Source organism: Pseudomonas sp. FG47, assembly GCF_057809115.1.
The window spans coordinates 1-57,671 of sequence record NZ_JBMDJI010000022.1 but is presented as its reverse complement, the minus strand read 5'-3'; the positions used below and the strand labels follow the sequence as shown (position 1 = coordinate 57,671).

At 66.6% G+C, this 57,671-nt stretch carries 46 protein-coding genes and 1 pseudogene (1 of these 47 running past the window's edge); 25 read left to right on the top strand and 22 right to left on the bottom strand.

Translation table 11 applies throughout. The features are described 5' to 3' along the window. Together ACODS5_RS16945 and ACODS5_RS16940 are read right to left on the bottom strand one after the other, a co-directional pair. Nucleotides 1-1,395, bottom strand: the 5' portion of a protein-coding gene (locus tag ACODS5_RS16945) for a PAS domain-containing sensor histidine kinase (RefSeq protein WP_489109218.1). Its footprint begins 1,230 nt before the window's first position; 1,395 of the gene's 2,625 nt are visible here — the first part of the coding sequence; the start codon lies at nt 1,393-1,395; the stop codon falls past the left edge of the window. 8 nt (nt 1,396-1,403) lie between these two features. Continuing rightward, nucleotides 1,404-1,847 (bottom strand): TadE/TadG family type IV pilus assembly protein, encoded by a 444-nt coding sequence (locus ACODS5_RS16940; RefSeq protein WP_134692466.1) that lies wholly within the window; start codon nt 1,845-1,847, stop codon nt 1,404-1,406. Between the two features lie 75 nt (nt 1,848-1,922). Here ACODS5_RS16940 and ACODS5_RS16935 point away from each other — a divergent pair, with 75 nt between their 5' ends. Next, on the top strand, nt 1,923-2,393 hold the full coding sequence (locus tag ACODS5_RS16935) for an A24 family peptidase (protein ID WP_134692468.1): 471 nt from the start codon (nt 1,923-1,925) through the stop codon (nt 2,391-2,393). 112 nt (nt 2,394-2,505) lie between these two features. Continuing rightward, complete coding sequence (locus tag ACODS5_RS16930) at nt 2,506-3,288, top strand: response regulator transcription factor (protein ID WP_372239511.1); 783 nt, start codon at nt 2,506-2,508, stop codon at nt 3,286-3,288. A gap of 53 nt (nt 3,289-3,341) precedes the next feature. Here the strand turns inward: ACODS5_RS16930 and ACODS5_RS16925 are convergent, their stop codons facing one another. The 8 genes from ACODS5_RS16925 to cpaB form a co-directional block, all read right to left on the bottom strand. Continuing rightward, nucleotides 3,342-3,608, bottom strand: coding sequence for a DUF3613 domain-containing protein (locus ACODS5_RS16925; RefSeq protein ID WP_134692472.1), 267 nt, complete (start codon nt 3,606-3,608; stop codon nt 3,342-3,344). Between the two features lie 12 nt (nt 3,609-3,620). Beyond that, nucleotides 3,621-4,325, bottom strand: a complete 705-nt coding sequence (locus ACODS5_RS16920) for a tetratricopeptide repeat protein (RefSeq protein ID WP_134692474.1) — start codon at nt 4,323-4,325, stop codon at nt 3,621-3,623. 89 nt (nt 4,326-4,414) lie between these two features. After that, nucleotides 4,415-5,302, bottom strand: coding sequence for a type II secretion system F family protein (locus tag ACODS5_RS16915; RefSeq protein WP_489109217.1), 888 nt, complete (start codon nt 5,300-5,302; stop codon nt 4,415-4,417). Nucleotides 5,303-5,304: 2 nt separating this feature from the next. Continuing rightward, nucleotides 5,305-6,186 carry a type II secretion system F family protein gene (locus ACODS5_RS16910; RefSeq protein ID WP_489109216.1) on the bottom strand — a complete coding sequence of 294 codons (882 nt, stop codon included), beginning with the start codon at nt 6,184-6,186 and terminating at the stop codon, nt 5,305-5,307. Beyond that, nucleotides 6,183-7,439 (bottom strand): TadA family conjugal transfer-associated ATPase, encoded by a 1,257-nt coding sequence (locus tag ACODS5_RS16905; RefSeq protein WP_489109215.1) that lies wholly within the window; start codon nt 7,437-7,439, stop codon nt 6,183-6,185. Before ACODS5_RS16905 ends, ACODS5_RS16910 begins: the two co-directional genes overlap by 4 nt. Continuing rightward, entirely contained in the window at nt 7,436-8,626 is a 1,191-nt protein-coding gene (locus ACODS5_RS16900) for a CpaE/TadZ family protein (RefSeq protein WP_134692482.1), read from the bottom strand. The genes ACODS5_RS16905 and ACODS5_RS16900 overlap by 4 nt, the downstream gene beginning before the upstream one ends. Further along, nucleotides 8,623-9,846: a type II and III secretion system protein family protein gene (locus ACODS5_RS16895; RefSeq protein ID WP_489109214.1), complete on the bottom strand. Its 1,224-nt coding sequence runs from the start codon at nt 9,844-9,846 to the stop codon at nt 8,623-8,625. Before ACODS5_RS16895 ends, ACODS5_RS16900 begins: the two co-directional genes overlap by 4 nt. A gap of 18 nt (nt 9,847-9,864) precedes the next feature. After that, on the bottom strand, nt 9,865-10,812 hold the full coding sequence (gene cpaB / locus ACODS5_RS16890) for a Flp pilus assembly protein CpaB (protein WP_489109213.1): 948 nt from the start codon (nt 10,810-10,812) through the stop codon (nt 9,865-9,867). Nucleotides 10,813-11,102: 290 nt separating this feature from the next. Here cpaB and ACODS5_RS16885 point away from each other — a divergent pair, with 290 nt between their 5' ends. Both ACODS5_RS16885 and ACODS5_RS16880 read left to right on the top strand, forming a co-directional pair. Next, nucleotides 11,103-11,288, top strand: a complete 186-nt coding sequence (locus ACODS5_RS16885; protein ID WP_489109212.1) for a Flp family type IVb pilin — start codon at nt 11,103-11,105, stop codon at nt 11,286-11,288. A gap of 47 nt (nt 11,289-11,335) precedes the next feature. Next, on the top strand, nt 11,336-11,743 hold the full coding sequence (locus ACODS5_RS16880; RefSeq protein ID WP_489109211.1) for a response regulator: 408 nt from the start codon (nt 11,336-11,338) through the stop codon (nt 11,741-11,743). 44 nt (nt 11,744-11,787) lie between these two features. Here ACODS5_RS16880 and ACODS5_RS16875 read toward each other — a convergent pair whose 3' ends face one another. The 3 genes from ACODS5_RS16875 to pbpC form a co-directional block, all read right to left on the bottom strand. Next, nucleotides 11,788-13,458: a ShlB/FhaC/HecB family hemolysin secretion/activation protein gene (locus ACODS5_RS16875; protein ID WP_489109210.1), complete on the bottom strand. Its 1,671-nt coding sequence runs from the start codon at nt 13,456-13,458 to the stop codon at nt 11,788-11,790. Between the two features lie 85 nt (nt 13,459-13,543). Further along, a complete protein-coding gene (locus ACODS5_RS16870) occupies nt 13,544-15,091 on the bottom strand; it encodes a collagen-like triple helix repeat-containing protein (RefSeq protein ID WP_489109209.1) in 1,548 nt (515 codons plus the stop codon). A 282-nt stretch (nt 15,092-15,373) separates the two neighbouring features. Beyond that, on the bottom strand, nt 15,374-17,707 hold the full coding sequence (gene pbpC / locus ACODS5_RS16865; RefSeq protein ID WP_489109208.1) for a peptidoglycan glycosyltransferase PbpC: 2,334 nt from the start codon (nt 17,705-17,707) through the stop codon (nt 15,374-15,376). A gap of 68 nt (nt 17,708-17,775) precedes the next feature. Here pbpC and ACODS5_RS16860 point away from each other — a divergent pair, with 68 nt between their 5' ends. Continuing rightward, the gene (locus tag ACODS5_RS16860; protein WP_134692498.1) at nt 17,776-18,069 is read left to right on the top strand and encodes a hypothetical protein; all 294 of its coding nucleotides are present in this window, start codon (nt 17,776-17,778) and stop codon (nt 18,067-18,069) included. A gap of 137 nt (nt 18,070-18,206) precedes the next feature. Here the strand turns inward: ACODS5_RS16860 and ACODS5_RS16855 are convergent, their stop codons facing one another. Further along, complete coding sequence (locus tag ACODS5_RS16855) at nt 18,207-23,111, bottom strand: alpha-2-macroglobulin (protein WP_489109207.1); 4,905 nt, start codon at nt 23,109-23,111, stop codon at nt 18,207-18,209. Nucleotides 23,112-23,301: 190 nt separating this feature from the next. On the opposite strand from ACODS5_RS16855, the gene ACODS5_RS16850 reads away from it, so the two are divergent. Continuing rightward, a complete protein-coding gene (locus tag ACODS5_RS16850; protein ID WP_134692502.1) occupies nt 23,302-24,639 on the top strand; it encodes an MATE family efflux transporter in 1,338 nt (445 codons plus the stop codon). A gap of 28 nt (nt 24,640-24,667) precedes the next feature. Here ACODS5_RS16850 and speA read toward each other — a convergent pair whose 3' ends face one another. The 4 genes from speA to ACODS5_RS16830 form a co-directional block, all read right to left on the bottom strand. Further along, nucleotides 24,668-26,581, bottom strand: a complete 1,914-nt coding sequence (gene speA, locus ACODS5_RS16845; RefSeq protein ID WP_489109206.1) for an arginine decarboxylase — start codon at nt 26,579-26,581, stop codon at nt 24,668-24,670. A gap of 152 nt (nt 26,582-26,733) precedes the next feature. After that, nucleotides 26,734-27,105, bottom strand: coding sequence for a translation initiation factor Sui1 (locus ACODS5_RS16840; RefSeq protein ID WP_023631654.1), 372 nt, complete (start codon nt 27,103-27,105; stop codon nt 26,734-26,736). Between the two features lie 272 nt (nt 27,106-27,377). Continuing rightward, nucleotides 27,378-27,914: an NUDIX hydrolase gene (locus ACODS5_RS16835; RefSeq protein WP_489109205.1), complete on the bottom strand. Its 537-nt coding sequence runs from the start codon at nt 27,912-27,914 to the stop codon at nt 27,378-27,380. A gap of 1 nt (nt 27,915) precedes the next feature. Continuing rightward, nucleotides 27,916-28,983: a DUF2333 family protein gene (locus ACODS5_RS16830; RefSeq protein ID WP_134692510.1), complete on the bottom strand. Its 1,068-nt coding sequence runs from the start codon at nt 28,981-28,983 to the stop codon at nt 27,916-27,918. 250 nt (nt 28,984-29,233) lie between these two features. Between ACODS5_RS16830 and ACODS5_RS16825 the strand changes: the two genes are divergently transcribed. The 14 genes and pseudogenes from ACODS5_RS16825 to ACODS5_RS16760 all read left to right on the top strand — a co-directional run bounded on the left by ACODS5_RS16825 (nt 29,234) and on the right by ACODS5_RS16760 (nt 48,409). Beyond that, the gene (locus tag ACODS5_RS16825) at nt 29,234-30,850 is read left to right on the top strand and encodes a diguanylate cyclase (RefSeq protein WP_134692512.1); all 1,617 of its coding nucleotides are present in this window, start codon (nt 29,234-29,236) and stop codon (nt 30,848-30,850) included. A gap of 1,659 nt (nt 30,851-32,509) precedes the next feature. Next, nucleotides 32,510-33,034: pseudogene (locus tag ACODS5_RS16820) on the top strand (methyl-accepting chemotaxis protein); the annotation flags it as partial. Between the two features lie 153 nt (nt 33,035-33,187). Continuing rightward, nucleotides 33,188-34,942 (top strand): protein-disulfide reductase DsbD, encoded by a 1,755-nt coding sequence (locus tag ACODS5_RS16815; RefSeq protein ID WP_489109204.1) that lies wholly within the window; start codon nt 33,188-33,190, stop codon nt 34,940-34,942. A 178-nt stretch (nt 34,943-35,120) separates the two neighbouring features. Further along, on the top strand, nt 35,121-35,573 hold the full coding sequence (gene aroQ / locus ACODS5_RS16810) for a type II 3-dehydroquinate dehydratase (RefSeq protein ID WP_011535870.1): 453 nt from the start codon (nt 35,121-35,123) through the stop codon (nt 35,571-35,573). Between the two features lie 99 nt (nt 35,574-35,672). After that, entirely contained in the window at nt 35,673-36,137 is a 465-nt protein-coding gene (gene accB / locus ACODS5_RS16805; protein WP_134692518.1) for an acetyl-CoA carboxylase biotin carboxyl carrier protein, read from the top strand. A gap of 17 nt (nt 36,138-36,154) precedes the next feature. After that, nucleotides 36,155-37,510 (top strand): acetyl-CoA carboxylase biotin carboxylase subunit, encoded by a 1,356-nt coding sequence (gene accC, locus ACODS5_RS16800; RefSeq protein WP_134692520.1) that lies wholly within the window; start codon nt 36,155-36,157, stop codon nt 37,508-37,510. Nucleotides 37,511-37,812: 302 nt separating this feature from the next. Continuing rightward, entirely contained in the window at nt 37,813-38,691 is an 879-nt protein-coding gene (prmA, locus tag ACODS5_RS16795) for a 50S ribosomal protein L11 methyltransferase (RefSeq protein ID WP_489109203.1), read from the top strand. Nucleotides 38,692-38,733: 42 nt separating this feature from the next. Next, nucleotides 38,734-40,041: a DUF3426 domain-containing protein gene (locus tag ACODS5_RS16790; protein ID WP_489109202.1), complete on the top strand. Its 1,308-nt coding sequence runs from the start codon at nt 38,734-38,736 to the stop codon at nt 40,039-40,041. A 205-nt stretch (nt 40,042-40,246) separates the two neighbouring features. Continuing rightward, nucleotides 40,247-41,260 (top strand): tRNA dihydrouridine synthase DusB, encoded by a 1,014-nt coding sequence (gene dusB / locus ACODS5_RS16785; RefSeq protein WP_217852467.1) that lies wholly within the window; start codon nt 40,247-40,249, stop codon nt 41,258-41,260. Further along, on the top strand, nt 41,257-41,577 hold the full coding sequence (gene fis / locus ACODS5_RS16780) for a DNA-binding transcriptional regulator Fis (protein WP_134692528.1): 321 nt from the start codon (nt 41,257-41,259) through the stop codon (nt 41,575-41,577). Before dusB ends, fis begins: the two co-directional genes overlap by 4 nt. 76 nt (nt 41,578-41,653) lie before the next feature. Further along, nucleotides 41,654-43,261: a bifunctional phosphoribosylaminoimidazolecarboxamide formyltransferase/IMP cyclohydrolase gene (purH, locus tag ACODS5_RS16775; RefSeq protein ID WP_489109201.1), complete on the top strand. Its 1,608-nt coding sequence runs from the start codon at nt 41,654-41,656 to the stop codon at nt 43,259-43,261. 181 nt (nt 43,262-43,442) lie between these two features. Beyond that, entirely contained in the window at nt 43,443-44,738 is a 1,296-nt protein-coding gene (gene purD, locus ACODS5_RS16770; protein WP_489109200.1) for a phosphoribosylamine--glycine ligase, read from the top strand. 135 nt (nt 44,739-44,873) lie between these two features. Further along, complete coding sequence (locus tag ACODS5_RS16765) at nt 44,874-47,639, top strand: hybrid sensor histidine kinase/response regulator (protein WP_134692534.1); 2,766 nt, start codon at nt 44,874-44,876, stop codon at nt 47,637-47,639. A 173-nt stretch (nt 47,640-47,812) separates the two neighbouring features. Further along, the gene (locus ACODS5_RS16760) at nt 47,813-48,409 is read left to right on the top strand and encodes a MarC family protein (protein ID WP_134692536.1); all 597 of its coding nucleotides are present in this window, start codon (nt 47,813-47,815) and stop codon (nt 48,407-48,409) included. Between the two features lie 12 nt (nt 48,410-48,421). Here the strand turns inward: ACODS5_RS16760 and cobJ are convergent, their stop codons facing one another. The 4 genes from cobJ to cobG are packed head-to-tail and all read right to left on the bottom strand — an operon-like array spanning nt 48,422 to nt 52,782. After that, complete coding sequence (gene cobJ, locus ACODS5_RS16755; RefSeq protein ID WP_489109199.1) at nt 48,422-50,119, bottom strand: precorrin-3B C(17)-methyltransferase; 1,698 nt, start codon at nt 50,117-50,119, stop codon at nt 48,422-48,424. Continuing rightward, nucleotides 50,107-50,841, bottom strand: coding sequence for a precorrin-2 C(20)-methyltransferase (locus ACODS5_RS16750; RefSeq protein ID WP_177414240.1), 735 nt, complete (start codon nt 50,839-50,841; stop codon nt 50,107-50,109). The genes cobJ and ACODS5_RS16750 overlap by 13 nt, the downstream gene beginning before the upstream one ends. Next, a complete protein-coding gene (locus ACODS5_RS16745; RefSeq protein ID WP_134692540.1) occupies nt 50,838-51,464 on the bottom strand; it encodes a precorrin-8X methylmutase in 627 nt (208 codons plus the stop codon). Before ACODS5_RS16745 ends, ACODS5_RS16750 begins: the two co-directional genes overlap by 4 nt. Continuing rightward, nucleotides 51,457-52,782, bottom strand: a complete 1,326-nt coding sequence (gene cobG, locus ACODS5_RS16740) for a precorrin-3B synthase (protein WP_489109198.1) — start codon at nt 52,780-52,782, stop codon at nt 51,457-51,459. Before cobG ends, ACODS5_RS16745 begins: the two co-directional genes overlap by 8 nt. A 111-nt stretch (nt 52,783-52,893) precedes the next feature. Here cobG and cbiE point away from each other — a divergent pair, with 111 nt between their 5' ends. From cbiE to ACODS5_RS16715, 5 genes are all read left to right on the top strand, one after another. After that, nucleotides 52,894-54,105, top strand: a complete 1,212-nt coding sequence (cbiE, locus tag ACODS5_RS16735) for a precorrin-6y C5,15-methyltransferase (decarboxylating) subunit CbiE (RefSeq protein ID WP_134692544.1) — start codon at nt 52,894-52,896, stop codon at nt 54,103-54,105. Then, the gene (locus ACODS5_RS16730) at nt 54,098-55,192 is read left to right on the top strand and encodes a cobalt-precorrin-5B (C(1))-methyltransferase (protein ID WP_489109197.1); all 1,095 of its coding nucleotides are present in this window, start codon (nt 54,098-54,100) and stop codon (nt 55,190-55,192) included. Before cbiE ends, ACODS5_RS16730 begins: the two co-directional genes overlap by 8 nt. Beyond that, complete coding sequence (locus ACODS5_RS16725) at nt 55,189-55,917, top strand: cobalt-precorrin-6A reductase (RefSeq protein WP_489109196.1); 729 nt, start codon at nt 55,189-55,191, stop codon at nt 55,915-55,917. Before ACODS5_RS16730 ends, ACODS5_RS16725 begins: the two co-directional genes overlap by 4 nt. 338 nt (nt 55,918-56,255) lie before the next feature. Then, the gene (locus ACODS5_RS16720) at nt 56,256-56,693 is read left to right on the top strand and encodes an NfeD family protein (protein ID WP_134692558.1); all 438 of its coding nucleotides are present in this window, start codon (nt 56,256-56,258) and stop codon (nt 56,691-56,693) included. Nucleotides 56,694-56,720: 27 nt separating this feature from the next. Beyond that, the gene (locus ACODS5_RS16715) at nt 56,721-57,575 is read left to right on the top strand and encodes an SPFH domain-containing protein (RefSeq protein WP_217852442.1); all 855 of its coding nucleotides are present in this window, start codon (nt 56,721-56,723) and stop codon (nt 57,573-57,575) included. Nucleotides 57,576-57,671 lie beyond the last annotated feature (96 nt).

The following is a 57,671-nucleotide window of genomic DNA, read 5'->3' as shown; positions in this document are numbered from 1 at the left end:
CACCTGGCCCTCGCGCATCAAGCTGCGGGTACGTTCCAGCCACAGCGCACGGTCCTGCGGATGCACCGCCAGGCCGGGCTGACGTGCCTGCTCGCTGTCCGGCGCCCAACCCAGCAGAGGCGCCAGGCTGGCGCTGAAGAACTCACTGTGCAACGCGCCCTCGGCATAGCGTTGCACGTAGATCACCGCCGGCGAGCTGGCGATCAGGTTTTCCAGCCGGGCGCGCGCGGCGCCGGCTTGTTGCTCCTGGGCCTTGAGCGCGCTGATATCGAGCAAAAAACCACGCACCTGCCCGTCCCGCCCATGGCCGGCCCAATGCAGCCAGCGCGACGGCGCCTGCACGTCGCTGCCCAGCACCCGCACATTCAGGCTCAGTGCATGCCCGTCACGGGCCTGGGCCAGGGCCAGTTGCGCCGGCTCACGGTCGGCGGGGTGCAGGCATGCCAGCCACTGCTGCTCGCTGGCACGGCGCGGCAGCTCGAGAGCGGCGGCCAGGCTCGGGTCCAGTTGCAAGTCACCTTGCGCCGGCCATTGCCACCAGCCCGCGCCCAACTGCTGCTGCAAATCGTCGAGGTGGGCGGCCTGCTCGTGCAACTGCTGGCGGCGATGGCGCACCAGCAACGGCTCGGCCAGGGTCCGCAGCAATGCCAGCGCCATGTCGGCCGGCGGCACCTGGGGGGCGCCAGCGCACAGCAACCACGCCTCGGCATCCTGGCCCAGACGGCAAGGCACCAGGAACAACGACACCCCACCGCACAGCGCCAGCAGCTCCAGGTCGTCATTGGCCTCGACCAGGCCCTGGGCCGGCCATGCCTGCAGCCGCGCCTGCAAGGCGCGGTCAGCGGGCCAGGGCCAGGCGCCCTCGCTGCTGGCGTAGTGTCGCCAGCCATCGGCCTCGCGCAGCAGCAAACGCAACGAGCGGGCCTGCCAGTGCTCGGCAAGCCGTTGCAACTGCTCCTCGGTGGTCTGCACCAGGCGCGCCGCGCCGCACTCACGCAGGGCATGGCCGATCTCGCCGAGCAATGGCCGCTGCCGGTCCCAGCGCTGCTCGCGCAGCAGGTCGCCGATATCGAACAGCTGCAACAGCCAACCCTGGGCCTGGCGCAGCAGCCAGCCACGGGTGTGCAGGGCCTGGCCGACAACCGTGTGGAAATCCAGGTCCAGCGGCTGTCCCTGCCAGTCGGCGGGCTCGCCTTCGAGCACCACCCAGCTGTGCCTGAGCAGGTAATCGTGCACCCGCCCACCGGCCTGCCCGGGCAGCGCCAGCAAGGTCCGCAGCGGGCCGGCCAGGCGCTGCACCCGGGCCTGGTCGTCGAGCCACAGTTGCAGGCCGACCGCTGGCGGCACCTGCGGTTCGGGCAGCGGGGTGGGCGCCGTGCGCCAGCGATCGAACAAGCCGCCACTCACAGTTGCAGGCTCGCCTGGGCCTGCAAGCGCGCGGGCAGCTTAGGCACCTCGCCGACCAGGGGCAGCACCAGGGTCGGCAAGACTCGCGTGAGCCGGTCGCGCGGGTAGTCGATGACCACCGTCAGCACCTTGTCGGCGCCAACGCTGACCCGGGTGTCGGTGATCACGCTAAAGCCCAGGGCATTGGGCATCCACGCCAACTGCTGGGCGATCACCTGGCGGGCCAGGCCCTGCACATCCAGGGCGTAGGTCTGGCTGCTCGGGTCCACCGCCACGCAGCGGCGCACCGCCTCGCTGCTGGCCTGGTTGAACGATTGCAGCATCAGCATCGGCAAGGCGTAGCTGACCAAACCGTAGAACACCGCGAAAAACACCATGAATACCGCGACAAACTCGATGGCTGCCGCGCCTTTTTGCTGCCGCGCCGGGCTTGCTTGCATGATCGCGTCTACCCTGAGTCTGAGACTTGGATAAAAGCATAGATCCGTTCAACGAATAGGGATGGCCATTTGCCAATGCACAGCATTGTTCTTCTGATGTGGCTTGCCTTGTGCACCGAACAAGATGTCCGTGAACGACAAATCTCCAACACCCTCACCCTCGGAGTCGCTGCCTGTGCCCTGGTCTGGCTGTTCGCCACCGGGCGCAGCTGGATCGGCGCCGAGGCCAGCGAGGCGGGCTGGGCACTGGCCATCGTCATGCTGCTCACCCTGCCCGGCTACATGCTCGGCCGCTTCGGCGCCGGCGACGTCAAGTTGATGGGCGCCCTGGCCCTGGCCACCAGCCCGCAGTACGTGCTCGGCACCTTCATCGGCGCCGGGGTCACGGTGCTGGCCTGGCTATTCGGTCGCCGCCGCCTGTGGACCCTGCTCAACCCCAAGGTGAAAAAGCGCATGCAAGCGCTGGCCGAACAGGTCGGTGACAAGCAGCCGTTCGCCCCGTACGTACTGGCCGGCTTCCTGCTGACAGCCGTTTGGATCCAATAGACGACCGTACGGTCGAATAAGGCGCGAGGCCAATGTACATAATTGCAAAGTGCGACTACTTTTCTACCTGCCAGAGCGTCTGGCCCGGGAGCAGGGCCGATACAACAGGGAGTTGATCGTGAACAAGTCCGTCAGTGAGGTGAAGATTCTGGTTGTCGACGACCAGCCGCTGATCGTCGAAGAGTTATGCGAGTTCCTCGAAAGCGAGGGTTACCGCTGTATCCCGGCGCACTCCACGGGCCAGGCCATTGACTGCTATAAAGCCGACGAAGCCATCGGCCTGGTACTTTGCGACCTGCACATGCCCGAGCGCGATGGCATCGAGCTGGTCCGCGCGCTGAAACAGGTGGCCGGGCAACAACGCCTGTTCGAAGCCATCATGCTGACTGGGCGCGCCGACAAGCAGGACGTGATTCGCGCCCTGCGCGAGGGGTTCGCCGACTACTACCAGAAGCCCATGGACCTCGACGAACTGCTCGAGGGCGTGCGTCGGCAAGAAGCCGCGCTGCTGGAGCGGCGTCGCAACTTCCGCGAGCTGGGCAGCCTCAATCAGCGCCTGCAAGAGCTGGCCGAGTCCATCGACGACCTTTATCAAGACCTGGAGAAAGCCCGTGGCCAGGGCGCCCACCGGCGCGCCAGCGATGCCGAGGAAGGCGAACCGGAGCTACCCGCGGCGTTCGAGAAGCTGTCGCCGCGGCAACTGGAGGTCGCCCGGCTGGTGAGCAAGGGCAAGACCAACTACCAGATTGCCTGCGAGCTGGGCATCACCGAGAACACCGTGAAGCTGTATGTGTCGCAGGTGCTGCGCCTGACCCACATGCACAACCGCACCCAGCTGGCGCTGGCACTGACCCCACGCTCGTCGCCGGTGCATCAGCGCTTTACCACGCATTGACTCGATCTCGACCAACCGACGTGGGAGCGCGAGGACTACCGGCCACGATCGCATCAGCCGCCGTTGTTCGACGAATTGATCTTGGTCCACCGGTAAAAATCCGGGATCGCGTACTTGTAGCTGTCCAGCCAGCGCTGCATGGACTGGTCGCGCTCCTTGTCCGTCTGCACCTGGCGCACCGGGGAGGCCTGGCGATTGCTTGCCTGCAGCTGCAGCAAGGTTTCCGTGGCGGTTGGCGCCCGCGGTGGACGCGCGGGATCCTCGGCCGCCGCCAGCAAGGGCATGAGCAGACAGCCGACAGCGATGCAGTGCTTGAACATACTCACCTCCAGTCAGTTGAGCAGCGCGGGGGCCGAAGCCCCGCTCGCCGCAAGCGGCCCGCGCCCACTGGCACGGATACGTTGCGCCCGGGCCCGGGCCTCGGCGAACTGCTCAGGTTGCACGTGCAGGCGCTTGACCAGGTCCTCGGCCTGGTCCCAGTGGTCCTGCAGCAGCGACAAGGTCACCAGGTTCACCGCCGGTAACGGGTTGTCGTCCCTGAGCTCAAGAGCGGTGAGGAACTCGAAGCGCGCCTGCTCGTGGTTGCCCAGGTTCATCTGCACCACACCCAGGTCGTTGCGCACGTTCTCGTCGGTCGGCGCCAGGCGCACGGCCCGTTGCAGGTTGCGCAGGGCCTGAGCGTCGTCGCCACGGGCGGCGGCCAGTTGCCCCAGGCCGTGCTCGCCCTCGGCCGCCAGGCAACCGCCGAGCAGGCTGCGGTACAGCGGCTCGGCTTCGCTGCGTCCCAGCACGCGCAGCACCTTGGCCTTGCGCAGGCGCACCTGGTCGAGGGTGTCGGGTAATTGCTCGAGGTGGGCCAACCCGGCATGGGGGCGGCCTTCGTTGATCATCTGGTCGGCCATGTCCAGGCTCAATTGCTGGTCGGTGTCGGGCTTGCCGCAACTGCCGCCACCGAGCAGGCGGGCCAGGCCCTCGGGCTGCTGACCGGCGCAACCGGCGAGCAGCAACAGGCTGCTGAACAACAGGATCGCTTTCATCGCGTCTCTCCCCTGAACGAAAACATCCTTCTCTCGCGGATCAAAACCTCTGCGCTGGACTTGACGGCAACGGCCTGGGCGGTCGCCATTCACGACCCCAGCGCCCGCGCCAGCGCAGAAAAGCCCGGCCCGGCCAGGACTATGAGCAAGGCCGGGAACAGGAATACCATCATCACCGCCGACATCTTCGCCGACATCTTCGAGACCCGCTCCTGCAAGCCGGTCAGGCGCCGATCGTCGAGCAGGTCCTTGAGCGCCAGCAGCGACTTCATCGAGCCGCTACCCTGCACCAGCAACTGCTGGAGGATCACGCAGGTGTCGATCAGCTCGTCCACCGCCAGCAACCGCGCGCTCTTTTCCAGTTCCGGCCCCAGGGCCAAGCCGGAGTCGACCCGTTGCAACACCAGGCGCAGTTCATCACTGATGTTCGGCACCAGGCTGCGCCCCTCGTGGGCCAGCACCCGCAGGGCCTGCTCCACTGCCAGGCCGGTCTCGAACAGAATGCGCAACAGCGGAATCAACAAACTGACTTCCTCGGCGATCTGTCGCTGCCGGCGCGCCGCCGCGATCACCAGCAAGCGCTTGGGCAACAGATACCCCACGCCCAGGCCGCACAGCACCAGCACGCCCCAATGCCCGCGGTTTTCCCCCGGCACGCCGTGCGCCAGCAACAGCACCACGCCTACCGCCAACAGCGGTAACCCCAGCTGCACCGCGGCGAACAGCGCGCGTTGCCGGCTGCGACGCCAACCGACCCGGTCGAGCAGCGCCTGGGTCTCGCCGTCGAGCCGTTGCAGGCGCCGCCCCAAAGGACTGCTGCCCAGCCATTGCAACCAGTCGCCCAAGCGCTCGTCCCGCCCCAACCGCCCCTGCAGGCGTCGCAGCACGCGTTGTCGGGCCTGCACCTGCCGGGCGCCCTGCCAGGCCAGCAAGGCAAAAGCGACGAACAAACACAGGGCGCTGAGCATCAGGGCCATGGTCACAAACTCCTCATCATGCGCCATAGCACCAGGCAGCCAACCGCCTGCAAGGCAAAGGCGAACAGCAGCATCATCTGCCCGTGACTGTCGCGCCACATGGCCAGTAAATAGCCGGGGTTGGCGATCAGGAAGTAACCGACCATGGTCAGCGGCAGCGCGCCAAGGATCCACGCGGTGATCCGCGTTTCACCGGTCATCGCGCGCAGTTGGCGGTCGCCCTGCTCGTGCTCGCGAATCAACTTGATCAGGTTCTCCAGCAGTTCGCTGGCGTTACCGCCATGGCGCTGGTTGATGCGCAGCCCCAGGGCGAACATGCGCAGCTCGGCCTGGCCATACAGTTCGGCCAGTTCGCTGACTGCGTCCTCCAGCGGCACGCCCAACTGCACGTTGCGCCGTACTCGCAGCATCGCCGAACGCAGCGGCTCGCGCGTGCTGTCGACGCCACCCAGTACCGCTTCGCTAAGGGTGCGCCCGGCCTTGAGGCTGCGCACGCTGTAGTCGAGCAGCCCCGGCAGTTGCTGAATGATTCGCTGCAGGCGATGGCGGCAGCGCCAGCTCAGGTAGAAATGCCCGAGCAATGGCAGGCCCAACAGCGTCATCAATGCCGCCACCCAGCCGGCGACCAGGCCTGCCAGCAGCGTCAACACCAGCCAGGCCGCCAGCCACGGACGCGGCGAGAAGTCGGCATGCGCCAAGCCCGCGCGTTGCAACAGCGGATCGAGCCAGTCGCGCCGGGCATTGGCATTACGCACTGCGCGATAGGCCCGGCCAAGGCGCTGGAGGATGCGCTCCTCGCCACGCTTGTACAGGCCCAGACGCAACAGCAGCAGCGCCATGCCCAGCAGCAACGGCGACAACGCCAGCAGCAGCGGCCCCATCACAACACCCCCTCGTGGCGCAGCTTGCTGCCCGCCGGGTTCGGCGCCTCGCGCAAAAAGCCGTCGCCGCTGCGCCGGTCGAGACGGAACAAGGTATTGGTGACATATACGTCGTCGCGCACGCCTACCACTTCCAGCACCTCGCTCACGCAGCGCCGGCCATCGGCCAGGCGAGTCAGCTGGATCACCACGTCCAAGGCCGCGCAGATCATCTGCCGCAAGGTCTTCTCGGCAACCTGGCGCCCCGTCAGGCCGACCAGGGTCTCCAGGCGCAGCAAGGCATCCTGGGCGTTGTTGGCATGCACGGTGCTCATCGACCCGTCGTGGCCGGTGTTCATCGCGGTCATCACATCGAGCACCTCGGCGCCGCGAATCTCGCCGAGGATGATGCGGTCGGGGCGCATGCGCAGGGCATTGCGGATCAGCTCGCTGGCCTTGATCTCGCCATGGCCCTCGGCATTCGGCGGGCGGGTCTCCAGGCGCACCACGTGGGGGTGGTGCAGTTGCAGTTCGGCCACGTCCTCGATGGTCACCAGGCGTTCCTGGGGCGCGATCATCTGGCTGAGGATGTTCAGCAGCGTGGTCTTGCCGGTGCCGGTGCCGCCGCTGACCAGGATATTGCAACGTCGGGCCACGGCCCGTTCGAGAAAGTCGTAGATGGCCTGGTCGATGGCCCGCGTGGCCAGCAGGTCGGCGCTCTTGAGCATGTCCTGGCGGAACTTGCGGATCGACAGGCACGGCCCGTCCAGCGCCACCGGTGGAATGATCGCGTTGACCCGGCTGCCGTCGGGCATGCGCGCGTCGACCATCGGCGACGACTCGTCCAGGCGCCGGCCCAGCGGCGCGAGGATGCGCTGCATCACCCGCTCGACATGGTGCGCATCGATGAAGCGCAGGTCGGTCTGCTGCAACAAACCGGCGCGCTCGACGAACACCCGGTACGGGCCGTTGACCAGGATCTCGGTGACGCTCGGGTCGCGCAGCAGCACTTCCAGCGGCCCGTAGCCGGTCAACTCGTCGACGATCTCCTCGGCCAGACGCTCCATCTCGTAGCGCGAAAGCGCCAGGCGCAGCCGGGCGACATAGTCGCCGACCTGTTCGAGGACGAACTGTGCCAGTGCCGGGCGCGGGCCTTCGAGCAGGTTGCGGCCGCTGTCCTCGATGGCGTCGATGACGTGCCGATGCAAGGCGCGCTTGAGCACCTGCGGATCGCTTGCGGCATGGCGCGGTCCGCCAAAGGGTTCTTCGAGGCTCATCGGTTGCCCCACAGCCGGCGCAACCAGGCATGGGCCGGCGGCGCCAGGTTTTCCGAGCGACGCGCCAGGCGCTCACCGAGGCCGCGCAAGGCCTGGGTCAGGCTTTCGCGCGGGGCCAGCTCGAACAGGCTCAGGCCCTGGTTCTTGGCGTTCAGACGCACCTCCGGGCTATGCGGCATGACATTGAGCAACGGCAAGCCGTAGCGCTTGGCCAAGGTCTCGGCATCCGGCGCCACCTGGCGCAGGTAGCGGTCGACCAGCAAGCTGGCGTGCTCGAGCTTGATCCCGCGATCACGCCACTGCTCGAGCAGGTCGAGGTTGCGCCGGCAATCGAGGATGTTCTGGTCGGTGTACAGGATCAGCTTGTCGCAGTGGCTGACGATGGTGCGCAACGCCTCGCTGTCGCCCTGTCCGGTGAGGTTCACGACGATGTGCTGGAAGTGCTGGCGCAGGGCGCCGAGCAGCATGTACACCTCGGCGGCGCTGGTCTGGCCGAGGGCATCGTCGTTGTCGGCATAGGCGAGGATGCGCAGGCCGCCCTTGTCGCGGCTGAAGGCGCTGTCGATCAGGGTCGCGTCAAGGCGGCGCAAGTGGCGCAAGGCATCGCCGAAATGGAACGAGGCCTCCAGCCCCAGCAGTGCCAGGCTGTCGCCACGGGGCAGGCCAAGGTCGAGCAACAGGGTTTGCTGGCCGCTGTCCTGCACCACCCGCGCCAGATGAGTGGTGAGCAACGCGCCATCGGCGCCGTGCTGGGCGCCATACAGCACGCTCAGGCCCCCCAGGTTGGGGTTGCTGGCCACCGTCGGCAGGCGCTTGCCCAGGCGCCGCACCAGGCCGGCCACCTCGCTGGCGCGCGAGCCGTAGGCGACGAAGTCGCGGGCACCGGCACGCATGGCATGCAGCACCAGTTGGTTATCCATGCCATCGCCAAGGGCGACGATCGCCAGCATTGGCTTGGCCTCTAGCAGGCCCTCGATCAGCGCGCACTGGCCGATCAACTGCTCGCGGTCCAGGCCGATGAACACCAGGTTGCTGAAAGTCATGTCGACCAAGGCCAGCAATTCGTCGAGGCCTGGGCTGCTGGCGCCGATCACCTGGCCAAGCGGCGCCAGGGCGCCCTGCAACCAGTGCAGGTCTTCCTCGTTGCGGGTCAGGGCCAGGTAGGTGTGATTCAGGCTTTCGCTCATTGGGACAACCCGCCACGGCCTTCGAAGTTGCCGTTTTCCATGAAGAACAGGCGACCCCAGCTAGGGTCGTAGGTACGCAGGCGCTCGCCGGGCAACTCGGGCAGGCGCGCGTTGGCGGCCAGCGGCTGGACCAGATGCGGGGTCACGATCATCAGCAGTTCGGTCTCCTCGCGGTTGAGCGCCGACTGACGGAAGAACGCGCCGATGATCGGTAAATTGCCCAGCCCCGGCATCTTGTCCACGCCCGAACGCACGTTGCTGGTGATCAGGCCGCTGATGATGAAGCTCTCGCCATCGGCCAGAGAAATGCTGGTATCGGTGCGCCGCACGCTCAACCCCGGCACCCGGGTGCCGGCGATGACCACCGCGTTGTTGTAATCGAGCTCACTGACCTCGGGGGCCACCTTCAGGGTGATGCGGTCACGGCTGACCACCGTGGGGGTCAGCGCCAGGCGCACGCCGAACTCCTTGTACTCGATCGACACGTTGTCGCTGCCGCTGCTGGGCACCGGAATGGGAATCTCGCCACCGGCCAGGAAGCTTGCGGTCAAGCCGCTGAGCACGGTGAGGCTGGGGCGTGCCAGGGTGTAGGCGAAGCCGCTGTTCTCCAAGGCGTTGATCATCGCCATGAAGCGCCCATTGTTGCCGCCCAGGACGATGTTGAAGACATTGTCGTTCAGCCCCACGCCGGGCAGGTCGGTCGGACGTACCGTGGCCCCGGGCACCGTGCCGGGCGCACCGACCAGGCTATTGGAGCCCTTGAAGAACAACCGCGCGCCGGCCTCCTTGTACTTGAGCCGGCGCACCTCGACGAAGCGGATGTCAGCCTGCACCTGCACCGGCAAATCGGCTTGCGCCGACGGTAGTTGCGCGGTCTCGGTCATGTCGGCGCTGGCCCGGCCTTTGACGAACAGCATGGCGCGGTGCGGCTGCGCGACGCAGTCGGTCCACAGCATCAGGCTGGTGCTGCCTTGGGCCACCGCCGTCAGCAGCACCGCGCGCTCGCCGCTGGGCTGCACATCGGCGACCTTCGGCTCACCCACCGCGGCACGGGTGATCGCCACTGGCAAGCGCAGCTCCTGCTGCAAGCCCTGGTCCAGCTCGATCACCGACGGCAACTGGCCAAAGGCCGCACAGCCGCTGGCCGCCTGCGCGAAAGGTGCCAGCATGGCCAGGCCGAGCAGCCAGGCACAGGGAAGAACACGCAAAGAACTACGCATGGATCGCATCCTTGCCGGTCAGGGAGTCTTGTTGTTATCGCCGCTCTGCGCGCCACGAATGATCTGCATGGCCGGCGCGCCGGCAGCAGCCATCGCGGCGGAACTGGCCGCGGGCACCTGGGACAATTGGCTGAAGCGGTAGAGCTCGCGCTTGGCGCTGTCCAGCTGCGGGCTGGCGGCCTGGCCGGACCAGTACGCCGCCAAGCGCTGTTCATCGGCGCTGCGCACCGCCAGGCGCAAGGTGCCGGCCTGGGCCGCCAGCATCAGGCGGCTGGCCAGGGCCTCGGGCACCGCCAGGCCGACCGTGCGGGTGGCGTTGCTGTTCAGCGACTGCTGGTCGCGACGGGCCTTCTGTTCCTCGGCAGTCTGTGCCGGCCGGCCATCGTTGGCCAACCCGGTCTGCTGGTCGACGCTGAGCACACGCAAGGCCGGCAGCACCACCTGGGCGGAGGACTGCGGGTTGTTGTTCTCTTCACGCAGGAACAGCAGCACATCGACGAAGTCACCTGGGCGTAGCTGGCCGCCGGCGCCAATCACGTCATCCACGGCCACCGCCACCGCGCGCTCATGGGGGCGAATCATCCGCGCCAACGGGCCACCGGCCTGGAAGCTCGATTCATCCAGCCAACTCCCTGCCGAAAGCGGCCGCGTACTGCTGCGCCCAAGCACCTGATCTAAGCGCTGGAAGGCCCCGGCAGGCACCACTTGCAGTCGGTCTACCAGTACATCCTCTTCGGTCAGCGGGATATTGGCCGGTACCGCCCGGCGCACAACGACAATAGGCGAACGCGCAGGCTCGGGGGGCGCGGCAGCTACCACCGGGGCTGGAACGGCGGCCTCGCTGGGGGCCACGGCCGGCGCGGGCGGCAACTCGCTCGGGCGGCTCAGGCGCAGGCCCCAATAACCGGCGAGCAAGGCTGCCAGGAGGAACAGGCCGGCGAGGATCAGGGTCAGGCGACTACTCATTTGCGCTCTCCCTCCATGCCCGCAGCCAATGATGGCAAAAGGAAACTATTTCGCTATTGGACGGTAGCTGAGCCGTAATCTTTCGCCATTACCTGTGCCGTTTTTTTCGAGCCATGAAATTGACGCGCTGCCAAAACAGGCACTTGGATTGCCTGATCCGCACCAATACTTTCGAGTTATCACCTTCTTACATTTGCAGCCTGCCACGGCTTGGCGATGCTCTGATGGCAAAGGGGTATCACTCAACAAGCCCCGATTACCGGCGCCCAACGAGCGCGAGGAGAAATGCCATGCTGCTGCTTCAGAAGCTGTTCATCCATTGCAAGGTCTTCCTGCAGAGCAAGGAAGGCGCATCCGGCATCGAGTACGCCGTGATCGCTGCCATGGTGGCGGTGGTGCTGGCCGGTTTCGTCGACCCCATCTCCGCCCAGGTCAAAACGATCATGGACACCATCCAGGACGCGATCACCCCCTGATCAGCTGAAGCCAGCATGACCTGCAGTCCCCTGAACAGGAGCCGACCATGCCCACCTCTTCCTTGCGACAACAGATCCTGCTGGTAGACGACGAGGAAGAGGCGTTGCTGGAGCTGGCCGAGTTGCTGGAGAACGAAGGGTTCAATTGCCACACGGCCGCCTCGGTGAAAGCGGCCCTGCAGCAACTGACCCGACACCCGGACGTGGCGCTGGTTATCACCGACTTGCGCATGCCAGAGGAAAGCGGCATCGGCCTGGTTCGGCGCTTGCGCGAGCACACCGCACGCCAGCACCTGCCCGTGATCGTGATGTCCGGGCATGCCGACATGGACGATGTCAGCGACCTGCTGCGCTTGCAGGTGCTGGACCTGTTTCGCAAACCGATCTATCACGCGCGCCTGCTGGAAACGCTGGACAATCTGTTCCCCAAGCCGTTGATGCAGGTCGTTAAATAGCTGTGACTACACTAGGCCGCTCCCACAAAGAAGTGCGTAGCCTTCTACAACTGATAACTGAAACTCAGGTTCAACCGTGGTCGTCGGTTGAGGCTGTCCAAGGCGATATCCGACATCGGCTTGGCCACCTCCACCGCGACGTTGTAATAGCGCGCATCGCCAAAGCGCAGCCCCAGGGCCGCCGATGACATTTTCGCCTTCCGTACCTCGAGCTCATTGAACCAGGCCCGCGCTGCATCCAGCGCGATATAGGGCTGCACGACCTTGAGCCAGGCGCCCTCGCGCTTGAAGCTGTAGTTGACCTCGTAGGCCAGCCCCCAACCCTTGTCGCCGGAGCCCTGGTCGCTGGGGTAGCCGCGCCCGAAGTTCTGCCCGCCAAACACCGCGCGCTCACTGTCGGGCAGGCTGTCGTTGCTCCAGTAACCCGCCGCCGAGATCACGCCTTGCCAGTGGTCGCCAAAATCGTCGCTCTGCACCCCGGACAAGCGCAGGCGCAGGAAGTCCAGGTCATAGTCAGCGTTGCTCCGCGCACCGAAGTAGTCCAACCCCTGGTACACACCGGCGCTGATGATCCGCAGCCGCCGCGCCTCGGCCTTGCGCCAGTCGCCCTCGAAGGACAGCGCGCGCAGGTCGGTGCGGCTGTCCAACCGCAGTGGAAAACCCACGACCTGGTAGTCGATGCGGTCGTTGACCACGTAGAAGCGCCCCACCACCTCCAGCCATTCGCTGGGCGAAGCAATCAGCGACTGGCTGAGCCCGACCGAATAGCGTTCGTTCTCCCGGTGCTGGGTCAGGTCGATGCCGTTGTCCAGGCGGATGCGCGCCTTGGGATCGCTGCGATAGCGCGAAGCCGACAGCAGCAGGCGCGAGCCCTCGGCGTCGAGGAACTGACTGTAGTCGAGGCGGTAGTAGTGTTCCTTGTCTTCGCCGGGCGGCAGCAGCACGCTGGCACCCAATTGCTCGCCGAAACGGCTCTGCGCATTGCTACTGGCGCCGAGCAACGCCTGCAGGTCGTCGCGGCTGCCATCGTTGAGGTTCATGCTGGTGGTGAACGGCTGGCGTGAAACCTGGGCGACCAGCCGGGTCGCGCCATCGGTGGTGCCGGGCGGCGGCACCTGGGCCTGGAAAGTCACGCCGGGGATGCGCCCGGCCAGGCTGGTGTAGCGCTCGAAGCTCTGCCGGCTCAGCGGGCGTTCGGCCTTGAGCTTGTCGAGCAACTGCTCGAGATAAGCCCGTGCCCCACCGATCTCGCCGTCGATCTGGACATCGCGGATATAGCCTTCCACCAGCACCACGCGCACCCGGCCATCGGCGAAGTCCTGGGGCGGCAAGTAGGCATAGGACAGCAGGTAGCCATCCTGCTGGTAGCGCTGGGTGAGGCGGCGGGTGACGTCGATCAGTTCGGCCAGGGCAACCTCGCGGCCAATCAGCGGCTGGTAATGCTCGCGCAGCTCGCTCAGCGGATACACCGTCCCCCCTTCGAAGCGCACCTTGCGTACCGCGACCCGGGTGCTCATCAACAAGGGCTGCTGGGCGCTCGGCTGCGTCTGCGGCAGTTGCGCGGCGCCAGCGCCTGGGCGATAGGCGTCCAACGGCAGGTTGGGGGTGGGCAGGCGGCGTTCGGTGTCGTTGCTGTTGAGGAAACTCGGCAGCGGTTCGGCGCCGGCCAGGCCGGCCCAGCTCAGCGCCAACATCGTCACCAGCAATAGACGCATCGGGACACTCCATGATCCTGTGTTGGCAACGGTGCCTGGACGACCCTGCCGCCCAGGCACCTCACCTAGAGCGTAGCCCGTCGCCTCAGCGTTGCCCGCCAGCCAGGGCGCCGGTCACGCCCTTGAGTGCGCCGCCCAGCCCGCTGGGTTGCCCTGCGCCGCCATTGACCAGGCTGCCGGCCTGGCCGAGCGTGCCACCAACGGCAGTGACCGTGGTGCCGAGCTGACTCACCACAGGATTGGCCGATGCGCCGGCCAGTTGCGTGCCGAGCGTGCCGACAGCGCCGCCGACCTGATTCAACAACCCCGCCACCGGGGCGCCTGCACCGGTACTGGTGCCGACCTGCTGCGTCACGCTGGCCACCCCGGAAACCACCGGCGCCAGCCCCGTGCCCACTTGCTGGGTCACGGCGGCCAGCGGCACCCCGGCCGCGGTGTTGGTCAGACCATTGCCGCCCAGCACTGTTCCCAGGCTGGCGACGGTGTTGCCGGCTTGTACCGTGCTGGTGCTGATGGCCGCCACCGCCGGATTGCCGGTGCTGCTGGCCAGGCCGCTACCGGCACCGGCCACCACGCCGCCGACGGTTTCCAGCAAGCCGCTGCGTGGGCCGCCGGTAATGGGCGCCAGACCGCTGCTGGTGCTGACGGTGGTGCCGGCATTGGCGACCAGCTGGCCGACGCTGGCCGCCAACGGATTGCCGTTGCCGGCGACCTGCTGGCCAGCCTGGGTCAATGCCCCGCCCACCTGGTTGAGGGTCTGGTTCAGCGGTGCCGCGAGCCCGGTCTGGCGGGTGGCATTCGCTGCCGTGTTCTCCACCAGCGAGACCACCGGCACCACCGCGTCGCTCAGCCCTTGGCTGGTGCCCGCCAACGGGCCACTGCTGCCGATTGGCGTCAGGGTGTCGCCCAGCATGGTCACCGCCTGGCCGACCCGGTCGACGCCCTGCCCGGCGCCCGCGACCACCTGGTTGACCAGCGGCACCTGCTCGACCGGCCCGCTGCTGGCTAGCCCGGCCACGCCCTGGCCCAGGCCGGAGACACCGGTGCCCAGGTCCGCCGTGGCGGCACCGAGCACGCCCACCGTGGTGCCGACGGCATTGTTGCCTGTGCCCAGTTGTCCGAGACCATCGCTCAGGCCGCTGCCGACGCTGTTCACGGCAGCGCCGGTGGACGACACCAGCGCGCCCACCCCAGCGCCCAACGAGGTGCTGCCAACGATGGGCAAGCCGCCAATCAGCTGGCCCAGGTTACTGACACCGTCACCGACACCGGAGACGGTATTGCCCAGTTGATCGACCACCTGGCCAGTGACCAGCGGCGGGGTGGTAGACCCACCGCCCGTACCGCCGCCGCCACCACCCGGTGTGGTGCCACCACCTGTCCCACCGCCGGGCGTGGCTCCGCCTGCTGTGCCACCACCGCTACCGGCACTCCCATCACCGGGTGTGGTGCCGCCTGTACCTCCCGAACCGCCTGAGCCATCGCCACTGCCACCGGCCGCCGCAGTGCCATCGGCAGACGAGCCGTCGACCTCGCTGTGGTGTCCACCGCCGCCACTGCTGCAACCTGCCAGGCCCAGCGCCATGATCATCGCCAGCGCCGTGGCGGTTCTGCTCCACGCTTGAGTGTTCATGGGAATGACTCCTGCTGCTCGTGTGGTTGGGTCGACGGCATCGTCGCCCTACGTTCAGCAGTGAAGGCCCGAGGGTTGTAAAGGGGTAGCTCACAAGTTGGTATTAGTACCCAGGTTAGGGCTCCAGACACGGCGAAAAGCGCAGTAGTTTCATAACCTTGCAAAATCGCTCGGGCAACGCTCACCAAGGATATAAACCCATGTCATTAGTACCGCGTCAGGCCTGGGAGCCCCGCCTTGCTGGCGAACACCGGCAACGCCGGTGTCCGGCCCAGCAGCGCCCTACTCGCTGACCTGGAACTCCACCCGCGCCGTTTCGCCGCTGACATCCAGGGCACTGAGCTCGATCCGCCCGGCTTGCTCGAAGCGCACCAGCAGGCTGTCCTGCCCCTGGGTCTCGCCCAACGGCTGGCCATTGACGAACCACCAGCGCTGGCCACCACCGCCCAAGGCCGAAACCCGCAATTGCAACGGCTCGCTGCTGGTCGCCGGGCGGCGCAGGTTGTCGCCGGGGCGCACACCGACAATCGACAACGGCGGCGCGCTGGGCGCCACATGCGGCGGGCAGCTTGGGTCCAGCGCCGGCAAGCGCGCGGCACGCCGCTCCAGGCGCGGCAGCCAGGGCTCCAGCGCTGCTGGCCACAGGGCGATATCGCGGGCTTTGGCGCCGGGGCAACCGGCGTCTACACGCAGCCCCTGCTCGTTGAGCCACACCGTTTCGCGCAGGCCCAAGCCCAACGGCTGGTCGGCCGCCGGCAAGGTCGGCGGGGTGGTGTTGTCGAGGGTCCAGGCAAAACGCTGCCGCCGGCAGTTGTCGTCCTGGCGGTTCATGGGCTGGCCCAGCGGCCAACAGATCGCCGCCACCCCCACCGAGGCCGGTACCGCCGCCACCGGCACCTCGATGCCGCGCTGGCTGTCGCGGTTGCTGAGCAGGTCGTGCACCTGCAGCATCAGCGGCGCCGCCGAGGCCAGGCCGAACTGGCCTGGCACCGGGGTGCCGTCGGGGCGACCGATCCACACGCCAATCAGGTAGCGCGGACCGACGCCCACCGACCAGGCATCGCGAAAGCCATAGCTGGTGCCGGTCTTCCATGCCAGTTGCGGGCGCTGCACCAGCTCGGCATTGGGGTCACGGTCCGGGCGGGCCAGGCCGCTGAGGATGCGCCGGGTGATCCACGCCGAGCCCGGCGACAGCAGGCGGCGCTCGAGCAACGGGTCCTGGGGTTGCAGGCGGATCTTCGCGCTGTGTCCACCCCGGGCGAACGCGGCGTAGCCGCCGACCAGGTCTTCCAGGCGGCTGCCCGCGCCGCCGAGGATCAACGACAGGTTCGGTTCGGCCAGCGGCGGCAACAGCAACGGCATGCCACCCATGCGCATCTGCGCGGCGAAGCGCTTGGGCCCGTAGGCCTCGAGCAGTTGCACCGCCGGCAGGTTGAGCGACAACGCCAGCGCCGAACTGGCCGACACCGGGCCACTGAAGCCCATGGAGAAGTTGCCGGGGCGATAGTCGCCGTAGCGCCGCGGCACATCCTGCAACAGCGACTCGGAATGGATCAGGCCATCGTCCATGGCCATGGCGTAGAGGAACGGCTTGAGGGTCGAGCCGGGCGAGCGCAGGGCATGGATCATGTCCACGTGGCCGAAACGGCGTTGATCGCCGAGGTCGATCGAGCCCAAGTAGGCGCGCACCGCCATGCTCTGGGTTTCCACCACCAACAGTGCCGCCGAGGTGCGCTCGGGCAGGCGCGCGCGCCAGCCCAGCAGCAGGTCCTCAAGGCGCCGTTGCAGGGCAGCATCGATGGTGGTGCGAATCAGCGGCGGGCTGCTCGCAGTGTTCAGCCGCCGCGCCAGCAACGGCGCCAGTGCCGGCTCCTGGCGCGGTGCCAGCAACAAAGGTTCTTCACGGGCTTCGGCGATGCGCTGGCTCGGCCATACCTGGTACTCGGCCAGGCGCTGCAGCACCTTGTCGCGGGCCCGTTGGGCACGCGCGGGATGGCGGTCCGGGCGCAGCCGGCTGGGCGCCTGGGGCAGTACGGCGAGCAACGCCGCCTCGGCCGGGGTCAGGTGCCTGGGTGACTTGCCCAGGTATGCCCAGCTGGCCGCCGCCACCCCCTGCAACGTGCCGCCGAACGGCGCGCGGTTGAGGTACAGCTGGAGGATCTCGCGCTTGGACTGGTGCCATTCCAGCTGCGCCGTGCGCCACAGCTGGCGCAGCTTGCCCGGCAGCGTGCGGTCGTGCGGCTCGAGCAAGCGCGCCACCTGCATCGACAACGTGCTGCCACCGGACACCACCCGCCCGCCACGCAGGTTGAGCCAGGCTGCCCGGGCCAGGGCCATGGGGTTGACCCCGGGGTGCTGATAGAACCAGCGGTCCTCGTAGGCGAGCAAGGCCTCCAGGTACAGCGGCGAGACTTCGTCTGGGCTGACCGGATAGCGCCACACGCCGTCGGCATCGGCGAAGCGCCACAACGGCGTGCCGTCCTCGGCCAGGACCACCCGTGCCAGGTCGTCGCCGGGCATCGGCAACGGCCACAAGCGATCGGCCAGCCATACCAGAGCCAGGATCGCCAACAGCGCAATCGCCACACGGCGCAGTGGGCGCGCTAAGCTTGGCATCGGGAACCGAGCGGGCCAGGTGATGGCCAAAGGCTGGATATCACCGATTCGTTCATCAGGAAGCGACTATGCATGTAGAAGGTTTTTTCGAGTGGCTGGGACAGGCGCTGGGGGCGGTGATCCGTTTCATCGTCGATGGCTTGAGCGGGTTGTTCAACCTGCTGGCCAACGCCGGTGGCAATTTCATCGACGGCCTGGCGCGCACGCTGGGCATGGACACCTCGCTGGTCAGCATCCTTGCGCTCATCGTTGGCCTGATGCTGCTGTACTCGGCGGTCCGCGCGTTCATGCGGGCATCGATCATCCTCGGGATCATCTGGGCGCTGCTGGGCTTGTGGGTGTTGAGCTGGGTGGTGCATTGAAAGCTCTGTAGGAGCGGCCTTGCGTCGCGATAGGGCCGCGCAGCGGCCCCGCAAATTTCTGCGTCGACGCTGATACCCCGGGGCTGCTTTGCAGCCCTATCGCGACACAAGGCCGCTCCTACAAAAGGCACATGAACTCAGCGAGCGCGCACCACCATTTCACCTTGGCTTTCGCCAATCGCCTGCAGGTTGGGCCGGTACATCGACTCCACCTGCGGCGGCGGAATGCGATAGCTGCCCGGGGTCACCGCGCGTGCCAGGTACAGCAGGTGGGTAGTGCCGTAGCTGTCGAGCTTGAGTGCGGCCACATAGCGGTCGTCGCGGTACTCCTGGTGCACCACGCTGGCGTTCTGCATCGACTCGCGCCACTGCTTCACCGCGCTGCTGGCGTTGTCCAGGCTGGCCGCGCTCTGCGCCAGATTCTGGTTCTCCAGCTCCAGGCCCGCCGGCAGCAGGTCCACCACCAGGGCGTCCGGCACAGGGGCCTGGGCCTTGAGCGCCAGGTGCACCAGCACCAGGTCGCCACTGCGCAGGTTGCGCACATCCAGGGCCTGGCCGTTCATGCCCAGGTACTCGCGGCGGATCTCCATGCCGTTGCCAGCGGCGGCCGGGGCCTGGCGCGGGTAGCCGGATAAGGTTAGCTGCTGGTACAGGGTCTCGCTGCTTTCGTTCTGCACGGTCAACGGCGCGGCCAACAGTGGGCCTTCGAGCTTCATGCCGGTATCGCCGTTGTTGAATTCACGCACTTCGCCGGCGCTGTCCAGGCGCGCCTTCCAGTTGCCTTCCGGCTTGCCCAGCAGGCCACGGCCGGCGAGGAACAGCGCGTTGCGTTCCTGGGTCGACAGCCAGCGGTTGGCCGCCAGTTCATCGGACAAGGCGAACAGGCGCTGGTCGACCTGGTTGCCGGCCAGGTTGTTCTCCTGCAACAGCGCCAGGATCAGCGCCTGGTCGCGTAGCGCGCTGCCGTAGTCGGCCATCCAGCCCTTGCCGCGGCTGACCGCGAGGCCTGCCTGCAGGGCCTGCTGCGAGCGGGTCTTGTCGCCCATCTTGTCCAGCGCTACCGCCAGTTGCACCAGCGGTAGGCCGGAGCGGGCGTCGGCGCGGCGTTCGAACAGGCTGCGCAGGGCACCCAGCGGCGCCTGTTGGCTGCGCGCCAGCACCAGCCCGGCATAGGCCTGCACGGCGAAGCGGGTATGCTCGGCGTTGTCGCTGTAGTCGACCTCGATCAGGTTGCGTTCCTGCACGTAGCGCAGCAAGCGCTCGCTGGCCTTCTTCACGACTTCGGCCGGTACACCGTAGCCCTGCTCACGGGCACGCAGCAGGAAGTCGGTGACATAGGCGCTCAGCCAGTACTCTTCCTCGCTGTCCGAGCTCCACAGGCCGAAGCTGCCGTTGTAGCGCTGCATGCCCAGCAGGTGCTCGATGCCCATCTCGATCTTGCGCTTGCGCACCTCGGCCGGTTCGCCCTTGATGCCCAGGCGTTTGAGGCTGTCGGCATCGGCGTACAGCGATGGGTACAAACCGCTGGTGGTCTGTTCCAGGCAGCCGTAGGGATAGGCCTCGAGGGCACGAATTTGCTCGGCGAGGTTCAGTGGCGGGCGGCTCGACAGCGCCAGGCTGGCCTCGAGGCCGGCCGGCTCGAACTCGGCCAGGTCGCTGTCCGGCAGGCTCCAGGGCTGGTCCTTCAGGGCCACGCGATAGTGCTTGAGCATGGCCGGATAGGCCGGGCGCACGCCCAAGGTCCATTCACGTTCGAAGGCAGTGCCCGGCTCGCCCGGCAGTTGCAAGCCATCGACCCGTACCCGCACCTTGCCCTGGCCCAGGCCGCCCTGGGCCAGCACCGGGATCAGCAAGGTGCTGCGCTGACCCTCGGCCAGGGTGACATTCTGCTGCGCGCCACCGACCAGGCTCAGCTGGCCTTCGCCAGCCAGTTGCACGCTCAGTTGCTGGGCGCGCCCGGACAGGTTGGCCAGGTCCAGCGCCAGGTTGGTGCGGTCGCCACCGGCAAGGAAGCGCGGCGCCGACAGCTCGGCGATCAACGGCGCGGCAACCACCGTCTTGCCCTCGGCCATGCCGAAGTGTTCCTCGGTCCAGGCCTGGGCCATCAGCCGCAGTTCGCCGTTGAAGTCGGGGATCTCGACTGTGGCTTGCCCTTGACCCTGGTCATCCAGGGTCACCGGCACGCTCTGCTGGGCGACGATGGTCACCGTGGTGTTGGGGCGCTTGCCACCCTTGGCCATGGCGGCATCGCCGCCGAACGCCAGGCTGGCCAGGCGCCCCTGCCCGGCTTCGATCAGTTGCCCGTAGATGTCCAGTTGGTCAGCGCCATAGGCCTTGCGCCCGAACAGGCTGGCGAACGGGTCGGGGGTCTTGAAGTCGGTGATATTGAGGATGCCCACGTCCACGGCGGACAGCAGCACGTGGATCTGCTTGGGCACGCTGCCATCGGCGTTGGCGGCCTTGAGCTTCACCGTCAGCGGCTGCTTGGGACGCATCTTCTCCGGCGCCTGCAAGGTCACGGCGAGCTTGCGCTCGGCGCGGTTCAGCGGCAGGTGCAGCACGCCCACGGCGCGCTTGGGCGTGGCATTGGCCTTGCGCTCGCCCGGGCGAATCACCAGGGCGCTGATGTACAGGTCGTGACGTTTCCACTTCTTGTCCAGTTCGACCTCGAAGGTCTTGCCCTCGGCGGGCACCTCGATCTCCTGCCACCACAGCGGGCCATCGGCGGACTCGACCATCAGGTAGCCCGTGCCGGCGGCCGGCGGGGTGACGGTGACCTTGGCGGTGGCACCGTCGGCGTAGGCCGGTTTGTCCAGGGCGATCTTCACCTGGTCGGGGCGCACGGCGCCGCCCTCGGCGTTGTCCTGGGCGCGGTAGCCGGCCCAGAAGCGCGCGCTGGAAACCAGTCCGGTCTGCGGATCTTCCACCTCGACGCGGTACGGGCCCCACTCGACCTGGAAGCTCAGCTTGGCGGTGGAGCCGGCCTTCACGCTGATGGTTTCTTCAGCCTGGGTGAGAAACTTCTCGTTGTAGTTGTAGCTCCAGCCGTCGCCCTGCGAGTAGTTCCAGTAGTAGTCGCGGCGCTCGCGGATCAGCCGTACCTTCAGGTTGTCGGCGGCGAGCTTCTTGCCGTTGCGGTCGGCGACCAGGAACTCGAACTGCACCGGAGCGTCACTGTCGGTTTCCTCGCCGTCGAACAGGCCGCGCAGGCCTGGCAGACGGTCGGCAGGCCAGATCGGCTGTTCCAGGCGGCGGGTGATTGGCCGGCCACCGGACTCCTGCAGGCTGGCCTGCACGGTCAGTTGCAAAGGCGAACGGGCTTCGCTCCAGCGGCTCTCGATATCGATGCGCGCCTTGCCGTTCTGGTCGAGGGTGATTTCGTCGAGTTCCAGGTCCTGGTTCAGCTCGGTCTCGGTGACCGCGCCGAACTGGTAACCCGGCAGCGCCGGCACCGCTTCGCGCAGCGGACGCAGGTAAGCCTGGCCGCTGAGGCGATTGCCGGCGGCCGGCGCGCCATAGAGGTAGCGGCCATTGACCTGGATGCTGGCGGTCTGTTCCGGCGTCAGCGGCGCGGCGCTGCCCTTGAGCTCCAGCGCCAGGCGCTCGGGGAGGAAGTCCTCGACGAGGAATTCGTAGACCTGTTTGCGACCCCCGCCCAACTCGAGCAGCAGTTGCCAGCGGCCGGTCGGGGCCTCAGTGGCCAGTTGCAACTGGTATTGGAACAGGCCGTTCTGGTCGGCTTCCCAGACGAACTTGCGGCTGACCTGCTCGTCCGGGCGGCGTACTTCCACGGTCACCGGCTGGGCCTTGACCGGCTTGCCGTCCTGGTCGCGCAGCAGGCCGTTGAGCAGCACCGTCTCGCCCGGGCGATACAGGTCACGCGGGCCGAAGATGAAGAACTGCAAAGGGTTGGCCTGCGGCCCGGTGATGTCGAACTCGGCCAGGTCCAGGGCCGCGGTGTTCAGGCGCAGCAGGGTGGTGTGCACGCCCTGGGTGGCGATCAGGGTGTCGGCCTTGGCGGTGATCGGCAACTGCGCGTGGCCGTCGCCGTCGGTCTTGGCCTGGGCCAGCAGCTTGCCCTTGTCGTCATGCAGCTCGAGGTTGACACCGTTGAGCGCCTTGCCGCCCTCGAGGGCCTGCGTGAACACATCGAGGCGGTCGCGGTAGCGGTGGGCGGACACGCCGATATCGCTGAGGGTGAACAGGGTCGCCGGCTGCGAGTAGTCATAGGTGCCGGATGCACGCATCACCGCCAGGTAGACACCCGGCTCTTGCAAAGGCTTGATCCCGGCGATCGGCAGCAGCACGGTCTCGCGGGTGTTGCGCGCCGGGTTGAGGTCGAAGCGGCCGCTGTAGACCAGCTCGGCCATGTCCAGGGTTTCCCTGGACTGGTAGTAGTACAGGCTGGCGTTGCGGCCCCAGTTGACCAGGAAGGTCGAGAGCATCTCGGGCTTGACCCGGAAGAACTCGACATCGACCTTATCGACGTTCAGGGCGATCACCGGCAGGCCTTCGGCCAGGCGCGTGGGTAGCAACGAGCCGCGGCTGGCAAAGCCCACGGTAGGTTGCATGTCACGGGTTTCGAAGCGGCTGACCGATTCGGCCGCGAGCGTGTTGCCGTTGACCGACAGCAGGCCCTTGTCGATGGTCAGGACCATCTTGCGCTGCGGTTCGAGGTGGCGCAGGCGCAGTTCCATCTGGTTGTCGGAGAGTTCCCAGGCGCCATCGACCTTGCCCTTGACGGTATCGACCAGGTGCAGCCTGGCGGCGAAGTCCTGGTTGGCATCCAGCGGCGCGGAGACGCTGACCGACAGGGTGCTGGCTCCGTCGAGCTGGACTTCCGAGACATCCAGCACGGTCAGCTCGCGACCGGCGTAGCGCTTGGCGAGCACGGCGGGGTCTTCGCGCTTGGCGGTCTTGGTTTCGGCGGGCGCGACGGCAGTGGCGGCGTCGGCCGGCGCCGCTGGCTTGTCCGGCGTGGAGGAATCACAGGCACTGAGCAAGGCCAGCGCGCAGGCCAGCAACAATCCTTTGTTGAGCATTTGAGTGGGAACTCTTCGGCAGCGTGTACATGAGGAGGGGCAACTATAGCGCAACCGCTGCTGGCTTACCTGGCGATGCGCGGCAAGTGAGACCCTGTTCGCGCGGATTGGTTGCCGGGTCGGTACAATCGTTTTGCAATCGCGGGGCAAGCCCGCTCCCACGCCCCACGATCACCCTGCTGGAGCCTGCATGTCGTCACTGTCCACCGCCTGGCGCGACCGCCTCACCCACCGCAAGGTCTGGGCCCTGGCCGCGCCGATGATCCTGTCCAACATCTCGGTGCCACTGGTGGCGCTGGTCGACAGCACGGTGATCGGCCACTTGCCCCATGCCCACCAACTGGGCGCGGTGGCGGTGGGCGCCACGCTGTTCACCTTCATGGTCGGGCTGCTGGGTTTCCTGCGCATGGGTTCCACCGGCTTTGCCGCCCAGGCCGCCGGCCGCGCCGATGGCGCCGCGCTGCGCCAGGTGCTGGCCCAGGGGCTGCTACTGGCGTTCGGCCTGGCCGTGCTGATCGGCCTGCTCGCCCTGCCCTTCAGCCAGCTCGCCCTGCACGCCATGCAGCCGAGCGAGGCGCTGCAGGCATCGACCGAAGCCTTTTTCCACACCCGCCTGCTCGGCCTGCCGGCGGCGCTGGCCAGCTATGCCCTGGTCGGCTGGTTCCTCGGCACCCAGAACGCCCGGGCGCCGCTGGCCATCCTGTTGACCACCAACCTGTTGAACATTGCCTTGAACCTGTGGTTCGTGCTCGGTCTGGATTGGGGCGTGGTCGGTTCGGCGCGGGCCTCGGTGATCGCCGAATGGAGCGCCGCGCTGCTCGGCCTGGCCCTCACCCGTCCGGCGCTGCGCGCCTACCCCGGGCATGCCGCCTGGGCCGCGCTCAAGCGCTGGCAGGCCTGGCGCCCGCTGCTGGCGGTCAACCGCGATATCTTCCTGCGCAGCCTGGCGCTGCAACTGGTGTTCCTGCTGCTGACCGTGCAAGGCGCGCGCCTGGGCGAGGCCACGGTGGCGGCCAACGCCCTGCTGCTCAATGGCCTGCTGCTCACCGCCTATGCCCTCGACGGCCTGGCCCATGCGGTCGAGGCCCTGTGCGGCCATGCCATCGGCGCCCGCGATCGCCAGTCGTTGCGGCGTACATTAGTGGTGGCCTGTGGCTGGTCGCTGATCGTAAGCCTGGGGTTCGCGGTGCTGTTCGTGCTGGGCGGGCACGTATTCATCGATATGCAGACCGACATCGCCAGCGTGCGCGCGGCGGCGTATCCCTTCCTGCCTTACCTGGCGCTGCTGCCGTTGGTGGCGGTATGGAGCTACCTGCTCGATGGGCTGTTCATCGGCGCGACGCGGGCGCGGGAGATGCGCAATGCGATGCTGGTGTCGGTGGTGATCGCGTTGCCTGTGGCGGTTGTCATGCGTGGGTTCGGCAACCATGGGTTGTGGTTGGCGTTTCTGGGGTTCATGGCGTTGCGGGCGGGGACGCTGGGATGGGTCGGGTGGCGGTTGCAGCAGCGAGATCGTTGGGTTCGGTGAAGCAGGGGCCGCAAAGCGGCCCCGGGGATTACGAAGACAGGTACGAAGACCGAGTCAACCCAAGGCGCAACGCATCCAGGTACTGCGTACGCTCGCGCGCGCTGATCTTGGCGCTGGCGACCTTGTCGCGGTAGTGGGTCATCAACTCCTCCGGCGACAGGTGCACGTAACGCAGCATGTCCTCGATGGTGTCGTGGGTCTCGATACCGGCGTGGTACACGCTGCCATCGGCGTTCTGGTAGATGTTCACCGAGTCGGTGTCGCCGAACAGGTTGTGCATGTCGCCGAGGATTTCCTGGTAGGCGCCGACCAGGAACACACCCAGCAGGTAGTCCTCGCCTTCCTTGACCGCATGCACCGGCATGCTGGTCTCGATGCTCTGCTCGTCGACGTACTGGTTGATCTTGCCGTCGGAGTCGCAGGTCAGGTCCTGCAGCACTGCCCGACGCATCGGTTCTTCGTCCAGGCGGTGCAGCGGGATGATCGGCAGCACCTGGCCGATGGCCCAGGTGTCCGGCAGGCTCTGGAACACCGAGAAGTTGCAGATGTACTTGTCGGCCAGCTTGTCGTTGAGCTCGTCCAGCACCTGGCGGTGCGAGCGCTGGCGGGCCTTCAGCGAGTTATGCAGGCGCCGGCACACGGCGAAGTAGCACTGCTCGGCCAGGGCCTTCTCGGCCAGGGTCAGCTTGCCGTCGGCATACTGCGCGGCCACGTCGCCCATGTAGTGGGTGGCGCGCCAGTAGGTCTCGGTGACCATCTCGATATCGGTCGGGCCGAGCAGGTCGGCCAGCCACTGCACGGTCTCGGGCAGGCTTTCCTTGTTTTCGATGGTCGGCACTTCGTCGTTGTGGCTCTCGACGTCGGTCACCTGGATCACCAGCATGGCATGGTGCGCGGTCAACGAGCGGCCACTCTCGGAGAAGATGTGCGGGTGCGGCAGGCCCTGCGCATCGCAGAACTCCTTGAGCATCCCAACCACCACACCGGCGTAGTCGTCCATGTCGTAGTTGATCGAGCTGGCATTGCGCGAGTGGGTACCGTCGTAGTCCACGCCCAGGCCGCCGCCGACGTCGATATGGTCGACCGGCAGGCCCAGGGCGCGCAGCTCGCCGTAGTAACGGATGGCTTCCTTGAACCCGTGCTGGTAGTCGGCCAGGTTGGCGATCTGCGAGCCCATGTGGAAGTGCAGCAGGCGGATGCCCTGGTCCAGGCCCGCGTCACGGAAGCGCTGCACCACCGAGATCAGCTGGGCGGCGGACAAGCCGAACTTGGACTTCTCGCCCCCGGTGTCGGCCCATTTGCTCGAGGCCAGCGACGACAGGCGCACGCGCAGGCCCACCTGCGGCTTGACCTTGAGGTCCGCGGCTTCCTCGATCACCAGGGCGACTTCGGATTCCTTCTCGATGACGATGAACACATTGTGGCCGAGCTTCTGGCCCATCAGCGCCAGGCGAATGAACTCACGGTCCTTGTAGCCGTTGCAGACGATGGTGCCGCCTTTCGGCGCCAGCGCCAGCACCGCCAGCAGCTCGGGCTTGGAGCCGGCTTCCAGGCCGATGGAGACGTTCTGGGTGGCGATGATGTTCTCCACCACCGCCTCTTGCTGGTTGACCTTGATCGGGTACAGCGCGGTGTACTGGCTCTGGTATTCAAGGCGCGCGATGTTGGCGTCGAAGGCACCGGTCAGCTGGCGCACGCGGTCCTGCAGGATGTCCGGAAAACGCACCAGCAGCGGCAGCGACAGGCCGCTCTGGCGCAACTCCTGGACCTGCTCGAAGAGGTCGATCGGCGCGCTGGCCGGTCCGTTGGGGCGCACTTCGACGCGCCCGGCTTCATTGATGGCGAAATAACCCGCGCCCCAATGGCGGATGCCGTAAACACTGCGGCTATCGGCCACGGTCCATTGGCTACCATCGTCTTTGCGTGTGCGTCGTACGGACATTCAAGTCCCCTGTATGAAAAGTCGAAACACTGCCCCACCTCGGGGCGCTGGCAGTGTAAATACTGAAAATGACGATTCTTCCGTGTCAGGCATAGACCCTGCCCACGGGAACGAGTTTAGAAAGCGCTGGGCAAAAAATCGCGCGGCTACACTCAGCCGCCGGATTTCTTCGCCTTGAAACCCTGCTTGATCAGCTCGGCGAGCAGCAGCTCGACGTGATCGCCCTGGATTTCAATGACCCCATCCTTGAGCGCGCCGCCGGTGCCGCAACGACGCTTGAGCGTGCTGGCGAGCTCCTTGAGCGGTTCCAGGGCCAGGGGGACGCCCGTGATGGTGGTCACGGTCTTGCCGCCACGGCCTTTGCTTTCACGGCGCACGCGGGCAATGCCATCCCCCTCGGGGATGACCTGCTGCTTGCAGATACAGTCGTCCACCGGTTTGCTGCAGTCGGGACAGTGCCGACCGGCATCGGTGGAAAAGACGAGACCGCCCAGGGCGGAAAAGGAAGAAGCTTTCTTGGCCACTTTTGTTCCTCTGTGCCGAGGACAAAAAACTGGTCGGCGGGAGCCGACCGCGAAGCCCCACTCTGGCAGGGGCGGCGCTACTGCCGCAAGGTTGTGCGACATCCCGAAAAGGGCGCGCAGTGTAACGATAAAACCGGCGCTTGCTAAGTACAGGAATGCGCCAATTTACCAATGTTTTGCGACCTCGCGGCCATTGTTCGCCGGCAAGCCGGCTCCTACGGGGCCATCATGCGCCGTAGGAGCCGGCTTGCCGGCGAACAGGCCGGGCACCATCACCCATGGCTGGCCTTGTAGCGCTGCAACGCCGCCAACGAATCCGGGCAGTACGCAAGCTTCGCGCTCTCCTGCTCGGCCTGCTCCATGCTGATGAACCTGGCCTCGCTGACCTCTTCCGGCTGCAAGCACAACGGCCCGTCCCACACGGCCGAGAACACCGCGCACCACAGCCGGTTGTCGGGTTGCTCGAAGTAGAAGGTCTCGTGGAAACGCAGCTCGACGCCGCTCACGCCCAGCTCCTCCTCGAGCTCGCGGGCGGCGGAGGCGGCATAGCCTTCACCAACCCCGACCATCCCCCCCGCCGCCACATCCCAGTAACCGGGATACAGCGCCTTGCTCAGGGTGCGCCGGTGCACGCACAAGTCGCCCGCGCGGTTGAACAGCAGGATGAAGGTGCAGCGCCCGATCAGGCCGCGCTCGCGCAATTCGGCCCGTGGCAGGGCGCCGAGTGGTTGGTCATGCTCATCGACCCAGGCCACCAGCTCGGCGTCGGAGGCCGCGCGGTGCGCGACCTCGGCGGGACTGACCGGCATATCAGCCCTGGGACAGCAGCTGGCGCAGGTCGATGACCGCGGCGTTGGCCCGGGAGATGTAGTTGGCCATCACCAGCGAGTGGTTGGCCCACATGCCGAAGCCGCTGCCATTGAGCACCATCGGGCTCCACAGCGCTTCCTGCGAGGCTTCCAGCTCGCGGATGATCTGCCGCACGCTGACCGTGGCGTTCTTCTTCGCCAGCACGTCGGCGAAGTCCACCTCGATGGCGCGCAGCAGATGCGACAGCGCCCAGGCCTGGCCACGGGCCTCGTAGAACACGTTGTCGATCTGCAGCCATGGAGTCTCGACCACTTCCTCGTCGACCTGCGGCGCCTGGCCCGGGGCCACGGACTCGGTCTTGAGGGTGTTGTTCAGCTTGACCCGGCCGACGCTGGCCGACAGGCGCTGCGACAGCGAGCCCAGGCGAGTGGCGACGTCACCCAGCCAGTTGTTCAGGTTGTCGGCGCGAGTATAGAAGATCGCGCCCTGGTCGCCCTTGGCCAGGCGAGTCTGGTAGCGGGTCAGCGATTTGATGCCTTCTTCGAACTCCGACTCGCTCGAGGGCAGGATCCAGCTCTTGTTGTCGAAGTTGAAGCGCGGCTCGGCCTTGGCCAGGTCGGCGTCCTCGGTGGACTGCGACTGCGAACGGGCGAAGTCCTTGCGCAGGGCACGAGACAGGTCGCGCACCTGGACCAGCACGCCATACTCCCAGCTCGGCATGTTGTCCATCCACAGGCCCGGCGGGAAACGGTCGTTGGAAATATAGCCGCCAGGCTTGTCGAGCAGGGTGCTGGCGACGGTCTTGAGGGTCTCGACGGTGGTATAGCCAATCACCATCTGCTGGCCGTTGCGTTCGGCGGCGGCCTGGGCGTTGTTCTGCACCGGGAACAGCGCCGGCTCCTGGCTCCAGTACCAACCCAGGCCGATGCACACCAGCAGGTACAGGCCGATCAACGTACCCAGGGCACGGCTCCACAGGCCGCCCAGATAGCTGCGGGTGGCGGCGCCACGGGTGTCGACCCGCTCACGGGGTTCGGCCTTGGCCTCGCGGTTTTTCCAATCCAGCATGGCAATTGTCCTTGATCAATCACGACGGTTAGGGGCTTGGACCACAGGCGTACGCCAGGGTGCCACGGCAAGCCCGCGTGGCAGCACTATAAAGCAGACGTCGCCATTCGTATAAGCGACCATCAGGTCAGCAACTGAATAATAATTCCGTAAACACTTTGTTGACCCCAGGCACTCGCTTGCCAGAAAGCGGTGCTAGCATAGAGCCATCATCGAACCTGCACCCTCCCCCCTTATAAGTAGTCAGGACATGACCCAACCAGCCGAGCCCAGCCACGAACGCCTCAAGCAGCATTTTGCCCAGCGGGTGATCCACCAGGCCCGGCAGATCCTGGAAATCTGGCAGCGCCTGCAACGTGGCGAGTGGTCCAGCGGCGGCCTGGGCGAGCTGTGCGAGGCCAACCTGCGCCTGCAACGCTACGCCGAACGCTTCGAACAGCCCGAGCACGGCAGCCTGTCGCTGGCCATCGGCCAGACCCTGCGCGCCATCGAAGCCAACAGCGCGCGGCTCAACTCGGAGCTGATCAGCGAACTCAACCGCCTGATGCAGCGCCTGTCGCGCACCGGCCTGCGCAAGGGCGACCAGCTCGACAACGTGCCCCTGCCACCGCTGCGCAAGCCGGTGTACATCGTCCTGCAGGACCACGAGCGCGCCGAGCGCCTGGCCCAGCAGCTGGAGTTCTTTGGCCTGAGCGTGCAGGCGCTGTGCAGCGCCGAGGCGTTCCAGGCCTCGATGAGCGAACGCCTGCCGTCGGCCATAGTGATGGACGTCGACTTCACCGGCGCCGGCCTTGGCCTGCACTTGGCGGCCCAGGCCCAGCAGGGGCTGGAACTGCACATCCCGCTGCTGTTCTTCAGCCTCCACGAAACCGACACCCCGACCCGCCTGGCCGCCGTGCGCGCCGGCGGCCAGGAATTCCTCACCGGCGCCCTGGATGCTTCCAGCCTGCTGGAAAAACTCGAGCTGCTGACCAGCGCCACCCAGTACGAGCCGTTTCGCGTGCTGGTGATAGACGACTCCCGCGCCCAGGCCCTGCACACCGAGCGCCTGCTCAACAGCGCCGGGATCATTACCCGCACGCTCACCGAGCCGATCCGCACCATGAGCGAGCTGGCGGACTTCCAGCCCGACCTGATCATCCTCGACATGTACATGCCCGCCTGCACCGGCACGGAGCTGGCCAAGGTGATCCGCCACAACGACCGCTACGTCAGCGTGCCGATCATCTACCTGTCGGCCGAGGACGACCTGGACAAGCAGCTCGATGCCATGAGCGAAGGCGGCGACGACTTCCTCACCAAGCCGATCCGCGCCCGCCACCTGGTCACCACCGTGCGCAACCGCGCCGCCCGCGCCCGCCATCTCAAGGCGCGGATGGTCCGCGATAGCCTTACCGGGCTGTACAACCACACCCATATCCTGCAATTGCTCGAGGATTGCAGCTTCCGCGCCCGGCGCGAAGCGCAGCCATTGAGTTTCGCCATGCTCGATATTGACCACTTCAAGAAGATCAACGACCGCCATGGCCACCCCATGGGCGACCGGGTGATCAAGAGCCTGGCATTGTTCCTCAAGCAGCGCTTGCGCAAGACCGACTTCATCGGCCGCTACGGCGGCGAGGAGTTCGCCATCGTCATGCCCAATACCGGGCTTGCAGCCGCGCACAAGGTGCTCGACGAAATCCGCCGGCGCTTTGCCGAGATCCACTACCCGGCGCAACCCCATGACCTGCAATGCACCTTCAGCGCCGGGGTGGTGCAACTGGATGACGCGCTCGATGCCCTGACCATGGCCAGCGCCGCGGACGAGGCGCTCTACCGGGCCAAGCATGCCGGGCGCAATTGCGTGGTCAGGGTCGAGCCATGATCGCCGATCATCGCCCGCTCAAATGGAAAACTCGTAATCCACTAATTTAACTCGACCCTGTAGGAGCGGCCTTGTGTCGCGAAAGGGCGCTCCTACAGAGAGCAACCTTCAAACAATACCGGCACTGTGCCACTTTTTTATGGCGCCAAGCTGCCGTCGTCATCACGTCGTCACAAAACGGCAATAACTTCAGGCGCCTCCCCCCGCAGGAAGTTCGCGGCTATGCGCCTGAAGTGGCTGACCAATTTCAACACCCTGTTGCTGGTGACCGTGTGTATCGCCCTGGGCGCGACCCTGTGGTGGTCGCAACGCGCCCTGGAACGCCCCTACCAGTTGATGGAGCGCTACCTGGGCTTGTCGCAACAGTTCCAGAACGACACCGCGCGCAACGTCCAGGCATACCTGGCCAGCGGCGATGCCCTGCGCCATTCCGCGGCAGTGCAAGCCACCCAGCAGCTCCAGGGGGCATTGGCGGACTGGCCCGAGGACCTTTCGGCCAAGCTGCGCCCGAGCCTGGACAGCCTGCAGGCCTTCACCGGCAACGAACTGCTCGCCGCCGGCAAGCTGGCAGGCGACCCGCAAGCCCTGTTGCTGCAGGCCGAACGTGAATTGGGAGCGAACTTCGAACAGCTGTCGGCTTACGCCCGCGACAGCGGCAGCAGCGATGCCGCCCGCTACCTGGCGCCGCTGCTCGACGCCGCGGTGCACCTGGGTCGGCTGGCGCTGGCCCGTGACAAGCTGGTCAACAGCGGGCGCGCGGAACTGGCCGACGAAGTCGAGCGCGAGCTGCAACCGATCCGCGCCCAGGCCCAGGTGATCGACGCCCTACCCTTGCTGGGCGTGACCCGCGCCGCCGAGTCCAATGCCGACGACTTCGCCGCCATGATGGGCCTGCAATCCCAGGCCAGCGAGCAGCAGGAGGACGTCGCCGTCGGCCTCAAGCGCGAACTGCAGAGCCTGCTGGGCCGCTACCCCGCCGAACTGCAGCGCACCCGCGAGCAGATCGAGCGCCGCGCCGCCCTGGCCGCCAGCACCGGCGAGCGCCTGGAGGCCGTGCAACACGCCATCGCCGGCCTGGAGCCGCAGGTACGCGCCCAGCACGGCAAGATCGCCGCAGAGGTGCGCATCATGCAGGGCCTGATGATCGGCCTGATCCTGCTCATCGCCCTGCTCATCGACACCCTGCAACGGCGCCTGGCCCGCACCCTGACCGGCCTGGCGCCGGCGCTGTCGCGCTGGGCCGAGGGCGACTTCGCCCATGCCATCGACCTGGGCCGGACCAACCGCGAGCTGCATGACATCGAGGAATCGCTCAACCGCCTGCGCCAGTACCTGGTGGAGCTGGTCGGCACCCTGCGCCGCAACGCCGAACAGGTGGCCGGCAGCAGCCACGCCCTGGCGGGCATGAGCAGCGCCTTGCACGACGGCGCCGAACGCCAGGCCGGCGACACCGCGCAGATCCGCGATGCCCTGGGCGAGCTGGAGGCGACCATCCAGCAGGTGGCCGGCGACGCCAGCGCCGCCGCCGACGCCAGCCGCGATGCCGGCCAGGCCGTCGAACGGGGCCAGACGGTGATCGGCCAGAGCCTGTCCGGCCTGCGCGCCCTGGTCGACGAGGTGCAGGGCAATGCGCGCATGATCGAACAACTGGCCGAGGAATCGGCCACCATCGGCGGCGTGCTCACGGTGATCCGCGCGATCGCCGAGCAGACCAACCTGCTGGCGCTCAACGCCGCCATCGAGGCCGCCCGGGCTGGCGAAATGGGCCGCGGCTTCGCCGTGGTCGCCGATGAAGTACGCTCGCTGGCCCAGCGCACCACCGGCGCCACCGGCGAGATCCAGGCCCTGATCGACCGCCTGCAACAGGCCGCACGCGACTCGGTGGACGGCATGCGCACGCAGCTGGAGCATGCCGAGGCCACCGCCAGCCAGGCGCAGTCGGCCGATGGCGCGCTGGATGCGATCGTCAACGCCATCGGCACTATCGCCGGGACCGCGCTGCGCATCGCCGAGGTGACCGCCCAGCAAACCGGCGCGGTGAGCGAGATTCGCGATCACAGCGAGCGTATTCACGCGCTGGGCGAGGACAACCTGAAACGCATCGGCGAAGGACGCCAGCAGGGCGAGCAGTTGCTCAAGCTGGGGGGCGAGTTGAATATGGCAGTGCGGACGTTCCGGCTATGACATCGGCATGCCCTCGAGCGCGACACAAGGCCGCTCCTACAGGAAACCGCGCTCCCCTGTAGGAGCGGCCTTGTGTCGCGACGGGCCGCGCAGCGGCCCCAATTTCGGCCAACTCCGCTATCATGCCGCCAGGTTCCACCTCGCGAGTCCGTCATGCGCCGCCTGTTTTTCCTGTTGTTCCTGCTGCTGGCCAGCCCCGTGTTCGCCACGGGCCTGCTCGACAACCGCCCCAGCGCCACCCTCGGCGCCGTCAGCAACAGCGCCGATTTCCTGCCGGTGCACGAGGCCTTCAAGCTCAGCCTGGTCCAGGCCGACGCCCACACCGTCAAGCTGCGCTTCGTCGCCACCGACGGCTACTACCTGTACCGCCACCGCTTGCAGTTGCGCACGGAACCGGCAGACATCAAGCTGGGCACGCCACACATCCCCGCGGGCGAAGCCAAGCACGACGAGTTCTTCGGCGATGTCGAGGTCTACCACGGCGTGCTCGACATCGAGCTGCCGCGCAACGACCCGCGCGCCTTCACCTTGCTGGTGGGCTACCAGGGCTGCGCCGACAAGGGCCTGTGCTACCCGCCGCAAACCGAGCGGCTGGGCATCGGCGGCGAAGGCCCGGCGCAGCCGGGCGGCGCCGAGCAGGGCTGGAGCTGGAAATCCCTGGCGCTGTTCTTCCTCGCCGGGGTCGGCCTGACCTTTACCCCCTGCGTGCTGCCCATGTTGCCGATCCTCTCGGGCGTGGTCCTGCGCGGCCAGGTCGGCGGCCTGCGCGGCTTGTCGCTGTCGCTGGCCTACGTGCTGCCGATGGCCGCCAGCTTCGCCGTGCTCGGCGCGCTGATGGGGCTGTTCGGCGCCGGCCTGAACCTGCAGGCACGGCTGCAGTCGGCCTGGGTGCTGGTGCCGTTCGCGGCGTTCTTCGTGCTGTTCGCCCTGGCCATGTTCGGCCTGTTCGAGATCAAGCTGCCCCAGGCCCTGAGCACCCGCCTGGACAAGGTCGCCAACCGCACCCAGGGCGGTTCGCTGCTGGGCGCGGCGATCCTCGGCGTGTTGTCCAGCCTGTTGGTGTCGCCTTGCGTGTCGGCACCGCTGGCCGGCGCGCTGCTGTACATCAGCGCCAGCGGCGATGCCCTCGGCGGCGCGCTCAAGCTGTTCGCCCTGGGCCTGGGCATGGGCGCCCCGCTGCTGCTGGTGGCGACCGGTGGCGCTGCCTGGCTGCCCAGGAGCGGCCCGTGGATGAATACCGTCAAGAACGCCATCGGCGTGCTGCTGCTGGGCCTGGCCATCGGCCTGCTCAGCCGGGTGCTGCCAGGGCCGGTCACGCTGCTGCTGATCGGCCTGCTGGCCGCCGGCGTGGCGCTGTTCCTCGGCGCCCTGGAATTCGTGGTCAAGCCTGCGCGCGAGCGCTTGGCGCAACTGCTCGGCCTGGTGCTGCTGGTCTATGCCCTGGCCTGTTGGTACGGTGCCCTGAGCGGCCAGGGCGATCCCCTGCGGCCGTTACCGCCGCCCGTGGCCGGCACCGCTGCCGTGGCCAAGGCCGATGCCTGGCAGACCCTCACCAGCCCGGCCGAGCTCGACGCCGCCCTGGCCGAGGCCAAGGCCGCCGGCCAGCCGGTGCTGCTGGACTGGTACGCCGACTGGTGCATCAGCTGCAAGGTGATCGAACACGACGTGCTCACGGCGCCACCGGTGCAAGCGCAACTGGGCGCGTTCCGCCTGTTGCGCCTGGACATCACCGCGAGCGACGCCGCGCAGCGCGCGCTGCTCGATCGCTACCAGCTGTTCGGCCCGCCGGCACTGATGTTCTTTGCGGCGAACGGCGGCGAAATGACTGACGATCGGGTGATCGGCGAGATAAACGCCGGCGATTTTGCCCAGGTACTGGCCCGCGTGCGCGGCCAACTCGGTCTATAACTTCCCGCAGCCTGGGAAAAATCGGCAATCCAGTGACCAAAGTTAATCATCCGGTCACATACTTTGCGCGAATCTCGGACATCGTGCTGGCTATTGCCGGGAACTGGACACCCAGCGCCCGTTCCGGCATAGTCGCCGCGCTATGTCGAATTGCCCTACAAAAACCAAGGAACCGCAGATGGCAACCCTACTGGTGCTGCACGGCCCCAACCTGAACCTGCTCGGCACCCGTGAACCGGGCCACTACGGCGCGGCCACCCTCGCCCAGATCAATCAGGACCTGGAGCAGCGCGCCCGCGCCGCCGGCCATCATCTGCAGTACCTGCAGAGCAATGCCGAATACGAATTGATCGACCGGATCCACGCCGCGCGCAATGAAGGCGTGGACTTCATCCTGATCAATCCGGCCGCTTTCACGCATACCAGCGTCGCATTACGTGACGCGTTGCTCGCGGTGAGCATCCCATTCATCGAAGTGCACTTGTCCAACGTGCACAAGCGTGAACCGTTCCGCCACCACTCCTACTTTTCCGATGTCGCCGTAGGGGTGATCTGCGGCCTGGGCGCCACCGGCTACCGGCTGGCCCTGGAGTCCGCGCTGGAACACCTGGCTGCCAACGCACAGCCCTGATGACACAAAGCCTTGGCCCAATAGGCCAAGGCTCAGGTGAAACGTTTTCGACACGTTTTCAAACTACGTCCCCGACCGAACCTTGGGAGTTGCTGATTAATGGATATCCGTAAAGTCAAAAAGCTGATCGAACTGCTGGAAGAGTCCGGCATCGACGAACTGGAGATCAAGGAAGGCGAAGAGTCCGTTCGCATCAGCCGTCACAGCAAGACCCCGGCCGGCGCCCAGTACTTCGCCGCCCCAGCACCGATGGCCGCTCCGGTTGCCGCAGCCGCCCCGGTCGCCGCCGCTGCCGCGCCAGCCGCTGAAGCTGCCGCCCCAGCGCTGAAAGGCACCGTGATCCGCTCGCCGATGGTCGGTACCTTCTACCGCAAGCCATCGCCGACCTCGCCGAACTTCGCTGAAGTGGGCCAGGCCGTGAAGAAAGGCGACACCCTGTGCATCGTCGAAGCCATGAAGATGATGAACCACATCGAAGCCGACATCGGCGGTGTGATCGACGCCATCCTGGTGGAAGACGGCCAGCCGGTTGAGTTCGACCAGCCGCTGTTCACCATCGTTTGATTCGCGGAGAGCCAACGATGTCTGGGAAGCTCGAAAAAGTTCTGATCGCCAACCGCGGGGAAATTGCCCTGCGGATCCTGCGTGCCTGCAAAGAGCTGGGCATCAAGACCGTCGCCGTGCACTCCACGGCCGACCGTGAACTGATGCACCTGGGCCTGGCAGACGAGTCGGTCTGCATCGGCCCTGCATCGTCCAAGGATTCCTACCTGCACATTCCAGCGATCATCGCCGCTGCCGAAGTGACTGGCGCCACCGCCATCCACCCAGGCTACGGGTTCCTCGCGGAAAACGCCGACTTCGCCGAGCAGGTGGAAAAGTCCGGCTTCGCCTTCATCGGCCCGAAAGCCGACACCATTCGCCTGATGGGCGACAAGGTCTCGGCCAAGGACGCGATGATCAAGTCGGGCGTACCGACCGTACCGGGCTCCGACGGCCCGCTGCCGGAAGACGAAGAAACCGCGCTGGCCATTGCCCGTGAGGTTGGCTACCCGGTGATCATCAAGGCCGCCGGTGGCGGTGGTGGTCGCGGCATGCGCGTGGTGCACAAGGAAGAGGACCTGATCGCCTCGGCCAAGCTGACCCGCACCGAAGCCGGTGCCGCCTTCGGCAACCCGATGGTCTACCTGGAGAAGTTCCTGACCAACCCACGTCACGTGGAAGTCCAGGTGCTGTCCGACGGCCAGGGCAACGCCATCCACCTGGGCGACCGTGACTGCTCGCTGCAGCGCCGCCACCAGAAGGTACTGGAAGAAGCCCCGGCTCCGGGCATCGACGAGAAGGCCCGTCAGGAAGTCTTCAAGCGTTGCGTCGACGCGTGCATCGAAATCGGCTACCGCGGTGCAGGCACCTTCGAGTTCCTGTACGAGAACGGCCGCTTCTACTTCATCGAGATGAACACCCGCGTCCAGGTCGAGCACCCGGTCTCGGAAATGGTCACCGGCATCGACATCGTCAAGGAGATGCTCAGCATCGCCGCTGGCAACAAGCTGTCGTTCCGCCAGGAAGACGTGGTCATCCGTGGCCACTCGCTGGAGTGCCGGATCAACGCCGAAGACCCGAAGAAGTTCATCCCGAGCCCAGGCAAGGTCAAGCACTTCCACGCCCCGGGCGGCAACGGCGTGCGCGTCGATTCGCACCTGTACAGCGGCTACTCGGTTCCGCCGAACTACGATTCGTTGATCGGCAAGCTGATCACCTACGGCAAGGACCGCGACGAAGCCATGGCGCGCATGCGCAATGCCCTGGACGAGATCGTCGTCGACGGCATCAAGACCAACATCCCGCTGCACCGCGACCTGGTGCGTGATGAAGGTTTCTGCAAAGGCGGCGTCAACATCCACTACCTCGAGCACAAACTGGCCAACCAGGAGTGATCGCGTTAGCGTGATGCAGAAAAACCCCGGCCCAGCGCCGGGGTTTTTTATTGCCCCCAGGCTTGCAAGGCCCCGTGTAGGAGCGGCCTTGCGCCGCGAAAGGGCTGCACGGTAGCCCCAGCGATCCATGCCCCACATTGAAACCTTGGGACTGCTCCGCAGTCCTTTCGCGGCACAAGGCCGCTCCTACACAAGACCCTGCCACCTTCTGGCTTCTCTACAAACCCCCCACACTCGCGTAAACTGGCGGCCTTTTCGCGCAGCCTCGGGCTGCCCCTGTCGATTTACCAAAGGTGCCCGCCATGCCCTGGCTGCAAGTACGCCTGGCCATCAGCCCGGAACAAGCCGAAACCTACGAAGACGCCCTGCTGGAAGTTGGGGCCGTCTCGGTGACCTTCATGGATGCCGAAGACCAGCCGATCTTCGAACCGGACCTCAACACCACCCCCCTGTGGTCGCACACTCACCTGCTGGCCCTGTTCGAGGCCGACGCCGAACCTGAGCAGGTATTCGCCCACCTGCGCCTGCTGACAGGAACCGAGCTGCCCGAACATGAAGCCGAGGTGATCGAGGACCAGGACTGGGAACGCAGCTGGATGGACAACTTCCAGCCCATGCGTTTCGGCCAGCGCCTGTGGATCGTGCCAAGCTGGCACGAAGCCCCTGAAAAAGATGCGGTCAACCTGCTGCTCGACCCGGGCCTGGCCTTCGGCACTGGCACCCACCCGACCACCGCGCTGTGCCTGGAGTGGCTCGACGGCCAACAGCTGCAAGGCACCCAGGTGCTGGACTTCGGCTGCGGCTCGGGCATCCTGGCCATCGCCGCGCTGCTGCTCGGCGCCCGCCAGGCGGTCGGCACCGACATCGACGTGCAGGCCATCGAGGCCTCCCGTGACAATGCCCAGCGCAATGGTATCGCCGACGACAAGTTCGACCTGTACCTGCCCGAACAGATGCCGGCCATGCAGGCCGACGTGCTGGTCGCCAACATCCTCGCCGGCCCGCTGGTGGCATTGGCGCCGCAACTGTCCAACCTGGTCCGCCCCGGTGGCCTGCTGGCGTTGTCGGGCATCCTCGCCGAGCAGGGCGAGGAAGTGGCAGCCGCCTACGCCGCCGACTTCGACCTGGACCCTATCGTCATGCGCGACGGCTGGGTACGCATCAGTGGTCGCCGCCGCTAAGCGCGCCTAGACTCAACACCTGCCCAGCCTCCGGATCGCCGCATGACCGACAGTTTCGTCACCCAGTGCCCGCATTGCCAGACCAGCTTTCGCGTCACTCATCACCAGTTGAGCGTGGCGCGCGGCGTGGTGCGCTGCGGCAACTGCCTGCAGGTGTTCAACGCGGCCAAGCAACTGCTGGAGCAGAACCGCGCCGGCGGGCAGCCTGTAGAGCCGCCAGCGCCAGCAACCGTGCAGCCGCCCAGCGAGCCGCCGGCGCCGGTGGCCAGCGAGCGGGCGCCGATGAGCGAAGAGGACTGGGCCGTCACCGCCGAGCAGCTGGACGCACTGGACCTCGACCAGGAACTGGCGCGCCTCGAACGCCGCAGCCCCGGCGACCGCCGCCAGGCGCCTGTGCAAGGCGTGCTGCAGGCCCGCCGTGACGACCAGGGCGCGGACGAAGCCGACGCCAAACCATTCGGCACCGCAACCGACGAGCGTCCCGAGCCCGCAGCGGAACCCGAGGAGGCGCCGGTACTGCTCGAACAAGAGGCGCTGGACCTGGAACCCGTCGTCGACGCGCGCACGGAGCCGACCCTCGGCGCCACCGACCTGGACCTGGACGACGAACCGTCCGTGCGCCATCCGTCGGCCGACAGCGATTTCAACAGCCAGCCCCTCTCCAACCACGACGACCCCGTGCCAGAACGGGGCTTGTCGGCCCTGGACGACGATGTACGCGGCGAACGTCTATCCGCTCGCGACGAGGACGAAGCCGAGGTGCGCCTGGCGCCGAGCCCGGTAGCGAAGGCCGAGCGCCCGCGCAAGGAGCCGCTGATCGACGTGGTCGACGACCCGTTGCAATTGGGCTGGGAAAAGCCCGCGCCCAACTGGGGCAAGCGCCTGCTGTGGGGCGTGCTGACCCTGCTCGCCGCCGGCCTGCTGGCGTTCCAGTACGTCTGGTACCACTTCGACGAGATGGCCCGCCAGGACCAGTACCGCCCGTGGTTCCAGCAACTGTGCCCGATGTTCGGCTGCCAGGTGCCGACCCGCGTCGACATTTCGCGGATCAAGAGCAGCAACCTGGTGGTGCGCAGCCACCCCGACTTCAAGGGCGCGCTGATCGTCGATGCGATCATCTACAACCGCGCTCCGTTCGCCCAGCCTTTCCCGCTGCTGGAACTGCGCTTCGCCGACCTCAGCGGCCAGCTGATCGCCAGCCGCCGCTTCAAGCCCAGCGAATACCTGTCGGGCGAACTGGCCGGCCGCGGCGAGATGCCCAGCCAAACCCCGATCCACATCGCCCTGGATATCCTCGACCCCGGGCCGAAGGCGGTGAACTACAGCCTGAGCTTCCGCTCGCCGGAGTAAGCGACAAGCGGCAAGCTTCAAGCCGCAAGTAAAAGCCTGCCTGCAGGCCTCTTGCAGCTTGAAGCTTGCCGCTTGGCACTGGGCGTCATAACGCCGCAACTGTTCAGATTTTATCCAGATTCATCTTTATCCGGTCATCGAGAGCGGGTATCATGCCAACCCTTTTTCGAACTCCAATGATTCGGCCCCACAACAGGGAACACCTATGTCGGCGGTACGCATCGGCCCTTACACACTGCAGAACAACCTGATCCTGGCCCCCATGGCAGGGGTCACGGACCAGCCTTTCCGTACCCTGTGCAAACGCCTCGGGGCGGGCATGGTGGTGTCGGAGATGGTTTCCAGCGACATGCGCCTGTGGAACAGCCGCAAGTCGAGCCTGCGGCGCATCCATGAAGACGATCCCGAGCCGCGCTCGGTACAGATCGCCGGCGGCGACGCGCAGATGATGGCCGAGGCCGCGCGCGCCAACGTCGCCGCGGGCGCGCAGATCATCGACATCAACATGGGCTGCCCGGCGAAAAAAGTCTGCAACAAGGCCGCCGGCTCTGCTTTATTGAGAGATGAAGCCTTGGTCAGCGAGATCCTCCATGCCGTCGTCGGCGCCGTGGACGTGCCGGTGACCCTTAAGATTCGCACCGGCTGGGACCGGGCGAACAAGAACGGCCTGAATGTGGCGAGGATCGCCGAGCAGGCCGGCATCCAGGCGCTGGCGGTGCATGGCCGCACACGCGCCGACCTGTACACCGGTGACGCCGAGTACGACACCATCGCGGCGATCAAGCAGGCGGTGTCGATCCCGGTGTTCGCCAACGGCGACATCACCTCGCCGGAAAAGGCCCGGGCGGTGCTGCATGCCACCGGTGCCGACGGCCTGCTGATCGGCCGTGCCGCCCAAGGGCGGCCGTGGATCTTCCGCGAGATCGAGCATTACCTGCGCACGGGCGAGCACCTGCCTGCCCCGGCGCTGGACGAAGTGGAACGCATTCTGCTGGAACACCTGGCCGCGCTGCATGCCTTTTATGGCGATGTGATGGGCGTGCGTATCGCCCGCAAGCACGTTGGCTGGTACCTGGCGACCCGACCCGGCGGCAAGGAGTTCCGCAGCCGGTTCAACGCTTTGCAAGATACACAAGCGCAGTGCGCCAACGTTCAGGCGTTTTTCGCCGAACGTCGACAGAGCCTTGGGACAGAGGACGAACAAGGGGTGGCCGCATGACGATGATGACCGAGACATTAGTGAGTGGAACAACGCCCGTGAGCGACAACGTCAACCTCAAGCAGCACCTGAACACGCCGAGCGAGGAGGGCCAGACCCTGCGCGGCAGCGTCGAGAAGGCGTTGCACAACTACTTCGCCCACCTGGAAGGCGCTACCGTCACGGACGTGTACAACCTGGTGCTCTCGGAGGTCGAGGCGCCGCTGCTCGAAAGCGTGATGAACTACGTCAAGGGCAACCAGACCAAGGCCAGCGAGATGCTCGGGCTCAACCGAGGCACGCTGCGCAAGAAGCTCAAGCAGTACGATCTGTTGTAAGGCCAGAACCCCAACCAAAAAGGCGCTCGTCACGAGGCGCCTTTTTTGCTGACTCCACCGCGTTATGGAATCTGAAATGACCGACCAGACTACCCGCCTGCCGATCCGCCGCGCCCTGATCAGCGTCTCCGACAAGACCGGGATCCTCGAATTCGCCCGTGAGCTGCAACTGCTCGGTGTCGAGATCCTGTCCACCGGCGGCACCTACAAGCTGCTCAAGGACAACGGCGTCAACGCGGTGGAAGTGGCCGACTACACCGGCTTCGCCGAAATGATGGACGGCCGGGTCAAGACCCTGCATCCGAAGATCCACGGCGGCATCCTCGGCCGTCGCGGCACCGACGACGCCATCATGAACGAGCACGGCATCAAGCCGATCGACCTGGTTGCGGTCAACCTGTATCCATTCGAAGCCACCATCAACAAGCCAGGCTGCGACCTGCCGACCGCCATCGAGAATATCGACATCGGCGGCCCGACCATGGTCCGCTCGGCGGCGAAGAACCACAAGGATGTCGCCATCGTGGTCAACGCCAGCGACTACACCGGCATCGTCGAAGGCCTGAAGGCCGGCGGCCTGACCTACGCCCAGCGCTTCGACCTGATGCTCAAGGCGTTCGAGCACACTGCCGCCTACGACGGCATGATCGCCAACTACATGGGCACCATCGACCAGGCCAAGGACACCCTGTCCACCGAAGACCGCAGCGAGTTCCCGCGCACCTTCAACAGCCAGTTCGTCAAGGCCCAGGAAATGCGCTACGGCGAGAACCCGCACCAGAGCGCGGCGTTCTACGTCGAAGCCAAGAAAGGTGAAGCCAGCATTTCCACCGCCGTGCAGCTGCAGGGCAAGGAACTGTCGTTCAACAACGTGGCCGACACCGACGCCGCGCTGGAGTGCGTGAAGAGCTTCGTCAAGCCGGCCTGCGTCATCGTCAAGCATGCCAACCCATGCGGCGTGGCGGTCGTGCCTGAAGACGAAGGCGGCATCCGCAAGGCCTATGACCTGGCCTACGCCACTGACACCGAGTCGGCCTTCGGCGGCATCATCGCCTTCAACCGCGAACTGGACGGCGAAACCGCCCAGGCCATCGTCGAGCGCCAGTTCGTCGAAGTGATCATCGCCCCGAAAATCTCCCAGGCCGCTCGCGACGTGGTTGCCGCCAAGCAGAACGTGCGCCTGCTGGAATGCGGCGAGTGGCCAGCCGAGCGCGCTGGCGGCTGGGACTTCAAGCGCGTCAACGGTGGCCTGCTGGTGCAGAGCCGCGATATCGGCATGATCAGCGCCGATGACCTGAAGATCGTCACCAAGCGTGCCCCGACCGAGCAAGAGATCCACGACCTGGTGTTCGCCTGGAAAGTGGCCAAGTTCGTCAAGTCCAACGCCATCGTCTACGCCAAGCAGCGCCAGACCATCGGTGTCGGCGCCGGCCAGATGAGCCGGGTCAACTCCGCGCGCATTGCCGCGATCAAGGCCGAACACGCGGGCCTGCAGGTGCAGGGCGCGGTCATGGCGTCGGATGCGTTCTTCCCGTTCCGAGATGGCATCGACAACGCGGCTAAAGTGGGTATCAGCGCCGTGATCCAGCCGGGTGGCTCGATGCGTGATGCCGAGGTGATTGCCGCCGCCGACGAAGCCGGTATCGCCATGGTCTTCACCGGCATGCGCCACTTCCGCCACTGATTATGGCAATCGGCCGCACTGAAGCAGGCATCTGCTGCGTTGGGGCCGGTTCCGCTGATGCTCATTGCCATAAGGCAACTGCGCTCATCGGAACCGTCCCCGCCTTGCATCTACCTGCTTCATTGCGACCTCGTACAGCGAGGGGTTTTGCCTCTCGTTCGACAGATTTCGAGGTTTTGACATGAAAGTTTTGATCATCGGCAGTGGCGGTCGCGAACACGCCCTGGCCTGGAAAGTCGCCCAGGACCCACGGGTCGAGAAAATCTTCGTGGCCCCCGGTAACGCCGGCACCGCCAGCGAAGCCAAGTGCGAAAACGTCGCCATCGACGTCACCGCCCTGGAGCAACTGGCCGACTTCGCCGAGCAGAACGTCGACCTGACCATCGTCGGCCCGGAAGCGCCACTGGTCATCGGCGTCGTCGACCTGTTCCGCAGCCGCGGCCTGGACTGCTTCGGCCCAACCAAGGGCGCGGCCCAGCTGGAAGGCTCCAAGGCGTTCACCAAGGACTTCCTGGCGCGCCACAAGATCCCCACCGCCGACTACCAGAACTTCACCGAGATCGAGCCGGCCCTGGCCTACCTGCGTGAAAAAGGCGCGCCGATCGTGATCAAGGCCGATGGCCTGGCCGCCGGCAAGGGCGTGATCGTCGCCATGACCCTGCAGGAAGCCGAAGACGCCGTGCGCGACATGCTCGCCGGCAACGCCTTCGGCGATGCCGGCTCGCGCGTGGTGATCGAAGAATTCCTCGACGGCGAGGAAGCCAGCTTCATCGTCATGGTCGACGGCCACAACGTGCTGCCGATGGCCACCAGCCAGGACCACAAGCGCGTCGGCGACCAGGACACCGGCCCGAACACCGGCGGCATGGGCGCCTATTCGCCAGCCCCGGTGGTCACCGCCGACGTGCACCAGCGGGTGATGGACCAGGTGATCTGGCCGACCGTGCGTGGCATGGCCGAGGAAGGCAATGTCTACACCGGCTTCCTGTATGCCGGCCTGATGATCGACAAGGCGGGCAACCCCAAGGTCATCGAGTTCAACTGCCGCTTCGGCGACCCGGAAACCCAGCCGGTCATGCTGCGCCTGGAGTCGAGCCTGGTGCTGCTGATCGAAGCAGCCTTCGCCAAGGCCCTGGACAAGGTCGAAGCACAGTGGGACCCGCGCCCGAGCCTGGGCGTGGTCCTGGCTGCCGGTGGCTACCCGGGCGACTACGCCAAGGGTGCCGCGATCAGTGGCCTGGACGCCGCGGCCAAGCTCGAAGGCAAGGTGTTCCATGCTGGCACCGCACTCAAGGATGGCCAGGTGGTAACCGCCGGCGGCCGCGTGCTTTGCGCCACCGCCATGGGCGCCACCGTCGAGGCCGCCCAGCAGCAAGCCTACCGCCTGGCCGAGCAGGTCAAGTGGGAAGGCAGCTTCTACCGCAGCGACATCGGCTATCGGGCCATCGCCCGCGAGCGCGGTGAACACCAGCAGTAACCTTGCCGCCAATGGCCGTGGCGCCCGCGCGCCCGGCCTTCGGCTCGTCGCCAAGGCTCCCTTGGGGCCTTGCCTTCGCGTCGGCGCGCCGCGCATAGTTGTGCTCCGGCACATCAGCTAAGAAAGGATTTCGTCGTGCGTCGGCTTCGGATTGCCACTGCCCTCATCGTCAGCCTGCTGACCCTGCTCTGCCTGCTTCCGGCGCAAGCCGAACCGGGCACTGGTTGGTCGGCGCTGCTCGACGAGCAGGCCAGCCTGCAGCTCTCCGACGTGCGCTCCGAGCGCTACCGCAACCAGTTCAGCCCCCTGGCGCTGAACGAGCTGGATGCCGCCCTCCCCGACCAGGCCTTGTGGCTGCACTATCGCCTCGAACCCGGCGAGCAGGAGCAACTGGTCCGTATATTCGCCCCCGACCTGTCCCGCCTGGACCTCTACGCCCTCGAGGGCGACAAGCTGCTACGCCAGCTGCACCACGGCCGACAGGGCGATAATGCCAGCCCTACCCTACATGGCAGCGACCATGTGCTGCCGCTGCCGCGCAGCAGCCAGGCAGTGGATGTCTACCTGCGCCTGGTGTCGGAACACCAGCTACGCCCGGCGATCAGCCTGGAGCCGGCGGCCAAGGCTGCCGCCGACCAGCGCCAGCCGCTGCTGTTCGGCCTGTTGTTCGGCGGCCTGGTGATGCTGATCCTGCACAACCTGATCCGCTTCGCCTACACCCGCTCCAGCACCACCCTGACCCTGGCGCTGTACCACGCCCTGATGCTGCTCAGCGCGCTGATCCTGCTGAACCTAAGCGGCCCCTGGTGGCACCTGTGGTACAGCGCCCAGACCCCAGCCGCCTACCTGACCCTGGTGCTGGCCGGGCTGGCTGGGCTGTTCTTCACCCTGCACTTCTTCACCCCACGCAGCTCGGCCAGGTTGAACCGCCTGCTGCACATGGAGATGCTGGTGGCCGGGGTCAGCGGCCTGGTGCTGCTGTTCGTCGACACCTTGCCGCTGAACCTGATGACCTATGCCCTGCTCGCCCTGGGCAGCCTGAGCATGCTGCTGATCAGCAGCTACCACTGGTACCAGGGCTACACCCCGGCGCGGCTGTTCACCCTGGCCATGCTGGTGTTCAACCTTGGCGGCCTGGTGTTGCTGCCGGCCCTGCTCGGCCTCACCCGCACCTCCACGCCCTGGCTGCTGTGCGTGCTGCTGGCGCTCACCGTGGTCAGCGGCCTGTTGCTCAACCTGGCTGTCAGCGAACGCCTGCGACGGATCAGCGAGGAGCGCTTCAGCGCCAGCCGCGCCCTAGCCGCCAGCGACGCCGAGATCAACGCCAAGGCCGAGTTCCTGGCCAAGATCAGCCACGAGATCCGCACCCCCATGAACGGCGTGCTGGGCATGACCGAGCTGCTGCTGGGCACGCCGCTGTCGGTCAAGCAACGCGACTACGTGCAGACCATCCACAGCGCCGGCAACGAACTGCTGACGCTGATCAACGAGATCCTCGACATCTCCAAGCTCGAGTCGCGGCAGATCGAGCTGGACGACGTGCAGTTCGACCTCAACGCGCTGATCGAGGACTGCCTGAACATTTTCCGGGCCAAGGCCGAGCAGCAGAACATCGAGCTGATCAGCTTCACCCAACCCCAGGTGCCACGGGTGGTCAGCGGCGATCCGACGCGCCTGCGCCAGGCCTTGTCGAGCCTGCTCGACAACGCGCTGAAGAACACCGAGCAGGGCGAGATCCTGCTGGTGGTGGCCCTCGACCAGCGCGGTGACACCCCACGCCTGCGGATCGCCGTGCAGGACAGCGGCGAGCCAATGCCACCGGCCGAGCGCGATGCCCTGCTGCAGGCCGAACTGCACAGCCGCCACTTCCTGTCCAGCAACAAGCTGGGCGGCCACCTCGGCCTGGTGATCGCCAAGCAACTGATCGGCCTGATGCAAGGCGAATTCGGCATCAAGACCAGCGCCAACATGGGCAACACCCTGTGGCTGACCCTGCCGCTGGATCCGCAGCGCCTGGAGCAGCCACCCACCGACCTCGACGGCCCGCTGCGCGATGCCCGGGTGCTGGTGGTCGACGACAACGATACCTGCCGCAAGGTCCTGGTGCAGCAATGCAGCGCCTGGGGCATGAACGTCAGCGCGGTGCCTTCCGGCAAGGAAGCCCTGGCCCTGCTGCGCACCAAGGCGCACCTGCGCGACTACTTCGACGCCGTGCTGCTGGACCAGAACATGCCCGGCATGACCGGCATGCAGCTGGCGGCGAAGATCAAGGAAGACCCGAGCCTGAACCACGACATACTGGTGGTGATGCTCACCGGCATCAGCAATGCGCCGAGCAAGATCATCGCGCGCAATGCCGGGGTCAAGCGCATCCTCGCCAAGCCGGTAGCCGGCTACACGCTCAAGACCACATTGGCCGAGGAACTGGCGCTGCGCGGCCGCGAGCTGGCCATGCCGAGCGTGCCAATGGGCACTGCGCCTGCGCTGGACCTGCCCCGCGACTTCCGTATCCTGGTGGCCGAGGACAACAGCATCTCGACCAAGGTCATCCGTGGCATGCTCGGCAAGCTCAACCTCGAACCAGACACCGCCGCCAACGGCGAGGAAGCCTTGCAGGCGATGAAGGCGCGGCGCTACGACCTGGTGCTGATGGACTGCGAGATGCCGATCCTCGATGGCTTCTCCGCCACCCAGCAGATCCGCGCCTGGGAAACCGCCAACCAGCGTCCGCGCACACCGGTGGTGGCGTTGACCGCGCACATCCTCACCGAGCACAAGGAGCGTGCGCGCCTGGCCGGCATGGACGGGCACATGGCCAAGCCGGTGGAGCTGTCGCAGTTGCGCGAGCTGGTGCAGTTCTGGGCGGGGCAGCGGCAGGTGGTTACCGATCCCCTCGACTGAAAAGCCGCAGGTGCAGGAGCGGCCTTGCGTCCCGAATGGAGCACGCAGCGGCCTGCGGCCATTTTCGCGATGACTCAGATCCTGGGGCCGCTGCGCAGCCCTTTCGCGGCACAAGGCCGCTCCTACAGGATCCGTGCTATACAGTGGCATCTTCCGGCCGCGGACCTACCGCCATGCTCCATGAGTTGTTCAGCGTCTATCTGAAAATGCTCGTGCTCTACAGCCCGTTCTTCGTGCTGTCGTGCTTCATCGGCCTGACCCGCGGCCACTCCAGCAAGGAACGCAAGCAACTGGCCTGGCGCGTGGCCATCGCCACGCTGATCGCCAGCGTGCTGCTGTACCTGTTCGGGCGGGTGATTTTTGGTGTGTTCGGCATCACTGCCGACGCCTTTCGCATCGGCGCAGGTTCGGTGCTGTTCATCTCGGCACTGGGCATGGCCCAGGGCAAGTCGGCGGTACAGACCGACAACGTGCAGCAGGATGTGACCATCGTGCCGCTGACCATCCCGCTGACCGTGGGCCCCGGCACCATCGGCGCGCTGCTGGTGATGGGCGTTGGCCAGCCGCACTGGGACGACAAGCTGCTGGCCATCGTCAGCATCGCCCTGGCCAGCTTCACCGTGGGCCTGGTGCTGTACCTCTCGCACCGCATCGAGCGGTTGCTCGGCGACCAGGGCTTGCAGATCGTCAGCCGCTTGATGGGGCTGTTTGTCTGCGCCCTGGCGGCGCAGATCATCTTCACTGGGATCAAGGGCTACCTGGTGCCCTGATCCCGGATCGCTTCAGGGCTTGGCCGGGTACCAGCGCGGGGTGTAAACCCACTCGCCACCGTCGGCGCGGGGAAAGGTACAGGTGGTCGAGGAGCCGACCAGCACCATGGTGCGCATGTCGACCATCTCGGGCGCCAGCTCGCCCAAGGTCACCACCCGCAGGGTCTGCCCCGGCCGGCCGATATCACGGCCCAGCACCACGGGAGTGCCTGCGTCGCGATGGCGGCGTACCACCTCCAGTGCCACACCCAGCTGATGCGGCCGGGCCTTGGAGATCGGGTTGTAGAACGCCAGCACCAGATCCGCCTGGGCCGCCAGGTCGAGGCGTTTCTCGATGATCGACCAGGGCTTGAGGTTGTCCGACAGCGACATCACGCAGAAGTCGTGGCCCAGTGGCGCCCCCGCCTGGGCGGCGGTAGCCAGCGAGGCCGAAACGCCGGGCAGGATCTCCAGCTCGACCCGCTGCCAGGCCGGGTCACTGGATTCGTGGAGCGCTTCGAGCACTGCGGCGGCCATGGCGAACACGCCCGGATCGCCCGACGATACCACCACCACCGAACGCCCTTGTGCCGCCAGCTCGAAGGCATGGCGAGCGCGCTGCATTTCTTCGCGGTTGTCGGTGCAATGCAGCACCTGATCGTCGCGCAAAGGGCCGGCCATGCGCACGTAGGTTTCGTAACCCAGCACATCCTGCGCACGCGCCAGTTCCGCCTTGACCGCCGGCACCATCAGCTCGGCGGCACCAGGGCCCAGGCCGATCACGGCCAGGCGACCACGGCGCCGGCCAATGCGGTCGATGTCGACAGGTGCCGGGCAAACGGCATGGGCGAGCCCCACGGACGAACCCACCCGCGCTTGCGGCACTGCATCAGCCAGCATCCGCTCCAGGCTCTCGGCGGCCGGAGCGAAGCGCAGGGCGACATTCAGTGCCTGTGCAGCTTCGTGCAGAGCCGGCTCCGCCATCTCGGTTTCGCTCGCCAGCAGGCAGGCCAGCGCGGGCTCGGCGATGTTCGCCCGCAGCAGTTCCTCGCGTACCTGGTGCACCAGGTCGGCGCTACCGGCCGTGACCGCCACCACCACGCAACGCGCATGGATCAGCAGTTCGTCCCGGCTGGCCGGGCGCAGTGCGCTGCCCACGTGGATAGTGCGTTGCGCATCGTCACTGGCGGGCAGCTGCGCCTGTTCGAGCCACGGCGCGTCGCCTTCGACACGCACCGCCTCGCCCGCCAGCAGGTCGGAGACGAACCGCTTGCCCTGCTCCAGGTCCGCCAGCGCGTAACCCTCGGGCGGGTTGAGCAGGCAGGTGCCAAAGCGCAGCTCGCCACTGGTGGTGATCGCCGCACCCACGCCCAGCGCCTCACCGATCTCTCGGGCCATGACGTTGACCCCACCCAGGCCCCCGAGCAGTGGCACCACGGCGCTGCCGTCCTCGGCCACGGCCAGTACCGGTGGCTCGACACCTTTTTCGCTCAACAGCGGCGCCAGGGTGCGAATGACAATACCCGCCGCGCACAGGGCGATGATCGGCGTGTCTTGCCGATACAGCTCGCGCAGGGTGTCGCCGAAGACTGCGTAGTAATGGTCGGCCCCCTCCACACGCCCTTGCAGGCCATGGATCTTGGCCTGCGGATAGCGTTGCTGGATACGCTGCGCGGTGGCCAGGCTGCCTGGGCCGAGAATGACGATTGCCGGTGCTCTCATCCCTGCCATTTCTCACCCGGCACGATGATCAGCGAGAAGTATGGCGAGGACTGTGGGTCGACCGCGTCCAGCGCGACGATCTTCTGGTTGGCCATGGTCGCCCGCTCCACGTACAGCGCACGGCCATCCAGGCCCAGCTCGCCGAGCACCTGGCGTACCTTGGGGAAGTTGCGTCCCAGCTTCATGATCACAGCCGCGTCGGCAGCAGCCAGGCGCTGCTTGAGCTCTTCATGGGGCAATACACCGGAGAGCACGGTGAGGGTCTGGTTGCGATACACCAGCGGCGCGCCGAGCACCGAGGCGCCTCCAAGCATCGAGCAGACGCCCGGAATCACCTGTGCCTCGTAGCGTGGTGCCAGGCGATCGTGCAGGTACATGTAGGAGCCGTAGAAGAACGGGTCCCCTTCGCAGATCACCGCCACGTCGCGGCCGGCGTCCAAGTGTTCGGCCACCTGCACGCTGGCTTCGTCGTAGAAGTCGCTGATCACCTGCTCGTAGGACAGCGGCGCCGGCAGTACCTCGGTGGTCACCGGGTAGACCAGCGGCAGCAGGGTCTGCTCGGCTTGCAGGTGCGTCTCGATGATGCCGAAGGCATTGCCGCGCTTGCCCTTGGCCACGAAATACGCCACCACGGGTGCCTCGCGCAGCAGGCGCAGGGCCTTGACCGTGATCAGCTCAGGGTCGCCCGGGCCTACGCCCAGGCCCAGCAGTCGTCCGCGTGCGTGCATCATTCCACCTCCGTGGCCAGGGCGTTGACCGCGGCGGCAGCCATCGCGCTGCCGCCCAGGCGGCCCTGCATGATCACGAACGGCACGCCACGGCTGTCGGCGGCAAGCATGGCCTTGGATTCGGCGGCGCCGACAAAACCGACCGGAAAGCCGAGGATCAACGCCGGCTTCGGCGCACCGGCATCGAGCATTTCCAGCAGGTAGAACAGCGCGGTCGGCGCGTTGCCAATCACCACCACACTGCCTTCCAGGTGCGGGCGCCACAGTTCCAGGGCCACGGCGGAGCGGGTGTTGCCTTCGGCCTTGGCCAAGTCCGGCACGCTCGGGTCGCGCAGGGTGCAGATCACCGGGTTATTGGCCGGCAGGCGTGCACGGGTGATGCCCTCGGCGACCATATGCGCGTCGCAGAGTATCGGCGCGCCCTTGGCCAGGGCCACACGACCAGCGCTGCCCGCGCCTTCGGAGAACTGCAGGCCATCGATGGCCTCGACCATGCCGCAGGCATGGATCACCCGCACGGCGAGCTTTTCCAGATCGGCGGGAATACGTTCAAGGCGGGCTTCCTCGCGGATAATCCGGAAGGAATTGCGATAGATCTCCTGACCATCGCGGATGTAGTCAATCATCAAGGTGCTCCGTCGGCAGGTCGAGCATGACGCCTGCTTCTTCTGCGGTGAGGTTGGCTGCGCGCAGCCTGCCGAAACCCGGCTGGCGCGCATCGCGCAAGTAAAGATCATAACGACCCGGGGCACGGGCCAGCAGGGTGGCCGCAGCTGGGTGGGCCATGGCACAGGAACGTGGGCAGGCGGACAGGTGCACGCTGCCCGGGGCGCCTTGCGGCAACAGGCCGGCCAGGGTCACGGCATCGGCCTTGGTGTCGGCCTGGGCCTTGGCGCACCCGCTGGAGCCGGTGCAGGCGACGACCCGCGCCAGCGGGTGCTCGCTGTGGCACAGCATGCCGCAGGCCATCAGTTGCGCGCGTGCGTTTTCCAGCTCCGCCGGCTCGAGGGAGGTCAGCACCAGGCTCTGCCAAGGGCTCAGCCGCAAGCTGCCATCGCCCCATTGCCGGGCGATACGCGCGGCGCCGCGCAGCATTGCCGGCGTCAGGCGCCCCAGGGGTGGCGCGACGCCCAGCGCCATGCCCTGGCGCTGGGGCAGCACGCCCAACCATGGGCTTGTCGTCGTCGGGCGCTGCCAGGCCACCGCGGTGGTCTCGATCTGGATCGCCAGCCCTTCCAGAAAATGCTCCACCGGGCACGTCTGCAGCAATTGACGCATGCGCGACTGCTCGGGCGTCGCCAGGTCGAGGAAGCGCTCCAGTACCGCGCGCACCAGCGCCAGCCCTTGCTCCACCGGCACAGCCCCCAGCACCTGGCCGCTCGACAGGCTGCTCGCGAGTCCGAAGCGCAGCCAGACACGGCCTGCGCGTGGCATCGCGGACAGCCACAAATCATGGGCGTGCTCGAGCATCGCCAACGCTTCGCCGCCATCGAGTTGCACGGCGAACTTGGCCGACAGCTTGTGGAACCTGGGGGTGCTTTCCAGCAGGTCGAGGATTTGCCCGGCCAATGGCCGGGTGTCGCACAACATGGCCGGATCAAGCCCGGCCAGTGGGCTGAGCATGAGGTTGCGCACATCATCACCGGCCGCGTCACGTGGGCCGAGCCCGGCAGCCAGCAGATGCTCGACCAGCCCGCTGTGATCCTGGCCTACGCCACGAATCTGCAGATTGGCGCGGTTGGTCGCCTCGATCACGCCTGCGGCAAAACGCTCGGCGGCGTCGGCAACGGCGTCGGCCTGGTCGGCCAGCAGCAGGCCACCGGGCAGCTTGATCCGGCAAATACCGCCATCGCGCGCGGCGACGATGCGCCACAACCCCGGGCAGGCCGAGGGACGGGGCGAAACTTCGGAAGGTAGGGGCGGCGTCAAAGGGGCATCCGGCAATCGTGAAAGTGCGCTTCAGTGTAGAAGGCGCGGTATTATGCCTGCTTTGTCCGGCGGCATGAAAAACCGGTGGTCGAACGCCCCGCGATCAATGAACGGTACGAGGAACAGATGGCCCCCTGGCTGACAGTAATAGGCATCGGCGAAGACGGCTTCAGCGGCCTGGGCAAACAGGCCCGGCGCGCCCTGCTGTCGGCCACGCGCATCATCGGTGCCCCGCGCCAGCTGGCCCTGCTGCCCCGCTGCGTCACCGCCGAGCAACTGCACTGGCCCAGCCCCTTCTCCCTGGCCCCGGTCCTGGCCCTGCGCGGCGCGCCGGTATGCGTATTGGCCAGCGGCGACCCGATGTTCTACGGCGTCGGCGCCAGCCTGGCGCGCCAGCTGCCCGCCGACGAACTGCAAGTGCTGCCGATGCCCTCCTCCTGCGCCCTCGCCGCCGCCCGCCTGGGCTGGCCGCTGCAGGACGTGCAGGTGGTCTCGGTGGTCGCCCGCCCACTGGCGGCGCTCAATGCCCACCTGTACAGCGGCATGCGCCTGCTGGTGCTGAGCAACGACGAAAGCAGCCCGGCGGCCATTGCCGCGCAGCTGCGCGAACGTGGCTTCGGCCCCAGCCGTCTGCAGGTGCTCGAACACCTCGGCGGCCCACAGGAACGAACGCTGAGCGGTACCGCCGACGACTGGCCACATACCGACATCGCTCTACTCAACCTGGTCGCCATCGAATGCCAGGCCTCGCTTGACGCCCCGCGCCTGCCGCGCGTGGCCGGCCTGCCTGACAGCGCTTTCCGTCACGACGGCCAACTGACCAAGCGCGACGTGCGAGCAATCACCTTGGCCCGCCTGGCACCGCAACCGGGTGAGCTGCTGTGGGACGTAGGCGCCGGTTGCGGCTCCATCGGCATCGAATGGATGCGCGCCCACCCCAGCTGCCGCACCCTTGCGATCGAGGCTGACGAGGGCCGCCAGGGCTACATCGAATGCAACCGCGACACCCTCGGCGTGCCCGGCCTGCAACTGATCCGCGGCAAGGCACCCGAAGCGTTGGCCGGCCTGGAACGTCCGGACGCGATCTTCATCGGCGGCGGCGTCACCCGCGAAGGCATGCTCGACCTGTGCTGGGAGCGCCTGCTGCCAGGCGGACGCCTGGTTGCCAACGCCGTCACGCTGCAAAGCGAAGTCACCCTGGCGCAGTTCCGCGACCAACACGGCGGCGAGCTGACCCGTATCCATATCGCCCACACCCAGCCACTGGGCAGCTTCGACACCTGGCGCCAGGCCCTGCCGATCACTTTGCTCGACGTGGTGAAGCCCGTCGATGCGTGAAGAAACCCGCGAACAGCCCGCGCCCCTGCGCAGCGGCCTGACCACCGGCAGCTGCGCCACCGCCACCAGCCTGGCGGCGGCGCGCCTGCTGCTGACCGGCCAGCACAATGACGCGGTGCGCATCACCCTGCCCAAGGGCAAGGTGGTAGAGATGCGCCTGGAGTTCTGCCATCTCAAAGGCGAAGCCGCCGAAGCCGGCACCCTGAAAGATGCCGGCGACGACCCCGATGTCACCCATGGCGCCCTGCTCTACAGCCAGGTACGCCTGCTGGCCGAGCCTGGCATTCGCTTTGTCGCCGGGCAAGGCGTGGGGACCGTGACCCGTCCGGGGCTGGTGCTGGGCGTCGGCGAGCCGGCGATCAACCCGGTGCCGCGCAGGATGATCAGCGATCACCTGCAACAGCTGGCGGTCGAGTGCGGCTATGGCGGCGGCTTCGAAGTGACGGTCAATGTCCAGGGCGGTGAGTCGCTGGCCCTGAAGACCATGAACCCACGCCTGGGCATCCTCGGCGGACTGTCGATCCTCGGCACCAGCGGCATCGTCCGGCCGTTTTCCTGCTCGGCCTACATCGCCTCGATCCACCAGGGCATCGACGTCGCCCACACCAACGGCTACATGCATATCGCCGCCTGCACCGGCAACGCCAGCGAAGACACCATGCGCCGGGTCTACGACCTGCCGGAGATCGCCCTGATCGAGATGGGCGACTTCGTCGGTGCCGTGCTCAAGCACCTGCGCAAGGTGCCGGTGCCGCGTCTCACGCTATGCGGTGGCTTCGGCAAGATCAGCAAGCTGGCCGCCGGGCACATGGACCTGCACAGCCGCCATTCGAGCATCGACCTGCCGCAGCTGGCGGGCTGGGCTGCCGACATTGGCGCCGACTCAGCGTTGCAAGCGGCGATCGTCGGCGCCAACACCAGCCAGCAGGCCCTCGCCCTGGCCCATGCCGCCGGTATCGCCTTGGGCGACGAAGTCTGCCGCCATGCGCTGAACTTCGCCCGCAGCGTGGTGCCGGCCCAGGTCCAGGTGGAGGTGTTCGCCATCGACCGCCAGGGCGGCATCGTCGGCAAGGCGGGTGTGCAATGAACGGGCGCATCCTGCTGCTGGGCGGTGTTACCGAGGCCCTGACCATCGCCCGTACACTCGGGCCGCAGCATATCTACAGCCTCGCCGGCATCGGCCGTATTCCCCAGGACCTGGCCTGCCAGGTGCGGGTCGGCGGCTATGGCGGCGCCGAAGGCCTGGCCAAGTACCTGCACGCCGAAGGCATCGACCTGCTGCTCGACGCTACCCACCCCTATGCCGCGCAGATCAGCCGCAACGCCGCCCTCGCCGCACGCAGCGCTGGCATTCCCTGCTGGGCCCTGCGCCGCCCGGCATGGCAGGCGCAGCCTGGCGATGACTGGCGAGAAGTCGAGGACTGGGCCGGGCTGATCGAGGCGCTGACACCGTTCGAGCGCCCCTTGTTCACCCTTGGCCGCGAACCCCTGCAACATCTGGACGAAATCCCCCCACACCAGTTCTGGACCCTGCGCGCCCTCGAAGCGTGTCCCGGCAACGAACGCTGCGAGGTGATCGGTGCGCGCGGACCATTCCTCATCGACGATGAGCGTGCCCTGTTCGAACGTCGACGGATCGACGTGCTGGTGAGCAAGAACAGTGGCAGCACGGCCACCGAGCCGAAGCTGGAAGTGGCAAGGGAGCGCGGGATTCCAGTGCTGGTGCTCAAGCGGCCGGTGCTGCCGGAGGTGGATCGAACTTTCCCTGATCCGAAACGGCTATTTGAGGCTCTGAGCTTCCGTCCTGAATAACCCGGCATCTTCCGAAACACATTGATGCTTTCATCGCTCCACAAGATTAAGCAAGGTGTAGCCCTTCCCAGGTACTTCGAATGGAGCCACCTCATGCCAGATACGCCCAAACGCCCCCCAGACACAGCTTATGAAAGTGCTCCCCCTGTCCTCAAAAGCGATTGGGACACCTGGTTTGCAAATGACGGTGTGACCAGCGACTTCATCATTCAGCGCGAACAGCTGGCCGATCAGCGTCGCGACACACTCTCCAGCAGAGTTTGTAAGGACAGGTAAATGGCCCTGTGCCTTTATCCTGCCGTACAATCACCTTCCCCCTTCTGGAAGGCTCCGCCCATATGGAAATGCAATGGTGGATCTGGCTCGTCTTCGGCGTGGCCCTGATCCTGCTGGAACTGGTGCTCCCCACCTTCTTCATTCTCTGGTTCGGCATCGGCGCCGTGCTGGTGTCGTTCGTCTCGCTGCTCGCCCCCAGCCTGCAACTCGATATGCAGGGTTTGCTGTGGGTGGTGTTTTCGTCGATCACCACCGTGCTCTGGTTCAAGGTGTTCCGGCGCAAGAAAGCGGACGTGCGCTGGACCGCCGACAGCGTGATCGGCGAGGTCGGCCTGCTGACCAGCGCCGTGTCGCAGTTCCAGAAAGGCCGCGTGCGTTTCCAGAAACCGATCCTCGGCAACGAGGAATGGACCTGTATCTCGGACAGCGATATCCCCGCCGGCGAGCGCGTGCGCCTGGCCGCCATCGAAGGCAACACCGCCCGGGTCACCCGGGCCTGAATCCGCACTAAAAGGAAGTTCGCAAGCATGACCAGCCTCATCGTCGTCGGCACCCTCGCCGCATTCGTACTGATCACCGTGTTCAAGGGCGTGCGCATCGTGCCCCAGGGCGAGGAATGGATCGTCGAGCGCCTGGGTCGTTACCACAGCACCCTCAAACCGGGCCTGAACATCGTCATTCCGTACATGGACGTGGTCGCCTATCGCCTGCCGACCAAGGACATCATCCTCGACGTGCAGCAGCAGGAAATCATCACCAAGGACAACGCGGTGATCGTCGCCAACGCCCTGTGCTTCGCCAAGGTGGTCGACCCGCAGAAGGCCTCCTACGGCGTGCAGAACTTCTCGTTCGCCGTCACCAGCCTGACCATGACCTCGCTGCGCGCCATCGTCGGCGCCATGGACCTGGACGAGGCGCTGTCCAGCCGCGAGCAGATCAAGGCGCGCCTGCGCGAGGCGATGTCCGAGCAGACCGAAGACTGGGGCGTGACCGTGCGCTCGGTGGAGATCCAGGACATCAAGCCGTCGCCGAGCATGCAGACCGCCATGGAGCGCCAGGCCGCCGCCGAGCGCGAGCGTAAAGCCGACGTGACCCGCGCCGAAGGCAACAAGCAGGCGGCGATCCTCGAGGCCGAGGCGCGCCTGCAAGCGGCCAAGCTGGATGCCGAGGCCCAGGTCAACCTGGCAGAAGCCTCGGCGCGGGCGATCACCCTGGTCAAGGAAGCGGTGGGCAGCGAGACCGTGCCGGCCATGTACCTGCTGGGCGAGCGCTACATTGGCGCGATGGAGAATCTGGCGGGTAGCGACAACGCCAAGGTGGTGGTGCTGCCGGCCGACCTGCAAGAGACCGTGCGCGGGCTGCTGGGCCGCGGCAAGGCCTGATAGCGCGGGTTCGCCGGCAAGCCGGCTCCTACGGGGTTCTCTGTATCTGTCTCTTATACACAAATCCGAGCCCACGAGACCTTACCGCACATCGCG

Bases quoted from the DNA above. Each gene is read 5' to 3' on its own strand.
- purD (WP_489109200.1), top strand. From the start codon at position 43,443: ATGAAAGTTTTGATCATCGGCAGTGGCGGTCGCGAACACGCCCTGGCC.
- ACODS5_RS16790 (WP_489109202.1), top strand. From the start codon at position 38,734: ATGACCGACAGTTTCGTCACCCAGTGCCCGCATTGCCAGACCAGCTTT.
- ACODS5_RS16855 (WP_489109207.1), bottom strand. From the start codon at position 23,111: ATGCTCAACAAAGGATTGTTGCTGGCCTGCGCGCTGGCCTTGCTCAGT.
- dusB (WP_217852467.1), top strand. From the start codon at position 40,247: ATGTCGGCGGTACGCATCGGCCCTTACACACTGCAGAACAACCTGATC.
- cpaB (WP_489109213.1), bottom strand. From the start codon at position 10,812: ATGAGTAGTCGCCTGACCCTGATCCTCGCCGGCCTGTTCCTCCTGGCA.
- ACODS5_RS16720 (WP_134692558.1), top strand. From the start codon at position 56,256: ATGGAAATGCAATGGTGGATCTGGCTCGTCTTCGGCGTGGCCCTGATC.
- ACODS5_RS16750 (WP_177414240.1), bottom strand. From the start codon at position 50,841: ATGATGCACGCACGCGGACGACTGCTGGGCCTGGGCGTAGGCCCGGGC.
- accC (WP_134692520.1), top strand. From the start codon at position 36,155: ATGTCTGGGAAGCTCGAAAAAGTTCTGATCGCCAACCGCGGGGAAATT.
- ACODS5_RS16940 (WP_134692466.1), bottom strand. From the start codon at position 1,847: ATGCAAGCAAGCCCGGCGCGGCAGCAAAAAGGCGCGGCAGCCATCGAG.
- ACODS5_RS16895 (WP_489109214.1), bottom strand. From the start codon at position 9,846: ATGCGTAGTTCTTTGCGTGTTCTTCCCTGTGCCTGGCTGCTCGGCCTG.
- ACODS5_RS16900 (WP_134692482.1), bottom strand. From the start codon at position 8,626: ATGAGCGAAAGCCTGAATCACACCTACCTGGCCCTGACCCGCAACGAG.
- pbpC (WP_489109208.1), bottom strand. From the start codon at position 17,707: ATGCCAAGCTTAGCGCGCCCACTGCGCCGTGTGGCGATTGCGCTGTTG.
- ACODS5_RS16850 (WP_134692502.1), top strand. From the start codon at position 23,302: ATGTCGTCACTGTCCACCGCCTGGCGCGACCGCCTCACCCACCGCAAG.
- ACODS5_RS16835 (WP_489109205.1), bottom strand. From the start codon at position 27,914: ATGCCGGTCAGTCCCGCCGAGGTCGCGCACCGCGCGGCCTCCGACGCC.
- ACODS5_RS16830 (WP_134692510.1), bottom strand. From the start codon at position 28,983: ATGCTGGATTGGAAAAACCGCGAGGCCAAGGCCGAACCCCGTGAGCGG.
- ACODS5_RS16860 (WP_134692498.1), top strand. From the start codon at position 17,776: ATGCATGTAGAAGGTTTTTTCGAGTGGCTGGGACAGGCGCTGGGGGCG.
- ACODS5_RS16920 (WP_134692474.1), bottom strand. From the start codon at position 4,325: ATGAAAGCGATCCTGTTGTTCAGCAGCCTGTTGCTGCTCGCCGGTTGC.
- fis (WP_134692528.1), top strand. From the start codon at position 41,257: ATGACGATGATGACCGAGACATTAGTGAGTGGAACAACGCCCGTGAGC.
- ACODS5_RS16915 (WP_489109217.1), bottom strand. From the start codon at position 5,302: ATGGCCCTGATGCTCAGCGCCCTGTGTTTGTTCGTCGCTTTTGCCTTG.
- ACODS5_RS16875 (WP_489109210.1), bottom strand. From the start codon at position 13,458: ATGCGTCTATTGCTGGTGACGATGTTGGCGCTGAGCTGGGCCGGCCTG.
- ACODS5_RS16885 (WP_489109212.1), top strand. From the start codon at position 11,103: ATGCTGCTGCTTCAGAAGCTGTTCATCCATTGCAAGGTCTTCCTGCAG.
- purH (WP_489109201.1), top strand. From the start codon at position 41,654: ATGACCGACCAGACTACCCGCCTGCCGATCCGCCGCGCCCTGATCAGC.
- aroQ (WP_011535870.1), top strand. From the start codon at position 35,121: ATGGCAACCCTACTGGTGCTGCACGGCCCCAACCTGAACCTGCTCGGC.
- ACODS5_RS16935 (WP_134692468.1), top strand. From the start codon at position 1,923: ATGCACAGCATTGTTCTTCTGATGTGGCTTGCCTTGTGCACCGAACAA.
- ACODS5_RS16905 (WP_489109215.1), bottom strand. From the start codon at position 7,439: ATGAGCCTCGAAGAACCCTTTGGCGGACCGCGCCATGCCGCAAGCGAT.
- ACODS5_RS16925 (WP_134692472.1), bottom strand. From the start codon at position 3,608: ATGTTCAAGCACTGCATCGCTGTCGGCTGTCTGCTCATGCCCTTGCTG.
- cobJ (WP_489109199.1), bottom strand. From the start codon at position 50,119: ATGGCAGGGATGAGAGCACCGGCAATCGTCATTCTCGGCCCAGGCAGC.
- ACODS5_RS16760 (WP_134692536.1), top strand. From the start codon at position 47,813: ATGCTCCATGAGTTGTTCAGCGTCTATCTGAAAATGCTCGTGCTCTAC.
- ACODS5_RS16870 (WP_489109209.1), bottom strand. From the start codon at position 15,091: ATGAACACTCAAGCGTGGAGCAGAACCGCCACGGCGCTGGCGATGATC.
- ACODS5_RS16880 (WP_489109211.1), top strand. From the start codon at position 11,336: ATGCCCACCTCTTCCTTGCGACAACAGATCCTGCTGGTAGACGACGAG.
- ACODS5_RS16715 (WP_217852442.1), top strand. From the start codon at position 56,721: ATGACCAGCCTCATCGTCGTCGGCACCCTCGCCGCATTCGTACTGATC.
- ACODS5_RS16745 (WP_134692540.1), bottom strand. From the start codon at position 51,464: ATGATTGACTACATCCGCGATGGTCAGGAGATCTATCGCAATTCCTTC.
- ACODS5_RS16825 (WP_134692512.1), top strand. From the start codon at position 29,234: ATGACCCAACCAGCCGAGCCCAGCCACGAACGCCTCAAGCAGCATTTT.
- ACODS5_RS16815 (WP_489109204.1), top strand. From the start codon at position 33,188: ATGCGCCGCCTGTTTTTCCTGTTGTTCCTGCTGCTGGCCAGCCCCGTG.
- prmA (WP_489109203.1), top strand. From the start codon at position 37,813: ATGCCCTGGCTGCAAGTACGCCTGGCCATCAGCCCGGAACAAGCCGAA.
- cbiE (WP_134692544.1), top strand. From the start codon at position 52,894: ATGGCCCCCTGGCTGACAGTAATAGGCATCGGCGAAGACGGCTTCAGC.
- speA (WP_489109206.1), bottom strand. From the start codon at position 26,581: ATGTCCGTACGACGCACACGCAAAGACGATGGTAGCCAATGGACCGTG.
- ACODS5_RS16730 (WP_489109197.1), top strand. From the start codon at position 54,098: ATGCGTGAAGAAACCCGCGAACAGCCCGCGCCCCTGCGCAGCGGCCTG.
- ACODS5_RS16725 (WP_489109196.1), top strand. From the start codon at position 55,189: ATGAACGGGCGCATCCTGCTGCTGGGCGGTGTTACCGAGGCCCTGACC.
- accB (WP_134692518.1), top strand. From the start codon at position 35,673: ATGGATATCCGTAAAGTCAAAAAGCTGATCGAACTGCTGGAAGAGTCC.